This is a genomic window from Ahrensia kielensis DSM 5890, from assembly GCF_000374465.1.
In the GTDB taxonomy this organism is placed as follows: domain Bacteria; phylum Pseudomonadota; class Alphaproteobacteria; order Rhizobiales; family Rhizobiaceae; genus Ahrensia; species Ahrensia kielensis.
On sequence record NZ_KB894530.1, the window covers coordinates 338,850 to 396,116 of the forward strand.

Annotated in this window: 61 protein-coding genes (2 of these 61 running past the window's edge); 34 read left to right on the plus strand and 27 right to left on the minus strand. The window is 48.1% G+C overall.

The genetic code is table 11. The features are described from left to right. The 11 genes from C504_RS0111030 to C504_RS0111080 all read left to right on the plus strand — a co-directional run. On the plus strand, positions 1–663 hold the 3' portion of the coding sequence (locus C504_RS0111030) for a DnaJ C-terminal domain-containing protein (protein ID WP_018689400.1). It extends 258 nt beyond the left edge of the window; 663 of the gene's 921 nt are visible here — the last part of the coding sequence; the start codon falls outside the window, past its left edge; it ends in the stop codon at positions 661–663. Positions 664–751: 88 nt separating this feature from the next. Further along, positions 752–1,564 carry an enoyl-ACP reductase FabI gene (fabI, locus tag C504_RS0111035; protein WP_018689401.1) on the plus strand — a complete coding sequence of 271 codons (813 nt, stop codon included), beginning with the start codon at positions 752–754 and terminating at the stop codon, positions 1,562–1,564. Positions 1,565–1,591: 27 nt separating this feature from the next. After that, a complete protein-coding gene (locus tag C504_RS17730; protein ID WP_018689402.1) occupies positions 1,592–2,203 on the plus strand; it encodes a histidine phosphatase family protein in 612 nt (203 codons plus the stop codon). A 3-nt stretch (positions 2,204–2,206) separates the two neighbouring features. Beyond that, on the plus strand, positions 2,207–3,301 hold the full coding sequence (aroC, locus tag C504_RS0111045) for a chorismate synthase (RefSeq protein WP_018689403.1): 1,095 nt from the start codon (positions 2,207–2,209) through the stop codon (positions 3,299–3,301). Positions 3,302–3,311: 10 nt separating this feature from the next. Continuing rightward, on the plus strand, positions 3,312–4,409 hold the full coding sequence (gene ribB, locus C504_RS0111050) for a 3,4-dihydroxy-2-butanone-4-phosphate synthase (RefSeq protein ID WP_018689404.1): 1,098 nt from the start codon (positions 3,312–3,314) through the stop codon (positions 4,407–4,409). A gap of 124 nt (positions 4,410–4,533) precedes the next feature. Beyond that, positions 4,534–5,463 (plus strand): histone deacetylase family protein, encoded by a 930-nt coding sequence (locus tag C504_RS0111055; RefSeq protein ID WP_018689405.1) that lies wholly within the window; start codon positions 4,534–4,536, stop codon positions 5,461–5,463. Further along, a complete protein-coding gene (locus C504_RS0111060; protein ID WP_018689406.1) occupies positions 5,464–5,718 on the plus strand; it encodes an exodeoxyribonuclease VII small subunit in 255 nt (84 codons plus the stop codon). A gap of 127 nt (positions 5,719–5,845) precedes the next feature. Beyond that, positions 5,846–6,220 carry a hypothetical protein gene (locus tag C504_RS0111065; protein WP_018689407.1) on the plus strand — a complete coding sequence of 125 codons (375 nt, stop codon included), beginning with the start codon at positions 5,846–5,848 and terminating at the stop codon, positions 6,218–6,220. A 47-nt stretch (positions 6,221–6,267) separates the two neighbouring features. Further along, complete coding sequence (locus tag C504_RS0111070; protein ID WP_018689408.1) at positions 6,268–7,026, plus strand: TlyA family RNA methyltransferase; 759 nt, start codon at positions 6,268–6,270, stop codon at positions 7,024–7,026. Further along, positions 7,019–8,260 (plus strand): class I SAM-dependent RNA methyltransferase, encoded by a 1,242-nt coding sequence (locus tag C504_RS0111075; RefSeq protein ID WP_018689409.1) that lies wholly within the window; start codon positions 7,019–7,021, stop codon positions 8,258–8,260. The genes C504_RS0111070 and C504_RS0111075 overlap by 8 nt, the downstream gene beginning before the upstream one ends. 3 nt (positions 8,261–8,263) lie before the next feature. Further along, complete coding sequence (locus C504_RS0111080; protein WP_018689410.1) at positions 8,264–8,593, plus strand: DMT family transporter; 330 nt, start codon at positions 8,264–8,266, stop codon at positions 8,591–8,593. A gap of 14 nt (positions 8,594–8,607) precedes the next feature. Here C504_RS0111080 and C504_RS0111085 read toward each other — a convergent pair whose 3' ends face one another. Both C504_RS0111085 and C504_RS0111090 read right to left on the minus strand, forming a co-directional pair. Continuing rightward, positions 8,608–9,357, minus strand: a complete 750-nt coding sequence (locus C504_RS0111085; protein ID WP_018689411.1) for a crotonase/enoyl-CoA hydratase family protein — start codon at positions 9,355–9,357, stop codon at positions 8,608–8,610. Between the two features lie 8 nt (positions 9,358–9,365). Beyond that, entirely contained in the window at positions 9,366–11,141 is a 1,776-nt protein-coding gene (locus C504_RS0111090; protein WP_018689412.1) for an acyl-CoA dehydrogenase family protein, read from the minus strand. A gap of 220 nt (positions 11,142–11,361) precedes the next feature. Here C504_RS0111090 and C504_RS0111095 point away from each other — a divergent pair, with 220 nt between their 5' ends. The 8 genes from C504_RS0111095 (at position 11,362) to glyS (ending at position 20,258) form a co-directional block, all read left to right on the plus strand. Further along, positions 11,362–12,414 (plus strand): glycoside hydrolase family 25 protein, encoded by a 1,053-nt coding sequence (locus C504_RS0111095; RefSeq protein WP_018689413.1) that lies wholly within the window; start codon positions 11,362–11,364, stop codon positions 12,412–12,414. A gap of 102 nt (positions 12,415–12,516) precedes the next feature. Next, the gene (locus tag C504_RS0111100) at positions 12,517–13,392 is read left to right on the plus strand and encodes a S49 family peptidase (protein WP_018689414.1); all 876 of its coding nucleotides are present in this window, start codon (positions 12,517–12,519) and stop codon (positions 13,390–13,392) included. Positions 13,393–13,407: 15 nt separating this feature from the next. Continuing rightward, a complete protein-coding gene (locus C504_RS0111105) occupies positions 13,408–13,608 on the plus strand; it encodes a hypothetical protein (protein WP_018689415.1) in 201 nt (66 codons plus the stop codon). 79 nt (positions 13,609–13,687) lie between these two features. Next, positions 13,688–14,635, plus strand: coding sequence for a glycine--tRNA ligase subunit alpha (locus C504_RS0111110; RefSeq protein ID WP_026317408.1), 948 nt, complete (start codon positions 13,688–13,690; stop codon positions 14,633–14,635). 390 nt (positions 14,636–15,025) lie between these two features. After that, positions 15,026–15,595 (plus strand): LemA family protein, encoded by a 570-nt coding sequence (locus tag C504_RS0111115; protein WP_018689417.1) that lies wholly within the window; start codon positions 15,026–15,028, stop codon positions 15,593–15,595. Between the two features lie 8 nt (positions 15,596–15,603). Next, on the plus strand, positions 15,604–17,538 hold the full coding sequence (locus tag C504_RS0111120; RefSeq protein WP_018689418.1) for a DUF2207 domain-containing protein: 1,935 nt from the start codon (positions 15,604–15,606) through the stop codon (positions 17,536–17,538). Then, positions 17,538–17,924: a VOC family protein gene (locus tag C504_RS0111125; RefSeq protein ID WP_018689419.1), complete on the plus strand. Its 387-nt coding sequence runs from the start codon at positions 17,538–17,540 to the stop codon at positions 17,922–17,924. The genes C504_RS0111120 and C504_RS0111125 overlap by 1 nt, the downstream gene beginning before the upstream one ends. Before the next feature lie 24 nt (positions 17,925–17,948). Beyond that, complete coding sequence (glyS, locus tag C504_RS0111130) at positions 17,949–20,258, plus strand: glycine--tRNA ligase subunit beta (RefSeq protein WP_018689420.1); 2,310 nt, start codon at positions 17,949–17,951, stop codon at positions 20,256–20,258. 81 nt (positions 20,259–20,339) lie between these two features. Here glyS and C504_RS0111135 read toward each other — a convergent pair whose 3' ends face one another. Then, positions 20,340–20,741, minus strand: a complete 402-nt coding sequence (locus tag C504_RS0111135) for a hypothetical protein (RefSeq protein ID WP_018689421.1) — start codon at positions 20,739–20,741, stop codon at positions 20,340–20,342. A gap of 130 nt (positions 20,742–20,871) precedes the next feature. Between C504_RS0111135 and C504_RS0111140 the strand changes: the two genes are divergently transcribed. The 3 genes from C504_RS0111140 (at position 20,872) to C504_RS0111150 (ending at position 24,100) form a co-directional block, all read left to right on the plus strand. Then, complete coding sequence (locus C504_RS0111140) at positions 20,872–21,861, plus strand: L-threonylcarbamoyladenylate synthase (RefSeq protein ID WP_018689422.1); 990 nt, start codon at positions 20,872–20,874, stop codon at positions 21,859–21,861. Continuing rightward, complete coding sequence (locus C504_RS0111145) at positions 21,854–23,263, plus strand: FAD-binding oxidoreductase (protein ID WP_018689423.1); 1,410 nt, start codon at positions 21,854–21,856, stop codon at positions 23,261–23,263. The genes C504_RS0111140 and C504_RS0111145 overlap by 8 nt, the downstream gene beginning before the upstream one ends. A gap of 273 nt (positions 23,264–23,536) precedes the next feature. Next, positions 23,537–24,100, plus strand: coding sequence for a DUF6101 family protein (locus C504_RS0111150; protein WP_018689424.1), 564 nt, complete (start codon positions 23,537–23,539; stop codon positions 24,098–24,100). An 8-nt stretch (positions 24,101–24,108) separates the two neighbouring features. Here the strand turns inward: C504_RS0111150 and ubiA are convergent, their stop codons facing one another. Continuing rightward, positions 24,109–25,071, minus strand: a complete 963-nt coding sequence (gene ubiA / locus C504_RS0111155; RefSeq protein ID WP_018689425.1) for a 4-hydroxybenzoate octaprenyltransferase — start codon at positions 25,069–25,071, stop codon at positions 24,109–24,111. A 103-nt stretch (positions 25,072–25,174) separates the two neighbouring features. On the opposite strand from ubiA, the gene purD reads away from it, so the two are divergent. After that, positions 25,175–26,434 (plus strand): phosphoribosylamine--glycine ligase, encoded by a 1,260-nt coding sequence (purD, locus tag C504_RS0111160; RefSeq protein ID WP_018689426.1) that lies wholly within the window; start codon positions 25,175–25,177, stop codon positions 26,432–26,434. 41 nt (positions 26,435–26,475) lie between these two features. Here the strand turns inward: purD and C504_RS0111165 are convergent, their stop codons facing one another. The 3 genes from C504_RS0111165 to C504_RS0111175 form a co-directional block, all read right to left on the minus strand. Further along, entirely contained in the window at positions 26,476–27,078 is a 603-nt protein-coding gene (locus tag C504_RS0111165) for a glutathione S-transferase family protein (protein ID WP_018689427.1), read from the minus strand. A gap of 94 nt (positions 27,079–27,172) precedes the next feature. After that, the gene (locus C504_RS0111170; protein ID WP_018689428.1) at positions 27,173–27,940 is read right to left on the minus strand and encodes a tRNA1(Val) (adenine(37)-N6)-methyltransferase; all 768 of its coding nucleotides are present in this window, start codon (positions 27,938–27,940) and stop codon (positions 27,173–27,175) included. Further along, positions 27,940–28,176, minus strand: coding sequence for a putative signal transducing protein (locus C504_RS0111175; protein WP_018689429.1), 237 nt, complete (start codon positions 28,174–28,176; stop codon positions 27,940–27,942). The genes C504_RS0111170 and C504_RS0111175 overlap by 1 nt, the downstream gene beginning before the upstream one ends. Positions 28,177–28,323: 147 nt before the next feature. Between C504_RS0111175 and C504_RS0111180 the strand changes: the two genes are divergently transcribed. The 4 genes from C504_RS0111180 (at position 28,324) to moaB (ending at position 32,698) form a co-directional block, all read left to right on the plus strand. After that, entirely contained in the window at positions 28,324–29,337 is a 1,014-nt protein-coding gene (locus C504_RS0111180) for a polyprenyl synthetase family protein (protein WP_026317412.1), read from the plus strand. A gap of 86 nt (positions 29,338–29,423) precedes the next feature. Further along, positions 29,424–31,238, plus strand: coding sequence for a tetratricopeptide repeat protein (locus C504_RS17735; RefSeq protein ID WP_018689431.1), 1,815 nt, complete (start codon positions 29,424–29,426; stop codon positions 31,236–31,238). A 5-nt stretch (positions 31,239–31,243) separates the two neighbouring features. Next, the gene (locus tag C504_RS0111190) at positions 31,244–32,131 is read left to right on the plus strand and encodes a 4-(cytidine 5'-diphospho)-2-C-methyl-D-erythritol kinase (protein ID WP_018689432.1); all 888 of its coding nucleotides are present in this window, start codon (positions 31,244–31,246) and stop codon (positions 32,129–32,131) included. Between the two features lie 9 nt (positions 32,132–32,140). Next, on the plus strand, positions 32,141–32,698 hold the full coding sequence (gene moaB / locus C504_RS0111195) for a molybdenum cofactor biosynthesis protein B (RefSeq protein WP_018689433.1): 558 nt from the start codon (positions 32,141–32,143) through the stop codon (positions 32,696–32,698). A 1-nt stretch (position 32,699) separates the two neighbouring features. On the opposite strand, the gene C504_RS0111200 is transcribed toward moaB, so the two are convergent. Beyond that, positions 32,700–33,209: a glycosyltransferase family protein gene (locus C504_RS0111200; protein WP_026317413.1), complete on the minus strand. Its 510-nt coding sequence runs from the start codon at positions 33,207–33,209 to the stop codon at positions 32,700–32,702. Between the two features lie 121 nt (positions 33,210–33,330). Here C504_RS0111200 and C504_RS0111205 point away from each other — a divergent pair, with 121 nt between their 5' ends. Further along, a complete protein-coding gene (locus C504_RS0111205; RefSeq protein ID WP_018689435.1) occupies positions 33,331–34,509 on the plus strand; it encodes a PA0069 family radical SAM protein in 1,179 nt (392 codons plus the stop codon). 178 nt (positions 34,510–34,687) lie between these two features. Continuing rightward, positions 34,688–35,407 (plus strand): ribonuclease HII, encoded by a 720-nt coding sequence (locus C504_RS0111210; protein ID WP_018689436.1) that lies wholly within the window; start codon positions 34,688–34,690, stop codon positions 35,405–35,407. Positions 35,408–35,481: 74 nt separating this feature from the next. On the opposite strand, the gene C504_RS0111215 is transcribed toward C504_RS0111210, so the two are convergent. The 9 genes from C504_RS0111215 to sbmA form a co-directional block, all read right to left on the minus strand. After that, positions 35,482–35,961, minus strand: coding sequence for a F0F1 ATP synthase subunit B (locus tag C504_RS0111215; RefSeq protein WP_018689437.1), 480 nt, complete (start codon positions 35,959–35,961; stop codon positions 35,482–35,484). An 11-nt stretch (positions 35,962–35,972) separates the two neighbouring features. Continuing rightward, positions 35,973–36,521 carry a F0F1 ATP synthase subunit B gene (locus tag C504_RS0111220; RefSeq protein WP_018689438.1) on the minus strand — a complete coding sequence of 183 codons (549 nt, stop codon included), beginning with the start codon at positions 36,519–36,521 and terminating at the stop codon, positions 35,973–35,975. A 143-nt stretch (positions 36,522–36,664) separates the two neighbouring features. After that, the gene (locus C504_RS0111225) at positions 36,665–36,889 is read right to left on the minus strand and encodes a F0F1 ATP synthase subunit C (RefSeq protein ID WP_018689439.1); all 225 of its coding nucleotides are present in this window, start codon (positions 36,887–36,889) and stop codon (positions 36,665–36,667) included. Between the two features lie 68 nt (positions 36,890–36,957). Continuing rightward, positions 36,958–37,710, minus strand: coding sequence for a F0F1 ATP synthase subunit A (locus tag C504_RS0111230; RefSeq protein WP_026317415.1), 753 nt, complete (start codon positions 37,708–37,710; stop codon positions 36,958–36,960). Between the two features lie 17 nt (positions 37,711–37,727). Continuing rightward, the gene (locus C504_RS0111235; protein WP_018689441.1) at positions 37,728–38,093 is read right to left on the minus strand and encodes an AtpZ/AtpI family protein; all 366 of its coding nucleotides are present in this window, start codon (positions 38,091–38,093) and stop codon (positions 37,728–37,730) included. A gap of 254 nt (positions 38,094–38,347) precedes the next feature. Further along, a complete protein-coding gene (locus C504_RS0111240) occupies positions 38,348–39,517 on the minus strand; it encodes a cell wall hydrolase (protein ID WP_018689442.1) in 1,170 nt (389 codons plus the stop codon). Between the two features lie 180 nt (positions 39,518–39,697). After that, positions 39,698–41,125 (minus strand): ribosome biogenesis GTPase Der, encoded by a 1,428-nt coding sequence (der, locus tag C504_RS0111245; protein WP_018689443.1) that lies wholly within the window; start codon positions 41,123–41,125, stop codon positions 39,698–39,700. After that, the gene (locus C504_RS0111250; protein ID WP_018689444.1) at positions 41,122–41,793 is read right to left on the minus strand and encodes a tetratricopeptide repeat protein; all 672 of its coding nucleotides are present in this window, start codon (positions 41,791–41,793) and stop codon (positions 41,122–41,124) included. Before C504_RS0111250 ends, der begins: the two co-directional genes overlap by 4 nt. A 172-nt stretch (positions 41,794–41,965) precedes the next feature. Next, positions 41,966–43,234, minus strand: coding sequence for a peptide antibiotic transporter SbmA (sbmA, locus tag C504_RS0111255; protein WP_026317416.1), 1,269 nt, complete (start codon positions 43,232–43,234; stop codon positions 41,966–41,968). Positions 43,235–43,393: 159 nt separating this feature from the next. On the opposite strand from sbmA, the gene C504_RS0111260 reads away from it, so the two are divergent. Both C504_RS0111260 and C504_RS0111265 read left to right on the plus strand, forming a co-directional pair. Then, on the plus strand, positions 43,394–43,810 hold the full coding sequence (locus C504_RS0111260; RefSeq protein WP_018689446.1) for an MAPEG family protein: 417 nt from the start codon (positions 43,394–43,396) through the stop codon (positions 43,808–43,810). A 113-nt stretch (positions 43,811–43,923) separates the two neighbouring features. Then, positions 43,924–44,697: an MOSC domain-containing protein gene (locus C504_RS0111265; RefSeq protein WP_018689447.1), complete on the plus strand. Its 774-nt coding sequence runs from the start codon at positions 43,924–43,926 to the stop codon at positions 44,695–44,697. A 4-nt stretch (positions 44,698–44,701) separates the two neighbouring features. Here the strand turns inward: C504_RS0111265 and guaA are convergent, their stop codons facing one another. From guaA to C504_RS0111305, 7 genes are all read right to left on the minus strand, one after another. Beyond that, a complete protein-coding gene (guaA, locus tag C504_RS0111270) occupies positions 44,702–46,282 on the minus strand; it encodes a glutamine-hydrolyzing GMP synthase (protein ID WP_018689448.1) in 1,581 nt (526 codons plus the stop codon). Between the two features lie 197 nt (positions 46,283–46,479). Then, a complete protein-coding gene (locus tag C504_RS0111275; RefSeq protein WP_041951673.1) occupies positions 46,480–47,040 on the minus strand; it encodes a 5'-methylthioadenosine/S-adenosylhomocysteine nucleosidase in 561 nt (186 codons plus the stop codon). A gap of 31 nt (positions 47,041–47,071) precedes the next feature. Then, entirely contained in the window at positions 47,072–47,533 is a 462-nt protein-coding gene (locus C504_RS0111280; protein ID WP_018689450.1) for a TspO/MBR family protein, read from the minus strand. Positions 47,534–47,556: 23 nt separating this feature from the next. Further along, positions 47,557–49,320 (minus strand): ABC transporter permease, encoded by a 1,764-nt coding sequence (locus C504_RS0111285; RefSeq protein ID WP_018689451.1) that lies wholly within the window; start codon positions 49,318–49,320, stop codon positions 47,557–47,559. Positions 49,321–49,344: 24 nt separating this feature from the next. Continuing rightward, positions 49,345–50,328: an ABC transporter substrate-binding protein gene (locus tag C504_RS0111290; protein WP_018689452.1), complete on the minus strand. Its 984-nt coding sequence runs from the start codon at positions 50,326–50,328 to the stop codon at positions 49,345–49,347. Between the two features lie 86 nt (positions 50,329–50,414). After that, positions 50,415–51,701 carry an RsmB/NOP family class I SAM-dependent RNA methyltransferase gene (locus tag C504_RS0111295; protein WP_026317417.1) on the minus strand — a complete coding sequence of 429 codons (1,287 nt, stop codon included), beginning with the start codon at positions 51,699–51,701 and terminating at the stop codon, positions 50,415–50,417. A gap of 315 nt (positions 51,702–52,016) precedes the next feature. Further along, a complete protein-coding gene (locus C504_RS0111305; RefSeq protein ID WP_026317418.1) occupies positions 52,017–52,337 on the minus strand; it encodes a winged helix-turn-helix transcriptional regulator in 321 nt (106 codons plus the stop codon). Between the two features lie 109 nt (positions 52,338–52,446). On the opposite strand from C504_RS0111305, the gene C504_RS18365 reads away from it, so the two are divergent. The 3 genes from C504_RS18365 (at position 52,447) to C504_RS0111320 (ending at position 55,031) form a co-directional block, all read left to right on the plus strand. Continuing rightward, entirely contained in the window at positions 52,447–52,917 is a 471-nt protein-coding gene (locus C504_RS18365; RefSeq protein ID WP_018689456.1) for an SRPBCC family protein, read from the plus strand. A 365-nt stretch (positions 52,918–53,282) separates the two neighbouring features. Then, the gene (locus C504_RS18860; RefSeq protein WP_018689457.1) at positions 53,283–53,783 is read left to right on the plus strand and encodes a hypothetical protein; all 501 of its coding nucleotides are present in this window, start codon (positions 53,283–53,285) and stop codon (positions 53,781–53,783) included. A 135-nt stretch (positions 53,784–53,918) separates the two neighbouring features. After that, the gene (locus tag C504_RS0111320; RefSeq protein WP_018689458.1) at positions 53,919–55,031 is read left to right on the plus strand and encodes a PQQ-dependent sugar dehydrogenase; all 1,113 of its coding nucleotides are present in this window, start codon (positions 53,919–53,921) and stop codon (positions 55,029–55,031) included. Here the strand turns inward: C504_RS0111320 and C504_RS0111325 are convergent. The 3 genes from C504_RS0111325 to C504_RS0111335 form a co-directional block, all read right to left on the minus strand. Next, positions 55,009–55,428, minus strand: coding sequence for an MAPEG family protein (locus tag C504_RS0111325; RefSeq protein ID WP_018689459.1), 420 nt, complete (start codon positions 55,426–55,428; stop codon positions 55,009–55,011). The two genes, C504_RS0111320 and C504_RS0111325, sit on opposite strands and share 23 nt — an antisense overlap. 9 nt (positions 55,429–55,437) lie before the next feature. Then, the gene (gene guaB / locus C504_RS0111330) at positions 55,438–56,940 is read right to left on the minus strand and encodes an IMP dehydrogenase (protein ID WP_018689460.1); all 1,503 of its coding nucleotides are present in this window, start codon (positions 56,938–56,940) and stop codon (positions 55,438–55,440) included. Positions 56,941–57,092: 152 nt separating this feature from the next. Then, positions 57,093–57,267, minus strand: the final stretch of a protein-coding gene (locus C504_RS0111335; protein WP_018689461.1) for an MBL fold metallo-hydrolase. It continues 599 nt past the right edge of the window; 175 of the gene's 774 nt are visible here — the last part of the coding sequence; the start codon falls outside the window, past its right edge; its stop codon occupies positions 57,093–57,095.

Sequence of the window (57,267 nt, forward strand, 5' to 3'; positions counted from 1 at the left end):
GGCGGGTTCCGTCAACGCGGCGGATCTGGCGGCGCTGGGTTTGACCCCGAAGATATTTTGAAAACTATGTTTGGCGGCGGCTCTGCGCGTGGTGGTTTTGGCGGCGCAGATCCATTTGGTAGCGCACGCCCACGTCAACGCCAGGCCCAACCACAAAAAGGCAAAGACATTGAAGTTTCGCTTCCTGTCACTGCCAGCGACATTCTAAATGACGGAAAAGCGAAGCTCAAACTGCCGGACGGTCGCACTGTTGCTGTGACTATTCCCGTTGGCGTTGAAAATGGTCAAGTCATCCGCTTGAAAGGTCAAGGACATGCTTCACCAACGGGGCACCGCGGCGACATTTTAGCAAAAGTTGCTTTCAAAACGGAAAATGGCGTTCGAATTGAAGGCCCTCATGTTGTGATGGATGTTGATGTTCCTCTTGCAACAGCAGTAATGGGTGGAAAAGTCACTGTTGCAACGCCTCAGGGCAAAATTGCCTTAAAAGTTGCTCCTTGGTCCAATTCTGGCACTGCAATGCGCCTTAAAGGGCGTGGTTTGCCTAAAAAAGCCAATGGAAACGGTGATTTGATCGCAATTTTGCGCATCCTGATGGATGATAATGACCGCACAGCGCTCGAAACTATATTCGATAGACGCAATGAAACGGTGGAACCTTAACGTAAATACTTGAACCTGCTTGATGCTTTGGAATCTCTATGCGATATGCTCCTCAATTCTTAAACAATTGACATAGCAGGAGAACCGCATGTCTATCGGCTCGGGTATCATGAAAGGCAAGCGCGGCCTTATTATTGGCCTTGCGAACAACCGTTCAATGGCATGGGGCATAGCGAAAGCTTGCGCCGACCAAGGCGCTGAACTTGCTCTGACCTATCAAGGCGACGCAATCAAGAAACGTGTAGAGCCGCTAGCTGAAGAGCTCGGCGCGATGCTCGCTGGCCATCTTGATGTGACCGATGTTGATAGTGTTGAGGCTGTCTTTAGCCATTTGGAAAAAACTTGGGGCCGTTTGGACTTTTTGGTTCATGCCGTTGGTTTTTCCGACAAGAACGAACTTACAGGCCGCTATGTAGACACGTCACATAGCAATTTCATGATGACGATGGATATTTCCGTCTATTCGCTTACACGTCTCGTTAAACGCGCTGAGCCATTGATGAGCAATGGCGGTTCTGTTGTCACATTGACCTATTATGGCTCAGAGCGCGTGATGCCTCACTATAATGTAATGGGCGTTGCAAAGGCAGCACTTGAAGCGAGTGTTCGCTATCTTGCTGTTGATCTTGGCCCTAAAAACATTCGCGTCAATGCAGTTTCTGCTGGTCCAGTAAAAACACTTGCCGCATCTGGTATCGGTGATTTCCGTTATATTTTGAAATGGAACGAATATAATTCTCCGCTACGCCGTACAGTGACGATTGACGAAGTTGGCGATTCAACGCTCTATTTGCTTTCAGATCTTTCGCGCGCAGTGACCGGCGAATGTCACCATGTTGATAGCGGCTATCATGTTGTTGGCATGAAAGCTGTTGATGCACCGGACATTGAAAAAACATAACGCTTAGAACTTATAAGGCCATTCCTCATGTTAATCCCACCACATCCGTTCTTCATGATTAGACATGGCGAAACGGATTGGAACCGCGAAGGCCGCTTCCAAGGCCAAGTTGATATTGACCTCAATGAACTTGGCCGCAGCCAAGCGGCTGGCAATGGCAAAGCACTGGCTGCCCTTATTGATCCGTCCCAATGGGCGTTCATTTGTAGCCCTATGTCTCGCACACGCGAGACAATGGAGCTTATCAGAGAAAATATGGGCCTGCCCCGCGAAGGCTATACTATCGATGAGCGGCTTATTGAAGTGACATTTGGTGATTGGGAAAAGCATACATTAGTCGATATTGATGCGAAATGGCCTGAGCAAGCAAAGCTTCGCCAAGAAAATAAATGGGAATATGTGCCGCCAAATGGCGAGTCATATCGCGCAGCTGCCGAGCGCATGCGCCCCGTTCTTGAAAACCTCAAGCAACCATCTGTTATTGTTACACATGGCGGCATCATTCGCGGAATGCGGGTTTATATTGAAGGCACAAATCCTGATGATACCGCGCACGGCGCCACACCACAGGACCAGCTATATTTTTATGATGGCGATGAAGGTGGCTGGCTTGATAAAGACGATGGAGCAGAGGCTTAAATCATGTCACATAATAGTTTTGGCCATCTATTCCGCGTTACAACTTGGGGCGAAAGCCACGGCCCAGCGCTTGGGTGTGTCATTGATGGCTGCCCTCCGGGGATAGAGTTTACCGTGGCCGAAGTTCAGGCCTATCTTGATAAGCGTAAGCCTGGGCAATCAAAATTTACCACGCAGCGCCGTGAAGCTGACGAAGTAAAAGTTTTGTCAGGCGTCTTGCCAAAAGATGATGGCGTAACTCTTGTTACGACTGGAACTCCGATTTCTATGATGATCGAGAATACCGATCAGCGCTCCAAAGACTATTCAGACATTGCCAAGCGCTATCGGCCCGGCCATGCCGATTACACCTATGACGTAAAATACGGCATTCGTGATTATCGCGGTGGAGGGCGTTCATCTGCGCGGGAAACGGCTGCCCGCGTTGCTGCTGGCGCGATTGCACGTAAAGTCGTACCGGGCATGATTGTGCGCGGCGCAATGGTTGCTATGGGCACCGAAGAAATCAACCGCGATAATTGGGATTGGGATCAAATTGATCAGAACCCGTTTTTCTCGCCCGATGCAAGTTCAGTGGACCGTTTTGCAGATTATCTCGATGGTATCCGCAAGCAAGGCTCTTCCGTTGGTGCTGTGATCGAGATTATTGCGGAAGGTGTTCCTGCAGGTTTGGGTGCGCCTGTCTACTCCAAACTGGATCAAGATATAGCGTCATATTTGATGAGCATAAATGCTGTTAAGGGCGTTGAAATTGGCAACGGTTTTGAAGCCGCGCGTATCACGGGCCCTGAAAACGCCGATGAAATGCGCATAGGCAAAGACGGCAAGCCTGTGTTCTTGTCGAACCATGCAGGCGGCATTCTAGGCGGCATTTCAACGGGTGAAGCTGTTGTGTCGCGCTTTGCAATTAAGCCGACATCATCCATGCTCACGCCAACTAAATCTATTAACGCCGACGGCGAAGAAGTCGACGTTGTCACCAAAGGTCGCCATGACCCATGCGTTGGGATTCGTGCTGTGCCAATTGGCGAAGCAATGGTTGCCTGTGCGATAGCAGATCATTATTTACGTCACCGCGGTCAAACCGGTCGAATTTAGGAATCAATCAATGCCATATGATCAAGCAAAAGTTGTCGAAGCTATTCGCGCTTTCGAACGCGGTGAAGCGGTTGTTGTCATGGATGATGATGGCCGCGAAAATGAAGGTGATTTGATCTGCGCAGCAGTTCATACAACGCCGGAACTCATGGCGCTTATGGTGCGTCACACATCCGGCATTATCTGTGCCCCAATGACAGTTCAAGATGCTAAACGGCTAAACCTTCAACCGATGGTGGCTGAAAACACTGATGCGAAAGGCACCGCCTTCACCGTATCTGTAGACTATAAACATGGCACGACAACAGGCATTTCTGCCGACGATAGAACGCTTAGTGTTCGCAATCTTGCCAACCCAAATGCTGGCGCGGATGATTTTAGCAGGCCCGGCCATGTGTTCCCGCTCGTTGCCCGCGAAGGCGGCGTGTTGATGCGTTCAGGCCATACGGAAGCTGCTGTTGATCTGTGTAAACTTGCAGGATTGCCAACTGTTGGCGTGATTTCGGAGCTGGTAAATGATGATGGCAGCGTTATGCGCGGGCCACAGGTTTCTGCCTTTGCTAAAGAGCATGGCTTCTTGGAAGTTTCCGTTGCTGATCTGATTGCCTATCGTCAGCGCAAAGAAACCCTTATCGAACATATTGAAGAAGAAATTGTCGAAACCGCTGCTGGCAAAGCCGTTGCGCGCACCTATAGATTGCCTTGGGACCCGATGCAGCACCTTGCCATTGTTGCAGGTGATATTCGTGACGGTCATGACATTCCGGTCCGCTTGCACCTTGAAAGCGTTGTCGATGATGTTTTTGGCAAAAAGCGCGAACCGATTGAACAGCTTCAGTCCATGGTTGAGAAATATGGACGCGGTGTCATTGTCTATCTACGTGAAGGCTCCGTTGGCGTTGCAAAAGGCGGCGGACGTCCACATGGCGAAGACCATGCAGAAGCCCAAGAGCGTGAAAGCGAATGGCGTGAAATCGGTTTGGGTGCTCAAATCCTCAAGGATTTAGGTGTCACCTCTATCAAGCTCTATTCATCACGCGAGCGCCGCTATATCGGCCTTGAAGGTTTTGGCATTGAAATTTCTTCTACAGAAATCATGGATAGCTAGTGACGTCTGCTACGCATCGATCATTTTAACAGAATGAGAGTGATGCGTGATTGCTTAGTAGAGAGCGGTGGAAAGAGTTTAACGAACTGGTTCCCTCGCGCTAAAAATACGCTATGTAGCAATTATGGTTACGCGTTATTATGAGCACGACATTTTCAAAGAACACGTCACGCCGCCCGGTCACCCCGAGCGCGTGGATCGTTTGCGTGCGCTTGAAACGGCACTAACGGCCGAACAATTCGACACATTAGATCGCCAACAAGCGCCCATTGCTGATGAAAGTGCAATACTTCTGGCGCACCCTGAAGAATTTTTGCTTCGTGTAAAAGCTCAGATACCTGAAGAAGGTATTGCCCGCATCGATGCCGATACCGTTGTTTGCCCTCAAAGCCTAAACGCTGCAATGCATGGTGTTGGTGCGTCTATGGCCGCCGTAGATGATGTTTTTTCTGGCGCTGCTGACAATGTGTTTGTTGCATCGCGCCCACCTGGCCACCATGCAGAGAAAAACACCGCTATGGGTTTTTGTCTGTTTAACAATGTTGCTATTGCCGCACGTCACGCTCAGAAAAAGCACGACGTAGAACGTGTAGCGATCATTGATTGGGATGTTCACCACGGCAACGGTACACAAGATATATTCTGGGATGACCCGACAGTTCTTTACTGCTCTACCCACCAAATGCCGCTCTATCCCGGCACTGGTGCAAAAGGCGAAACCGGCTCAAAGAACACAATTTGTAATGCGCCACTTAATGCTGGCGATGGCGGTGATAAGTTTCGAGCGGCTTTCAAAGATCGCGTTATGCCTGCGGTACAAAATTTTGAGCCGGATCTCATTATCATTTCCGCAGGCTTTGATGCCCATTACCGTGATCCACTTGCGCAGCTTAATCTTGACGATGAAGACTTTGATTGGGCAACAGGGCGTATGATGGAGCTCGCCGACCGATTTTGCTCCAATCGCCTTATCAGTGTTCTGGAAGGCGGATATGATTTAGAAGGGTTAGCTGTTTCTGGCGCTGCCCACATACACAGAATGATGCGAGGCTAAATGAGCGACCAACAACAACAAACTATAGACCCTTATACACTTTCCTTTGAACGTGCACTGAAAGAGCTTGAAGGCATTGTTGACCGCTTAGAACGCGGCGATGTGGAACTCGAAGAAAGCATTACGATTTATGAGCGCGGCGAAGCTTTGCGCAACCGCTGTGATGCGCTTCTCAAGTCTGCTGAAATGAAAATCGAAAAGATTAAAGCTGGCCGCGACGGACAAGCCAATGGCACCGAACCTCTTGACGGCTAAAATGTTTATTCACGGGCGCTGTTAGGCTTCTGATAACCGAAAGTTTTCAGATTTTTTTAGCCCCGTTTCTTTGCGTGAAAATAACCTGAGCCATGTAGACCAATCCTCGAGTAAGGGGATTGGTATAATGACTTTCAAGAACGCTACTAAAAGCGTCGGATTGTCAATTTGGGGCGCTTTGACGATTGCTGTACTATCTAGCACAGCAGCCAAGGCTGAACCTAAATATGACGAAACGCTCGCACGAAAAATTGCGACACATGTCGCTGAAAAGCTAGGCGAATTGCGCTCTGGATTTGAGCCACATGAAACGCCTATGTTTGTGACATCACAAGATATCAAGCAAAAACGTATCACTGACACGCTTGAACAAGAAGGCATGAAGCTAATCAAGCCGGTTAGCTTTCTTCCCGAGCAACCAAAAAACGGTGATTTTGTTTATGCCAGCTATGAGCCACGTTCCGTGCGTATCGTTTATGATGGTATCATAATTCAAAACTGAGCGTAATTTACTTGCCATCGACTAGCGGCGTCTGCCACTAGTCGCTTATGGCATATACAGACACCACAGATCATATCCGGCTCGACAACCTGCTTGTCGAATTGAAACACTTCACAAGTCGTAGTCGCGCGCTTGATGCAATTAAACGCGGCACCATCTTTGTTGATGGAAAGCTCGCGAAAAAAGCCTCGGTGCTCGTTCACCCAAAGGCTGACATTCGTATTGATGATCCAGCCCAACATTATGTATCGCGCGCAGCTTTGAAACTGGTTGCAGCATTAGATCACTTTAAAATTGATCCGGCAGACAAGAATTGTCTTGATGTTGGCGCATCGACCGGTGGATTTACGCAAGTATTGCTCGAACGTGGCGCTGCGCACGTGATTGCGCTTGATGTCGGCCATGATCAATTGGATGAGACTTTAAGAGCTGATGAGCGCGTCACTGTTTTTGAAGGCCTCAATGCCCGTGATCTTGAAGAACAACATCTTGGCGATCATTTACCAGACATCATCGTTTCAGATGTGAGCTTTATCTCACTCAAACTTGCTTTACCGCCTGCCCTTGAATTGGCAGCGACTGGTGCGCTCTGTATTCTTTTGGTCAAACCGCAATTTGAGGTTGGGCGCGAAAATGTTGGCAAAGGCGGCATTGTTACGCCTGAACTGGGCGAAACAGCATCTAAGGATTTGGAAGCTTGGCTTGGTTCGCTACAAGGTTGGCGCACCACCGGCATCATCGCATCGCCGATCGCTGGCGGCGATGGCAATCAGGAATATCTTTTGACAGGACGAAAAGATGGCTAGTCAGACACTTGAAGTAAAATCGCTTGGAGCGCTTGGCGACGGTATCGCTGCCAATGGTGTTTTTGTACCGGGTGCATTGCCGGGCGACGTGGTCGAAGCCAATGTTGAAAAAGGTCGCGCCTCTGTTCGCACATGGCAGATCAAAAGCGATTTGCATGTCACACCAGTCTGCAAGCATTTTGGCGACTGTGGTGGCTGCAAGATGCAGCACTTGGATATGGCTGCCTATAGCGCGTGGAAAGCATCTTTGGTTTCAGATGCGCTCTCACAGGAAGGCATTCATATTGACCTTCAGCCAATGGTCACTTGCGAACCAAATTCTCGTCGCCGCGCTGTTTTTTCAGTAGTCGTGAAAGATGAAGGTGTTGATGTTGGATTTCAGCGCGCTGGGTCAAACCATGTCGTTGCGATCGAAGAATGCCACGTCATTACAGAACGTTTGGCGGGCGCAACCCAAACCATTGGCCAACTGGCAAAAACCTTTCAGCCACGCGGCAAAACAGCAAGCTTTACTGTTCTTGATACCAGAACGGGCTTTGATGTGAGCGTTTCGGGCGATTACAAACTGAAAGACAATGATCGCCGTGCCATTAGTGCATTCGCTGTAAAAACAAAATTAGCACGCGTTACAGTCAATGGTGAAACAATCATTGAAAATAACCGGCCGATGCTGAGCCTTTCAGGGTTTGATGTTGCACCACCAGCGGGCGGATTTGTGCAAGCTGTACAAACAATTGAAGATGTTATGGTTCAGCTCGTCTGTGACCATTTAGCGAAGTGCAAACGCATTGCAGACATCTTTTCCGGTAGTGGCACATTCACACTTCCGCTGGCGCGCATCGGCTCTGTCGTTGCGGCAGAAGGAGAAGCAGCAGCACTTAATGCGCTTGATCGCGCATGGCGCGAGGCTGCAGGCAAAGGTTTAAAGCCACTCAAAACAGAAAAGCGCGACCTGCATCACCGTCCATTCATGGCCAAAGAATTGGAATTGATGAAAACGCAAGGCGCTGTGTTTGACCCGCCGCGGGCTGGCGCTGAAATGCAAGCCAAAGAACTGGCCAAATCAAAAGTTAAGCGCATCGCGGCTGTCTCATGTAATCCGACGACGCTGGCACGCGATCTTCGCATCTTAATTGATGGCGGCTACACTTTGCAATCTGTCACACCGCTGGATCAGTTTTTATGGTCTCCGCATGTTGAGGCAGTTGCTCTGCTTGTTCGCGGAAAAGGATAATTCATGCACTGGCTTTTTTTGGCGATAGCGATCACGGGAGAGATTATCGGCACAACTGCGCTGAAAGCTTCAAACGGATTTACCAATCTAGGGTCGAGCGTTATCGCCGTGATTGGCTATGGTGTCGCATTTTATTTTCTTGCGCTTGTATTAAAGACTATTCCCGTCGGTATTGCCTATGCGATTTGGTCCGGTGCTGGTGTCGCAATTATTGCGCTTATTGGCCTTGTTGCCTTTGGTCAAAAGCTCGATATAGCCGGAATAATTGGCATTAGTCTCATCGTAATCGGTGTGATTGTGCTCAATGTTTTTTCAAACACAACCGCACACTAATTTCGACAAAAAAACTACTTTTTGCGGGTCATGAAAGCCATGAAAGCAGCTTGCGCTTCTTGTGATTTAAGCTGCGCAGCAAACAGTTTGCCTTCTTCTAATATCCGCGCTTTGACGGTTTCAACGTCTGGACGCATAAGCCGTTTGGCATGAGCCATGGCTTGCGGTGCACGCGCGGCAAGCTTCTCAGCTGTTTCCGCAACCATGCTTTCTAAAACATCGGCCTCAACAACTTTATAAATCAAGCCAGCATCCAGCGCTTGTTGCGCTTTAAGCGCTTCGCCCATAGCCAATAATGCGTAGGCACGTTGATGCCCCATAATGACAGGCGCAAGCAGGCTGGAGGCCGCCTCAGGCACCAGTCCCAAATCCACGAAGGGTGTTTTGAAAACCGATTGCGGCGTCGCAAATGTCAAATCGCAATGCATATGGATTGTCGTGCCAATGCCAATCGCCAGTCCATCGACACCGGAAACAAACGGTTTTTTCAAGCTTGCCATGCAATTCAGAAAGTCGAAAACTTCTGTTCCCATATCGCCCGATGCAGCAAATGCCATAAAGTCTTGCAGATCATTACCAGAAGAAAAAGCGCCGGGTGTTCCCAATATAACATGGCACCGTATCGCATCATCAGCTTCACCAACTGATAAAGCAGCCGTCATTTGCGCATACATGTCGCGGGTAATGGCGTTCTTTTTGTCTGGCCGATTAAAGCGAATTGTCTGCACCGCACCTTGTGTCGATACTAATATGTGGTCGCTCATAATAATCCTCAATCTACAAGTGAAGCAGCAGCTGCTTCAAAACTGTCAGCGCCCTGCTCTACGCGGTTTTTAAGTGCGGCAGCACCATTTGCATGGTTTTCCGCAAAGAACCGACAAAGCGCTGCGCGATCTTTTGCATCTGGCACTGCAAGCGCCGATTTAGCAAGATAGATGCCGCCTGCAACCAAACCAAACAATGTTTGATAGGGTGTCGCGGCCGCTAAAACATGCTGGGTTTCACCAGCTTTAGACTTTGTGTTTAACCAATTTGTTGCAGACTTTAGCGCTTCCATTGCTTCTGACAAAACAGCGCTAGAATTACCAAAGGCAGGTTCATTAGACGCGCGTAGCTGTTCTAAAATTCCATCAAGTTCGTCAAAATATGCTGAAACGCATTGCCCTTCAGAAAGAGGCAATTTTCGCTGAACAAGGTCAATCGCTTGAATGCCGTTCGTGCCTTCATAAATTTGCGCAATACGTGCATCACGCATGAAGATTGCAGCGCCAGTTTCTTCGATAAAGCCCATGCCGCCATGCACCTGTACGCCTATTGACGCGACCTCTGAGCCAATATCCGTCGAATATGCTTTGGCAATCGGCGTCAATAAACTTGCGCGTTCTGACCAAAATTTCTTATCTTCATCTGAGCCAATTTTTGCCAAATCAAGCGCATGTGCACACGAATAGCAAATGGCGCGCGCGGCTTGCGTCAGCGCTTTCATGGTCAAAAGATTGCGCTGAATATCAGGATGTAAAACGATTGGCGCCATGCCTTCACCATCCCATGATGGTGCTTTACCTTGCTTGCGCTCATTGGCAAAAGCTATCGCCTTTTGCGTAGCCGCCTCTGCAATCGCAACACCCTGCACGCCAACAGCAAGGCGCGCATTGTTCATCATTGTGAACATGCAATTTAAGCCGCGATTTTCCTCACCGATCAGCCAGCCTATAGCACCGGGCTTGTCGCCAAATTTGCCATCACCATAAATCATTGTGCATGTTGGCGAGGCATGAACACCTAATTTATGTTCAAGGCCACTGCAAAATGCGTCATTGCGTTCGCCTAAAGAGCCATCGTCATTGACCAAGAACTTAGGCACGGCAAAGAGCGAGATACCGCGCGTTCCAGCAGGCGCATCGGGCAGACGCGCCAAAACAAGATGCACGATATTATCTGTCATATCGTGCTCACCATAGGTGATGAATATTTTTTGCCCAAATATCCGGTAAGTACCATCACCTTGCGGCTCTGCACGTGATTTAAGCGCTGCAAGATCTGATCCTGCTTGCGGCTCTGTCAGGTTCATTGACCCTGTCCACTCACCCGATATCAGCTTTTCAAAATAAACAGCTTTTAATTCATCGCTCGCATGCGCTTCAAAAGCCTCGATTGCCCCCATCGTCAACATTGGACAAAGACCAAAAGCCATGGAACCGGAGTTCCACATTTCAGTTGCAGCCATTGCAAGTGTGGACGGCAGATTTTGCCCACCATATTCCTCTGGGCCAGAAAGCGCGTTCCAGCCACCGGCTATCCAGCTCTGGTACAGTTCTTTCCAACCTGGCGGCGTGGTAACAGCGTCATTAGCCAACTTAGAGCCATGCTGGTCACCAACCATCAATAATGGTGCGATCTGATCGGTCGCGAACTTTCCAGCTTCTTCTAGAATAGCATCAACAAGATCTTCGCTAAGCTCACCAGCTTGTCCGCTTTCAATCGCATTGGACAGACCTGCAACATGTTTAATCGCATGCGCTATTTCATCAACGGGTGCACGATACATTGGCTTTTTCCTCCACTCAGAATTCGCTAACTGCTTTTTACGTAAACGTCAATTATCCAATCGCATATTACAAAATTTTATCCAAGTGTTCTCATCTAAGAATTCAGTCGAGTTCAACAAAGTGTGGCTTTAGCAGCATTCGATAAACCCCTAGCATTATATGTTTGTTAACTATAAATCGCCACCATGAAGGATTAAAGCTATTGTTGGAGCAGAAGCATTGGGTCTTTCAAATTTTATCTGCGGTAGTTTTGTCGCTGCAATCATGACGTTTAGTGCAGCCTCTGTTTTCGCTTCTGAATTTAACCAAGCGTGGCGCAACAAAAACCGTGCGCTTATTTTAGATGGTTATGAGTTCAACCAAATCAACATAAAGCAAATAGCGACCAACAAACGGGTTGCAGCTTTTATTCACAAAGCCTCTGACGGCTTGCCCGCACCTTATCGATGCACGGGCGACAAGGCGGTTAAAAGCCTTTGTGTCGAGAAATGGCGTCGTTATTCAATCGCGCGGGAACTTTATCACACGCGCCGCGCTCTAGCTAAAAAATCAGGCCTGAAATGGGGTGCATATCATTTGGCACGATCAGGCAATCCGCTCGATCAGGCCCGTCATTTCTTGGATTACGCCGAACCGACTGAAGACGAAGCTATTGTCATCGATATCGAGGATAATGATCCAGAAAAATGGATGTCTCTTGACGATGCTGAAATTTTTGCACGTTACATTTATCGCAGACTTGGCCGATGGCCGATGCTTTATACCAATGGAAGCACAGCGCAATATATTGCCAACAACCGTGAAAAGTACGAAATTTTATCACGTCTACCGCTTTGGTATGCGCGTTATAAGCCAGATATCGGCACTCATTTTCCAAAAGGGCATTGGGAAAAATACGACATCTGGCAGTTTCAAGCGCAAATAAATTGCTCGGCGAAAAAATGTCCTTACCGCGTAAATGGTACAAATGATGATATCGACATTAATGTCGTCGATATGACAGTGGAAGAGCTGCATGCAGCATGGCCAATGGATCAACTCAAAGAAGTTATAGAGCCAGATAGCGCAGAAGAACCATTCATGGCTTCGCTGCCAGCAGAGAGCTCCTCAAAAGCCGAAGAAAACATCGCCGCATCGTCTTCAAATGATCAAAAGCTTTATTTGGCCCATCGCGAGCTGGCTAAAGCACGTGGAGCAGAAGTTCCACCTCTTAACGTTGATAATACAGTGACAGCGTCTACTAAGCCTGCGCCCATTAACGACCTCTATTGAGTTCATATTTCGGGCGTAGATATCGATTTCTACGTCCCGACTATTGCGTTGCCTTGATTGCTGCTTACATGTGAGTGAGAGCAACCCAAGAGGCTATAAAACGTGAAAAAAGTGCTTAAAAAGCTTATTCCAGCGAAATTTCGTAAAACAAACCCTGTTGTTCCAGTGGTTCGGTTAAAAGGCGTGATATCCGCAGGTGGTAATGCGTTTAATCCTGCCCTATCGCTTGCGAGCTGCGCAGAGATGCTGGAAAAGGCTTTCAAGAACAAAGAAGCGCCAGCCGTTGCGATCTCGGTTAACTCACCAGGTGGCTCGCCCGTACAGTCGCGTTTGATTTTCCGCCGTATCCGCGATCTTGCCGAAGAACATAATAAGAAAGTTCTCGTTTTCACTGAGGATGCGGCGGCATCTGGCGGCTATATGATTGCGGTTGCTGGCGATGAAATTATCGCTGATCCTTCATCTATCATTGGCTCGATCGGCGTTATTTCATCTGGTTTTGGCTTTGTAGAAGCAATTGACAAGCTCGGCATTGAGCGCCGCGTTTATACCGCTGGGCAAAACAAATCGACACTCGACCCGTTTCAGCCTGCTAAAAAAGAAGACATTGAGCGTATCAAAGAGCTTCAGCTTGAAATCCATGATGTCTTTATTGACCTTGTCAAAAGCCGCAGAGCAGACAAATTGAGCGACAATCCGGACATTTTTACTGGCCGCTTTTGGGCTGGCCAAAAAGCAAAAGAGCTTGGCCTTGTCGACGAAATCGGCGATATGCGTTCATTCTTGAAAGCACGCTTTGGCCCTAAAACTGAACTAAAACTCATTACACCACAGCGCGGTCTTTTCGGCCGTCGTCAACCTTCTGCAACAGCGTCACTTTTTTCAGGTGTTAATACTGCGCAACTCTCAGCAGATATGCTAGAAGGCGCTATGCATAAGCTTGATGAGCGTGGTTATTGGAGCAGGCTCGGCCTTTAGATTGGGAGACCAAAAATGCCTCAACTTTTACTCCTAGCAGCGGCTGCTGCCGTCGGCATTTGGGGCTATAAAAAGTTTCTGAATGAAGCTGAGCGCGTTTCAAAAAGCGTCAGGCGTGCAGAAAAGGAACAGGCCAACCAAGCGCATGGCACATTGATCGAAGATCCTGAGACGGGTGAATACCGTCCTATGCGTGAAGATGAGCTTCAGAAATAACCTAGCAGACGCTTCGCATCTTGACGCTTGGCGTGTCGCATGCGACTTCGGTTAAAAATCAGGCCAACGGCAGAACAAAATGACCGCGCATACAAAAATTGACCCTACTCATCCATCCCGTTCATTTCAGGGATTGATATTAACGCTCCATAATTATTGGGCCCAATATGGGTGTGCGATTCTTCAACCCTACGATATGGAAGTCGGCGCTGGTACGTTTCACCCAGCAACAACTTTGCGCTCATTAGGACCTAAACCTTGGAAAGCTGCTTATGTGCAGCCTTCGCGGCGTCCGACAGATGGTCGTTACGGCGAAAACCCAAACCGTTTGCAGCATTACTATCAATACCAAGTTATTTTGAAGCCATCACCGCCTAATCTGCAGGAGCTTTACCTTGGCTCTCTCAAGGCAATCGGCATTGATCCCCTCCTCCATGATATTCGTTTTGTGGAAGATGACTGGGAAAGCCCAACGCTTGGTGCTTGGGGCTTGGGCTGGGAATGTTGGTGCGATGGCATGGAAGTATCGCAGTTCACCTATTTCCAACAGGTTTGCGGCGTTGAATGTTCACCTGTCGCCGGTGAATTGACATATGGCTTGGAACGTCTTGCGATGTATGTTCAAGGCGTGGACAATGTCTATGACTTGAACTTCAACGGCATGGAAGGTGATGAAAAAATCACCTATGGCGACGTGTTTCTGCAGGCAGAGCAAGAATATTCTCGCCACAACTTTGAATACGCCAACACAGAAATTTTGCTTCAACATTTTAAAGATGCAGAGAAAGAATGTGTGGCGTTGCTCGCAGCTGGTGCACCTGCAGAAGGCTCTGATGCTGCGCTACATAAATGCGTGTTCCCTGCCTATGACCAATGTATCAAAGCATCTCATGTCTTTAACCTGCTTGATGCGCGCGGCGTTATTTCGGTTACTGAGCGCCAGAGCTACATTTTAAAAGTACGCGACCTGTCAAAAGCCTGCGGCGAAGCATTTCTCAAAACAGACGCTGGCGGCGCAACGCTATAAAAGTATAGCGCTTTTATCTTATCGTGCTGCGCTACCCCACAAGGTGCGCGGCATAGACAAACAACGCTTAATCGCCAGTGCATCAACCCCATCAACTTATTGTGTTTGAAGGCCATGGAAACATTTGGGCGTTTGCGCGTTCACATGGTGCACCCTCTAATGTCTAATCACCAATAGGCGCATTAGTCGTTACCGAGGCATGCCCCGAAAGCTGGCATCCCCTCGCCGGTTTGAAGGGCGGGACACCCCGCGCAAAACGACCAGTGCGGGGTGTTCATATTTATGCCCATGAAAGCGCTGTGCAGTTATACACGCAACAGCTGAAAGCACGTGACATCGCGTGCTTAGCTGTTTACTTTCCTTGTATTGTTAAAATTCGAGGGGAAAGTCATGTTTAGTGGTGGCACAATTACGCTTATTATCGTTGTAGCCTTAGTAGCTTATGCGATCATTATTTATAATGGTCTCGTTCGTTTGCGCCAGATGGTGCAAGAAGCATGGAGTGGCATTGACGTGCAGCTCAAGCGCCGTGCAGATCTTATTCCCAATCTTCTCAACACGGTAAAAGGTTACGCAGACCACGAACAAGACACACTGCGCGAAGTAACTGAAATGCGTACTCGCGCCCAAGCAGTTCCTGCTGGCGATATCGCGGGCAGAGCCGCGGCCGAAGGCATGCTGAGCCAAGCACTTGGCAAACTGTTTGCTGTTGCAGAAGCCTATCCTGATCTGAAAGCCAATGAAAATTTCAAAGATCTGCAGGACACGCTTGAGACAATTGAACGTGAAATCCAGATGTCGCGGCGCTATTACAACGGCTCTGCGCGTGATCTTAACATTAAGGTCGAAAGCTTCCCGTCAAATCTGGTCGCAAATAATTTCGGCTTCACCCAAGCTGCTTATTTCGAGTTGGAAGATGCCAGCGACCGCGCCGTGCCGACTGTTGATTTTAGCAAATAGGTTTTCTAATGCGCCGTTTTCTCGTCCTGAGCTTCATTGCTTTGCTGGGTGCTGCACTTCCAGCAAGCGCTTCTGAACGCATTCTTAGCTACAACTCGGATATCATCGTCGAGAAAGATGGTGCGTTTTTAGTAACAGAAACCATCACTGTGAATGCAGAAGGCAATCAAATAAGGCGCGGGATTTTTCGAGATTTTCCAACGGTGTTCGCAGATGACAATGACCGCGAACATAAGGTCGGGTTTGAGCTTATATCTGTTACCCGAAACGGCAATCCGGAGCCCTCAACCGTCGAAAAAGGATCGCGCGCCTTAAATATACGCATTGGCAATGCAGATCATTTTCTGCCGCATGGTCGCCACACCTATGAGATAAAATATAGGACAACACGTCAATTAAGGCGTTTTGAAACTCATGATGAAGTCTATTGGAATGCCACGGGTACACAGTGGGCATTCCCCATCGATAAAGCGCGCGCTACGATTACCCTGCCTGAAGGCGGTAAAATCGCAGATAGTATTTTCTTCACTGGCTCGTTCGGTGAACAAGGTAAAAACGCTCGTGCGGTAATCACATCAAACGGCCGCTCTGCACGTTTTGAAACAACACAACCCTTGAGGCCACGCGAAGGCCTTACAGCTGCTATCAAGTTTCAAAAAGGTCTGATCCCAGAACTAACACAGCAGCAAGAAATGCGGTTTTTCTTGCAAGATTATATCAGCGAGATCATTGCCTTTGTCGGGCTTGCTGTAATCTTTCTATATTACATGTTGATGTGGCTGCGTGTTGGGCGTGATCCAGCCAAAGGAACAATCGTTCCACGGTGGGACCTGCCAAAAGAAATATCGCCGGCTTTATCCCACTACATTCATCACCATAGCCTCAAGAAGCAGGGCTTTACTGCCTTATCTGCGGCCGCCTTGTCTCTTGCCGTAAAAGGCATTGTGACACTGGATAATGCCAACGACACATTGACGATTACCCAAACGGGTAAAAATGCGAGCGATAAGCTTCCGGTTGGTGAAGCGCTTTTATTATCGCGCATTAAAATGGCTGGCGGCACATTTAAAATCAACAAAAGTAACGGGCCAGCGGTCCAAAAAATGGCTTCCGCGTTTCGAAGCGGCATGGAAAGCGAACACCGCGGTAAATTCTTCAAGCAAAACTTAGGTTATGCTGTTCTTGGAATTTTTCTTTCCATTTGTGTTTTCATTCTCGCATTGGCGCTTGGCGGCTTTGATGAAGAAGTTATCGTTGTTCTTGTTCCTGCAATTATGATTGGCACGGTAACAACATCGCTTATTGTTAGCCTGACCAAATCATCAGGCAGCGGCCTATGGAGCAAAGTGCGCAAGGTTTTCACCCTGTTCTTTATTGTCGCCATCGTGGGCAATATTGGCGGCGTTCTCATCAGCCAGTGGGACTTTATAAGCCTGCCGATGTCTTTGATCTTGGCGCTTGTAACGATCATCATGGTCAATATCTTGTTTTTCCACCTATTGGGCGCTCCAACGCAAATTGGCCAAAAACACGCTGGCGAGATCGAGGGGTTAAAACATTATTTGTCCGTGGCCGAAGAAGATCGCATGAATATGCTCAACTCACCAGAAATGTCTCCTCAGCATTATGAAACATTGCTGCCTTATGCCGTGGCATTGGGTGTTGAAAAACCATGGTCAAAAGCATTTCAAGGCTGGCTTGCGGCGGCTGTTGCAGCTGGTGCTGCGGCGGCTGTTGCTTATAGCAACCGTGGTCCGGGCTGGTATAATGGTACAGACTTTTCCACAGACCGCATCAGTGACACGTTTGGTAAAATCGGCGACGACATGTCGAACACGATGACGTCCTCTCTGCCTGCGCCTAAAAGTTCATCATCAGGCTTTTCTGGTGGTGGCGGCTCATCCGGCGGCGGTGGTGGTGGCGGCGGTGGTGGCGGCTGGTAATGCCTGACAAAGCAAAAATGCTTGGCACAGCATGTGTTTTGCTTGTGCGCGACTTTAAAAAAAGCGTCGATTACTGGGAAAATTGCCTCGGATTTACGGCTCACATATGGGGCGAGCCGCCAAATTTTGCGATTATGGAGCGCGATAATATTCGCATCATGCTCTCCCACGCCCCTGATCATACCAACAAGCCCAATTGGGAAGTTGGCGGCGGCATTTGGAATAGCTATTTTTGGGTGGACGATGTGCAATCAATTTATCAAGAGTTTATAGCCAACGGCGCCAAGATAGACTACACGCTGCATGAAAAGCCTTACGGAGTTTTGGAGTTCGGTATTCAAGACCTCGACGGGCATGACATCGCCTTTGGTCAAGATTTGAACTAAAGGCCCAAACTATCTGGACTGATAATGCCTGATTTATTGCTTGAACTGTTTTCAGAAGAAATTCCTGCCCGTATGCAGCGCAAAGCCGCTGGCGATTTGCGTGCGCGCGTCACCAACGCATTGGTGGACGCAGGGCTTACCTATGAGGGTGCAAAAGAATATTGGACCCCGCGCCGCCTGACCCTCGACCTGCGCGGTCTAACGGCACGATCAGCGGATATTTCAGAAGAGCGTAAAGGCCCACGCACAGACGCGCCAGAAAAAGCAATTGAAGGCTTTTTGCGCGGTGCAGGCCTTTCTTCTATTGAAGAAGCAACAATCAAGAACGACCCTAAAAAGGGTGATTTCTATGTTGCGATCATCAAAAAAGAAGGACGCAACGCCCAAGAAATTATCGCGGAGATTATGCCCGGCATTATCCGTGATTTCCCTTGGCCAAAATCAATGCGTTGGGGCGCACAGTCGGCAACCCCTGGTTCCTTGCGCTGGGTTCGCCCGCTACAATCAATCCTATGTACATTCGGGCCAGAAACCGAAGAGCCGGAAGTGATCGACTTTGAAGTTGCAGGCATTAAATCCGGCAACACCACACGCGGACATAGGTTTCACGCAGGCGAAGAATTCACCGTGCGCCGTTTTGATGATTATGTTGCAAAGCTTGAGAAGAGCTTTGTGATATTGGATGGCGAGCGCCGCAAAGAAATTATCGCTAATGATGCGAAAAATCTCGCCTTCGCCAATGGCATTGATCTTGTAGAAGATGAAGGCCTACTGGATGAAGTTTCCGGCCTTGTTGAATGGCCTGTCGTGCTCATGGGTGAGTTTGAAGAAGATTTCTTGCAAATTCCCGATGATGTGACGCGCCTGACGATTAAAACAAACCAGAAATGCTTTGTTTGCCGCGCTCAAGGCTCTGACAAGCTGACCAACAAGTTCATTCTGGTTTCGAACATTGCAGCCAAAGATGGCGGCGCGGAAATTTCACACGGTAATGGCAAGGTAGTGCGTGCGCGTCTTTCCGATGCATTGCATTTCTGGAAAACAGACCAAGGTGACCTGCCAGACCTCGCGCAGCTTAAAGCTTCGGCTGAAAAGTTTGGCCTTGATCTTAAAAAGCCGCTCGACCAGCGCATGGCTAAGCTTGATAATCTTGGCGTGACATTCCATGCCAAAATCGGCACGCAAGGCGAACGTGTTGCGCGTATTGCAGCATTGGCTGAAGAACTTGCACCCATCGTTGGTGCAGACCCTCAAGAGGCTAAACGCGCCGCGCATTTGGCTAAAGCTGACCTGCCGACAGAAGCTGTTGGCGAATTTCCTGAATTGCAGGGCGCAATGGGTCGCCGCTACGCTGAATTGCAAGGCGAAAGCAAAGCTGTATCTGCTGCAATTGAAGATCACTACAAGCCGCAAGGCCCGTCTGATGCCGTGCCAAGTGATCCGGTGGCGATTGCCGTCGCGCTGGCTGATAAGCTGGACACATTGGTCGCGTTCTGGGCGATTGATGAGAAGCCGACAGGTTCAAAAGACCCCTATGCGCTACGCCGTGCGGCACTGGGTGTTATACGGATATTGATTGAGAATGGTATTCGATTAGAGCTAGTTAAAGTAATTGCTGACACTATGCTTCCTATAACCAAGTTATTAGTTGATCGCTTTGATGAGAAGAATATGCAAGAGCGTTCCTCTCATGCATTAATGCGTGAGAAGTCGATGAAGCATATGTCGAAAAGACAAAAAATAGAGTTCATGCTTAGCGAGACACCAACAGAGCCTTCATCATTTCCATATGATCTTCTTACAGCTTGCGACGAGCTCCTCTCCTTCTTCCACGACCGCCTCAAAGTCTATTTGCGTGACAAGGGTGCGCGGCATGATCTGATTGATGCGGTGCTTTCTGAAGGCGACGATGATCTGCTGCTTGTTGTGCGCCGTGTTGAAGCGCTGGGCAAACTGCTGACAAGCGAAGATGGCGCGAACATGCTGGCTGGCATAAAGCGTGCGCTCAATATTCTTAGCGCTGAAGAGAAGAAAGACGGCGAAGGCACATTTGATCAAGACATCGATCAAGCCCTGTTGACTGACCAAGCTGAGAAAGATTTATCAGATACAATTCTTGCCGTTCGCGACGATGTTGACCACTGTATCAAAGCAGAAGATTATGAAGGTGCATTTGCAATTTTGGCGCAGCTTCGCCCAAGTGTTGATGCCTTCTTTGATGGTGTGATGGTCAATGCAGACGATGCAGCTGTGCGCATCAACCGTTTGCGGCTTCTGGCATCGCTACGCGCCACGACGCAGAAGCTGGCGGACTTTTCAAAAATCGCTGGATAATCTCTTAATCTAAACGACAAAAAACCCGCATCGCTTTCGCAGTGCGGGTTTTCTTTTAAGCTCGTCTAAGCTCGGCTGATTTTAGCGCAGTGCTGCGCCTTCAAATATTTTTTCTTCAACAGCGTCTTTGATGATCTCGTCTTCAAAATCTTTGTCGCTTTTCTTTTCTAAATCAGCGATTGCATCTTCGACGCGCTCATCAACAGATTTAGATTTCTTTGCAGGGCCTCCAAGCGTCGCCTGTGTATTGCCTTGCGAACGAGCCGGTTCACTCGTTACCACTGGCAGCGCTGGGTCCATAATTGACGCGCTGTTTGATGGTGCTTTAATCACGACTGGCTCTGCAGCATCGCCGCTAAACTCAACAAAGATGACAGATGGTAGCGACGTATCTTCCATCAAAGAATAGTCAGCCGAAGCTGGAATTGCACTTGCAGTTGTTAGCGCAGAAGCCGCGAACAATGTCTTATATAATGTGTTCATATCAGTTCCCCGTATTTACATTTGACGCAACAATAACAAAAACCTGTGTACGTCCGGTTTGAAAAGCTGGTTAATCTGACCTTAAAAAACGAGCGTTGCTGTGTTGTCATTTGCGCGTTAGAACGCCGTTATGAAACACGAAAACAGCGATAGAATTTTACCCGCCACAAGTGAAGCGATGGCGCGCGCACTAGCTATTCTTGGCAATGGCGGGCTTGTCGCTGTGCCAACAGAAACCGTTTACGGCCTTGCCGCTGATGCCACCAATGGCGAAGCTGTTGCAGGCATATTTTCAGCCAAAGGCAGGCCGCAATTTAACCCGCTTATCTGCCATGTTTCGAGCCTTGAGATGGCACAAGAATATGCTGTTTTTGACGCGGCTTCTTTGGCCCTTGCAAAAGCGTTTTGGCCAGGGCCATTGACCTTGGTTCTGCCGCTTAAAAAAGACACAAAAATTCACCCCTTAGTGACAGCCGGATTAGATACAATTGGTCTGCGTTTTCCCAAGGGATTAACGGCAGAATTGATCGCGCAATATGGCAAGCCGCTTGCAGCACCAAGCGCCAACTCATCCGGTAAAATCAGCCCGACAACGGCGCTCGCTGTCTATCAAAGTTTGGGTAATAAAGTTGATTTAATACTCGATGACGGTCCATGTGCTGTTGGACTTGAAAGCACAATTGTTAAAGTGTTCGCTGGCACCGCCACGATTTTGCGCCCCGGAGGCATTACTTTAAGTGACCTTCAAAAGATGAGTCATTTGAATCTGTTAGAAGCAGAAGCCAATGCATCGATTCAAGCGCCCGGCATGATGGCATCGCACTATGCTCCCAACGCGCTGATGCGCTTAAATGCTGAGAAATTACTTGAAGACGAGGCTCTTCTAGCATTTGGCCCTCACCGTATTAACGGCGCTGATAAAGCTGTGACAATGTTAAATCTATCTCCTTCTGGTGATTTGATTGAAGCTGCGGCAAACCTGTTTTCAATGATGTCTGAATTGGACAATTCAGGCATCGCAAAAATAGCCGTTGAGCCAATCACAATGAGTGGTATTGGCGTTGCCATTAATGACAGACTAAAGCGCGCAGCAGCGCCAAGGGATAGTGACCATGAATGAGAATTTACGCGAAAAATTTATCGCAATTGTAGGCGCAAAAAATGCCCGCGTAAGCCAAGATGATATTGCCCCTTATTTGCACGAATGGCGCGACCGCTGGGAAGGTAAAAGCGACCTCGTTTTACTGCCTGCGAACACGCAAGAAGTTAGCCAAATTCTCGCACTGGCAACAGCAACAAAAACACCGGTTGTACCGCAGGGTGGCCACACTGGACTTGTTGGCGGCGGCATGCCGGATATGAGCGGCGACGCGATTATTTTAGCGACTGGCCGCATGAACAAGGTGCGCAATATAGACACCGCAGGCAACACGATTACTGTTGAAGCTGGCTGCATTTTGCAATCCGTTCAAGAAGCTGCCGATGATGCTGGAAGGCTTTTCCCGCTTTCACTTGGCGCTCAAGGCTCATGCCAAATTGGCGGCAATCTATCCTCTAATGCAGGTGGCACTGGTGCGCTTGCTTATGGTGTTGCGCGCGATTTGGTTTTGGGATTGGAAGTCGTCTTACCCACCGGCGAAATCTTGAACGATTTGAATGCACTGAAAAAAGACAATACCGGTTATAATCTGCGGCATCTCTTTATTGGCGCTGAAGGCACACTCGGCATCATCACCGCGGCCGTCTTAAAATTGTTCCCTAAGCCTAAAGGTCAGGTTACTGCATTTTTGGCTTTGGAAACGCCTGCAGCTGCATTGGAGCTTTTTCAAGCAGCACGCGATTTTGCTGGCCAGTCACTTACAGCTTTTGAATTGATGCCGCGCCTTGGTGTGGAATTTACCAGCAAACATGTAGACGGCGTTCGCGATCCGCTGACTGAGCCCTACCCTTGGTATGTGTTGATTGAAGTTTCATCTGGCGAGAGCGAAGCACATGCGCAATCATTGCTTGAGAACTTGCTAGAAAACCAAATGGAAGCCGGTATCGTTATTGATGGTGCTGTTGCAGCCTCTGTTTCACAATCAAAAGAGTTTTGGCATTTGCGTGAAGCGATGTCGGAAAGCCAGAAACCAGAAGGCGGTTCCATCAAGCACGACATTTCTGTGCCGGTTCATGCAATCCCATCCTTCATGCAAGATGCAGAAAAAGCTGTTCTGGCGATTGAGCCCAATGCACGCATTTGCGCCTTTGGTCATTTGGGTGATGGAAACCTGCATTATAATATTTCCCAACCTGTCGGAGCGGACAAACAGGAATTTCTGGCTATGGACGCGGTCATCACGCCTGCGGTTCATGCGCTTGTGTTAAACTATAATGGTTCAATTTCTGCCGAGCACGGTATCGGCCAGATGAAACGGGACGAGTTAGCCGAAGTAAAAGACCCTGTCGCTCTCGATCTCATGCGCCGCATCAAAGCAAACTTCGATCCGGCAGGCATTATGAATCCGAATAAAGTCATATAACGGCACAGTTCTACCCCTGTTGAGACGTATCGGATACGTAATTTAACCTATTCGATACTTCTCCTACCATTTCGTTACAGCTGGTAGAAAAGCGGTAACCATCTCTAAAAGCAGTATTTTCTTAACTCTGTCTGTTAGGTCCATTTTGTCGTCTTTCCACTAATTTGGTTTTTGACGAGATGGCAAAGACCATCCGTTTACAGGGACTTTTTAGTGAGAAGAGCAAAGAGGCAAAAGCCCGCGCTCTTGAAGAAGACAGGCGAGATGTCAAACATGTCAACAGTTGCGCAACCGGTTTGGGCCGGCCAAGAATTTAGACTTGATCCAACACGGCTACCACAGCAGGTGTCTTATGCATCACGCATAAGTGGTAAAGCGGTTGAGATTACGGTCAATAAACGCGGTGCCGTATTGAAGCACAGCAGCGAAACCGATCTTGCTGATTTCAATATCGCATTGCCGAACAACTCATTTCGCGGTGTTGCAGCACGCGCAACGGAAACAGGGCCGGATACAGCTCTCGTAACCCTTGAGCTACTGCACGAAGATGAAGCGCTGTGCGTTCCGTTGCGGGTTGGCCATGAGCTTGCAGATATTGCAACCGACTGGCAGCTATGGGCGGAGCTGTTGAAGCTTCCAATGATGATTATTGATGCAGACGGTGTTGCACGTACACTCGAAGAAAGCGCTGCTAACGCAGTAATCAATGATCCCAATGGGCACGGCCACAATGCGATGTTTGCTGAAGATCGTCCGCGCTATACTGCGCGTCGCCGTCTTGGCAATCTGGGTGTGCGTCTCATGGTTGACGGCAAAGAAATTATTGCCCGCAACTAATGTATCAATCAGATGGCGGCAGAAATACCTGCCGCTATCAAGCCTGCAAAGATGATCCAACCGACAATGGTGTTGGATTTAAACAAGGCTAAACACTGATCCCCATTATCAATGTCAATCACAATGATCTGACGCGCGAGATGAATCGCCGCCGCAACAAGACCGATATAAGCGATCCACGATGCGCCTGCGGTATAAAAAGCGGCTGCGAAAAATATCAGCATCAATGAATAAAGAATGACAAGTGCACGTTTGGTTTTCTCTCCGAACAGACGTGCTGTTGAGCGAACGCCAACCAATGCGTCATCTTCTTTATCTTGATGGGCATAAATCGTGTCATAGCCAATCGTCCAAAAGATGCAGCCGATATATAGAAGAAACGGCGTTATCGTTAGCGCTCCAAAATAAGCAGCCCACCCCATAAATGCGCCCCATGAGAACGCAAATCCAAGAAACAGCTGCGGCCAATCGGTCACGCGTTTCATAAAGGGATAAATAGCAACCGCGCCGAGTGAACAAAAACCAACAATTATCGCGTAATTATTAAATTGCAGCAGGACTAACAGTCCGACCAGAGCTTGCCCCACCAGAAATGTTTTCGCCTGTAAGCGCGATACTTGGCCAGAAGGTAAAGGCCGCGAGCGTGTACGTGCAACTTGATCGTCAATTTTCTGATCTATGAGGTCATTATATGTGCAGCCAGCGCCGCGCATGGCTACTGCGCCAATGAGAAACAAAACCAGATGCCAAATGTTTGGCAGAATTGCCGTTTCACTCATACCAATCGCAAGCGGTGCCAATGCTGCGGACCACCAACACGGCCAAAGCAGCAACCACCACCCGATCGGGCGGTCCCATCTGGCAAGCTGAGCAAACGGCCACGCACTGCGTGGCAGCAATTTATAGGTCCAGTGTCCCGAAGGCGCGTCTGCTACACGCCCTTGCGCATCATGTGATTGAATCGAATCCATATTATTGAGTTACAAGGCGTGGACAAAAGGTCAAGTGGCGCCTGAGATATTGACCTGCGGCACTGCAGCGCTTAGCCAGACTTTTAAACACAGGAGAGTGATGATGAATGTGCTTTTGATCGGTTCTGGCGGGCGTGAACATGCCTTGGCATGGAAACTCGCACAATCTCCCCTACTTGGAACACTGTTCTGCGCACCGGGCAATCCCGGCATTGATGATGAGGCAACCAATGTTGCTCTTGATATAAGCAATCATCAGGCTGTTATTGATTTCTGCCGACTGCAGAGCATTTCACTCGTCATTGTTGGGCCGGAAGCACCGTTGGTTGACGGCATCGCTGATAGTTTGCGCGCGGCCAATATTTCAGTGTTTGGCCCGTCACAAGCAGCCTCACAATTAGAAGGCTCCAAAGGTTTCACCAAAGATCTTTGCGAAAAATACAATATTCCGACAGCGGCCTATCAGCGCTTTAATAATGCACCAAAGGCAAAAGCCTATATTCGAGCACAGGGCGCACCGATTGTTATTAAAGCGGACGGTTTAGCGGCTGGCAAAGGCGTAACCGTTGCGATGACGATGGCTGAGGCCATGGATGCTATCGACGATTGCTTTGAAGGCGCATTTGGTGAAGCGGGCGCTGAAGTTGTTGTTGAAGAATATTTAGAAGGGCCGGAAATTAGCTTTTTCTGCCTTTGTGATGGAAAACTTGCAGTTCCGATGACATCAGCGCAGGACCACAAGCGCGTCGGTGAAGGTGATACAGGGCCAAACACTGGCGGAATGGGCGCTTATTCCCCTGCTCCGCTGTTTGATGCTGAAATGCAAGCTGATGTGATGAAACGGATCATCGAGCCAACGATGCACGGCATGGCTGAAATGGGTAATCCATTCTCAGGTGTGTTGTTCTGCGGCATTATGGTGACAAAGGATGGTCCAAAACTCATCGAATATAATGTCCGCTTTGGTGATCCGGAATGTGAAGTTTTAATGCTTCGTCTTCAAAGCGATCTCTTACCATTGCTCAAAGCATCTGCGGATAATGATCTGACCGATGCTAAACTTAAATGGAGCGATGATACGACTCTTACTGTTGTTATGTGTGCACCTAATTATCCTGCTACGCCGCAAAAGGGATCAAAAATTGATCTTGAAACAGTAAGCGCAATCAGCAGCGTGAAAATTTTTCATGCAGGCACAGCTCTAAAAGACGGCGCTTTGATCGCAAATGGCGGGCGTGTTCTGGCTGTTTGTGGCTCTGGCAGCACGGTTAAAGAAGCTCAAAGCAAGGCCTATGAAGGCGTTAAAGCTGTTAATTGGCCGGAAGGCTTTTACCGTAGCGATATCGGCTGGCGCGCACTTTAAAATACGGGCGATGTATCCGCATCGCCCGATTATCAATCATGTCATTGTGACATCAATTTATTGTCAAATTCAGTGGCGTAAATGGATGCAGGACGCGCCATACAGCGGTCTAACCAAGCATCAATGACAGGATCGCCCGGCTTGCCAAACCAGCTATAAGGCGAATGGACGAGCAGATCAGCTGCCGTATATTCATTGCCTGTTAAAAACGGCTGGTCTGTCAGATGTTTTATCAGCTGTTCTTTCATCTCTATGCCGCCGCGAAATGTCGCCTCGATAAAGGGATGCGTAAGATTTGCTGCCTCCAATACCATTACCGGCTCCATGACACCTGAATACCAAGCAAACCAACTCAAATAAGAGCCGCGTTTTGCATCGCCCTGCGGGATATTCAAGCCTGCATCAGGAAACAAATCCGCCAGATACAGCATGATCGCACTGCTCTCCCAAATCTCAACGCCGTCATGGATGAGAAACGGCACTTTGCCATCATGGTGTGGATTTTTAGGATCACGTTCGCCGCTTCCATCTTGGCGCGGTATCGTAACAACCTCAATGTTTACCGCGTCTAACGCATTAAGTTCTTTAAGCAAAGCGACCACGCGGGTCGAACGGGTTCTGGGTGAATGATAAAGGGTGAGCACTGTAAAATCTCCATATGTTGAAACGAACAGCGCCGCTTAACACAGGCTAATTGACAACGTCTGTCAGGAGAGTTTGCTTGGCTGATATTAAATATCAAAAAAGTGTTTGCTCTCCATTTATCAATGCATCAGCACGCGGCGTGAAATCGCGGCCTTCCTCGTTATGCAAGATAAGCGGCGCGGTCATCTCCAGCTTTTTCTTGGAGCCCTTTTTGCCTGTCACCAAAATACGAATCGCATCTTCATGCATACGAGGATGAACAGGCGTTATGCGCAGCGCTCCGAAACGTCCCATAAAACCGGCCAAAATCTCGCCGATGGACTGCGGACGCACAATTATTGAAAAATAGCCGCTCGGCTTGGCGATTGATGCAGCTGTTCGCGACCATAGCTCAATCGTTTTGCCGTCCATCACATGTGCGAAAGAGCGCTCACTATGTGGGGAACGGCGATCATCGCTCTCGTTAAATGGTGGATTTGCGATGACCCAATCAAAACTGTTTTGAACAAGCCCGCAGCGTGAACGTATTTCTCCGCTCGCGGTTATATCGGCCTTAAATATCTTGGTGCGCGCCGCAAAATTTTCATTATCGCTGTGCGCCAATGTTCGCTGAGCGCAGTCGATCATGGTATCGGACATTTCAAACAGAGAAGCACGTGCTTGCTGGCAGCGGCTCAACACAGCCAATCCGGCTGCACCTGCGCCGGCCCCAAGGTCCGCAAGCTCTCCATCAAAGCCATCCGCAACACATGCGGCCAGTAACATGGCGTCTATACCTGCACGATGACCGCCTTTTTGCGGCTGTACCAGTGTAAATTTTCCGCGATGAAAAGTGTCCGTTGTGAATTCAGTCACAGGCATCAACCATTATCCCGCAACTCTTTTTCCAACCCCACTTCAAAGATGATCTGACGCGCTTCTTGTAATTTAGCAGTTTCCACAAGTATGCGCTGCGGGATTGCCCCCACAGATCCTTCCAAAGTGCTCATATTTTGATCAGCCCACAAACATTCGATTTCAGCATCGCGCATGAGCGATTGAACGAATGATAGGGTGATTAAATTGTTAGATCGCAGTAATTCTTCCATCGGAATCATATACGCGTCTTTTTACCCAACTGCAAAACACTCCTCATCACAGATTACTGATAATTTGTGTCCAACCAAATGCCTTCCGCGCCAATTCGCCACTTGCCCCAAAGCCTGCAAGTTTTTAAAGTGTTTATGCAACAAAGGAGAAGTATGTTGGGCGTTGTCGTATCACTCAATGAGTCACGTAAAGACAATGGCATCACAGCCCTAACGGAGCTTTGCGCAGACGGTATGAATAACGTCAACGCATTGATCCTTTCAAAGGCTGGTTCCGATGTCGAAATGATCCCAGAAGTGGCGCGCCATTTGATCTCTTCTGGCGGCAAACGTCTGCGCCCTATGCTGACTTTGGCTGCTGCTGAATTATGCGGTTATCAAGGCGACGGCGATGTTAAGCTGGCAACCAGCGTTGAATTCATGCACACCGCAACATTGCTGCATGATGATGTGGTGGATGAGAGTGATCGCCGCCGCTCTAAACCAACAGCCCGCATGATCTGGGGCAACCAAGCCTCTGTTCTTGTCGGTGATTTTCTACTTGGCCAAGCCTTTAAGATGATGGTTGAAGTTGGCTCAATGGAAGCGCTGGATGTGCTTTCATCTGCTGCGTCAATTATTGCTGAAGGCGAAGTGATGCAGCTTGCTGCCGCCAAGAACCTCAGCACGACCGAAGATGAATATCTGGCGGTTATCAATGCCAAAACAGCCGCTTTGTTCTCGGCTGCTGCCGAAGTTGGGCCCATTATTGCTGGCTCACCAAAAGACGAGCGCGCTGCACTTAAATCCTACGGCACCAATCTTGGCCTTGCATTTCAGCTTGTTGATGATGTTTTGGATTATGGCGGCAATGCTAAAGATCTTGGCAAAAATGTCGGCGATGATTTTCGAGAAGGCAAAATCACCCTGCCCGTTCTTCTCGCATATCGCCGCGGAAACGATGAAGAACGCGATTTCTGGCGTGAAAGCCTAGAGGGCGACAATAACACAGATGAGCGCCTAGATCATGCTCGCGCCTTGATGGTCAAGCATGCTGCCTTAACCGACACAATTACACGCGCCAAGCACTTTGGTGCGATAGCGCGTGATGCGCTTGGGCCGTTCAAAAAGTCGCCTATGAAGAATGCAATGCTAGACGTCGTTGAATTTTGCATATCGCGCGTTAGTTAAGCCAAGATGCGCGCCATTGCGGGTTTATCTTAAATTGGCCATTGTGCGTGTTATATTCGTAAAAACGATTCAGATCAGGTAGTTTAATGGCTCAATTTTCAATGCGTAGTTCTCTTGCCGCTTCTCTTCTTAGCGCAACTCTTTTGGTTGGCTCTGCGCATGCGCAGGAAAACTTGGAGCTTGAACTCAAATCGGCATCTACTTTTGCCGGAGCATTTTTGGCAGGTGGTGCAGCGTTACAAAATTATGATTTCGATGCCGCCGCGTTCTACTATGCCGATGCACTAAATTATGACCCTGAAAATGTTGATTTGCAGCGCGAATTAATGATCGCTCTCATCAACACAGGTAAATTTGATCAGGCCATTCCGCTTGCTGAAAAACTTAAAGATCAAATCGAAGTAGAACGTATTGCCCGTCTCGTTTTAGGCATTCAGGCAATTCGCGATGGGCGCTATACTGACGCGCAACCATTGCTGATTTTGAAACAGGCCAATGACATTGAGCGCCTTATGACAGGCATTATGAGCGCATGGGCATCCCAAGGTTCAGGCAATACGGATGCAGCACTTAAAACCGTCGATGGCCTAGCTGGGCCTGACTGGTTTGACATTTTCAAAACGTATCACGGCGCTCTGATTGCAAATGCTGCTGGCCGCGATGATGACGCGATGAAGCGCTTTGAAGAGGCAATGAATGATGCAACGGGCGGCAGTGCCTCTCCGCTCACTTACCTTCGCATTGCACAAGTCTACGCTGTTAAACAGGCAACAAAGGGCAATATTGATGGCGCGCGTGCCACGATTGAACGAGGCTTAGCAATCGCGCCGAACAATCCGCCATTGCTGCAGTTAAAAGAAACGATCGCAGATAATCCAAAAACAATATCTGTTGCTACGCCAATTGATGGTGTTGGAGAAGTTCTGCTCAACCTTGGTTCTGCAATCAACAGAGAGGGCGCAGAGACTTTTGCAACGATCTATCTTGAGTTGGCACGCGTTGCGACACCCAATGAACCTCAGATATTCTTTGAACTTGGCGATATTGCAGAACGTCTCAGCCTGACTGAGAAAGCAATCGCGCTTTACGCTGCTGTACCAGAGAATTCGGCACTGTTTAGACCCGCCTCTCTTCAACAAGGCCTTGCTTTATCAATGCTCAAACGCAACGATGAAGCGATCTCGAAACTCCAAGCCTTGGTCAAAGAAAACCCGTTAGACTATGCCGGTTACATGGCTCTCGGCGGCGTTCTTTCGACAGAAAAGAAATATGACGAAGCGATTGAAGTCTATCAACAAGCTCTCACTAACCTTGATGCTGATGATCCGCGTTTTTGGCCGCTGCATTACCGTCTGGGCATTTCCTTTGAACGCACGAAGCAATGGCCAGAGGCAGAGAAGACTTTTCTTCACGCGCTTGAGCTATCGCCTAATCAAGCCGATGTGCTGAATTATCTTGGTTATTCTTGGGTTGATATGAATATCAAACTCGATGAAGGCCTGGAAATGATCCAAAAAGCCGTCGAGATGCGTCCGCGCGATGGCTATATTACAGACTCACTTGGTTGGGCCTATTATCGTCTTGGTGATTTTGAAAAAGCTGTTGAGGCTTTGGAACGGGCGACTGATTTGCGTTCAAGAGATGCAACTATCAACGATCATTTAGGCGATGCCTATTGGCGTGTTGGGCGAAAACTGGAAGCGGTTTATCAATGGAGCCAAGTGCTGAGCATGGATGGCGAAGATATCGACCAGAAGCGCGTGATCGAGAAGATTAATGCTGCGCATCAAGGCGATGCTTCAAAGTTTGTGGCCGAAAGTATTGATGACGGCTTAGCCAAAGATGCTGAAGCTGCAACGGACAATAAGAATGAAGCTTCAAGCGCCACCGATGGTGGTTAAAAACCATGCAATTACTCAATGCACCCGCGAAGATTAATCTCGCATTGCATGTAACGGGCCAACGTGAAGATGGTTACCATCTGATCGATTCACTTGTTGTGTTTGCTGGCACTGTTGATGCCTGCGATACAGTCCACGTCAGCACGTCAATTGTTGATGGTTTTGGTGTAAGTGGTCCTTTTGCTCATGATCTTACAGATGATGTTAATGGCGAAAATTTAGTTATCAATGCGCGTGACCATGTGCGCCTTGGTGCCATTAAAGCAGGTGTTTCGGTCCCTGCGGTCCACATTAGCCTTGAAAAACGTCTTCCCATTGCCTCTGGCCTTGGCGGTGGTTCATCTGATGCTGCGGCTGCCCTTACGCTTTTGCACAAGCATTGGAAGGTTCCATTTGATCCCGATCATAGTGGACCGGCTGCTCTATCCAAGAAATTGGGTGCTGATGTTCCGATGTGCATGCTAAAAAAACCAGTGCATGTCACAGGCATTGGCGAGAAAGTTTCTATTTTGAAAAACTTTCCAAAACTCAATCTGGTTCTGGTCAATTGTGGGCAACAAATATCGACCCCAGACGTTTTTTCTGCTCTGAAAACAAAAGATAATCCAGCAATCTTTGACCTTCCAGACAATGCAGAAGAAATCGTGCCATTTTTAAAAGATCGCACACGCAATGACCTTGAAGAAGCAGCTATCGATCTATGCCCCGATATTCAAAAATCGCTCCACCTTCTTTACAGCCAAGGCGCAATTCTAGCGCGCATGAGCGGTTCAGGCGCGACTTGCTTCGGTATTTTCGATAGTGCACCTGCTGCAAGAACTGCCGCTCAAGCAATCAATGATGCCGAACCTAAATGGTGGGTTAAAGCAACACGAACGACTTCTTCATCATAGGAAATTGACATGAGCAGAATTGATGAGACCCGCCCGTTTATTCCGGTCAGCATCGCTGTTCTCACGGTTTCTGATACGCGACTTATCGAAGAAGACAAATCTGGCAATACACTAAGCTTGCGTATTGAAAAAGCAGGCCACAAATTAGCTGCCCGCGCTATCTGCCGCGATGAACCCAGTGACATTGCCAAGCAGGTTACCGAATGGTCCAAACGCGCAGACATTGATGTGGTGATAACAACCGGCGGCACAGGCTTTACGGGCCGTGATGTTACGCCTGAATCGCTTGAGCCATTATTTGAAAAACGCATGGATGGATTTTCTGTTCTTTTTCACCAATTATCAGCGGAAAAAATTGGCACATCGACCATTCAGTCACGCGCTACAGCTGGCTTAATCAACCAAACCTTCGTGTTTGTTTTGCCCGGCTCCCCCGGCGCTTGTAAAGATGCTTGGGACGGCATTTTGAACCGGCAACTCGACTACAGGCATATGCCGTGTAACTTCGTAGAGATCATGCCACGCTTAGATGAACACCTTAAACGGGGCGGCAATAAATCCGCATAAATTAGGCTCGTATTATTTTGGCGCGTAACCGTTTGACCGCAAGACCGCGCATCAGTTCAACGGCCGTTGCCTGAGATTTGAAATTGGCACGTGCTTGCCGCTTCGATATTAATAAACCACGTGCAAGCGGGCTTTTAAAAACGCGCGGCTTGAATAATCTTTGCCAAAATGGACGGGCATTGCTTACTGTAAGTTGAAATGATGCCGCACCACCGTCGGCATTCGCATGTGCGCTGACAATATCGGCCCAGCCAGCCGCAAGCACTGCTCCGGCCTCCATGAACAATAGCCAATCACCGCGTGCATCTGAACAAACCGCTTGGAAGTTCTTGTTCTCTACAAGATTGCAACCAGCTTCTTCAGCCAAATGACGTGTCATATCATCAAGCGCGTCATGCAGCACAACAACCTCCTGCACAAAGCCTTCCAACGCATAGGAGATAAGGTTCTCTAACGTTTTGGCGAGTTGCTGGGTGCCGTTCTCTTCAACTGTCACAATTACCGTAATCATATGCATTTCTTAAGCCATGTTTCGCTGCAACGCAAAATGCATTTTGTTCTTGCTCTGTTCTCTTTATGTGATAGGAATATAGTCATCAACAAGCAGAATCGCTTTCACGATTGGAAAAATCATGAAGTACACAATACTGGATTCTATCAAATCAGCAGATAATGCCGCTTTTAGCCGTGCAGGAGAAGCAGGCACGAATCTTGCCAATGGCTTGATTGCGGAAGCAAGCTTACGCGTTCATGAGCGTCGCTCACGCGGGCGTGGTTCTGCGATGAACCCAACAGGGCGTTTCGAAGCTTTTACCCGCACAGAGATTGATGATGGCTGGCAGACAATTGATGAGCTACCGCCCTTTAAAACAGAAGTGACTGTTGAGCGCGCGCGCACCATTATTACCAAAAACACATCGCCTGATATTTCCTTTGATAAGTCGATCAATCCTTATCGAGGATGCGAGCACGGCTGTGTGTATTGTTTTTCTCGGCCAACACATGCCTATCAAGGCTTGTCTGCGGGGCTCGACTTTGAAAGCAAACTATTTGCCAAGCCTGACGCGGCTAAATTGCTTGAACGCGAAATTACCCGCCCTGGTTATAAGGTTAAACCAATAGCCATCGGCACGAACACAGATCCTTATCAGCCCATTGAACGTGATTGGCTGATCATGCGCTCCATTTTGGAAGTGTTAGAGAAATATAATCATCCCGTCGGCATTGTTACCAAGTCTGCACTTGTGACACGGGATATCGATATTCTGGCTCGGATGGCAAAGAAGGGACTTGCTAAAGTTGCTTTATCCATCACCACGCTTGATCGAACTTTGGCACGCACAATGGAGCCGCGCTGTTCGACGCCATCCAAGCGCCTTGAAGCAATCAAGCAATTAACAGATGCGGGTATTCCGACATCTGTGATGGTTGCGCCCATTATTCCAGGTCTTAATGACTATGAATTAGAGCGGATTTTGGACAGCGCTTTTGCTGCTGGTGCGCGTGAAGCAGGTTATGTCTTGCTGCGCCTACCTTTGGAAGTTGCGCCGGTCTTTAAGGAATGGCTTCTGCGCCATTACCCTGAACGTTATCGCCATGTGATGTCGCTTATTCGCTCTATGCGCGGCGGAAAAGATTATGACGCTGACTGGAGCAAACGTATGCGCGGTACGGGACCTTATGCTTGGCAAATATCGAGGCGTGTTGAGATGACTTGCAAGCGCCTTGGTATGAATACAAATCGTCTTAAGCTAAACGCCGACCTTTTTATCAATCCAAAGCCAGACCAAGAGCAATTGGAGCTTTTGTAGACTTATACCCTTCACAGCATTTTTCTCCCCATGGAGAGTGCTGTGTGGTCGTTGTTCAGTCTTCGTTATCTGCGATGCCCCCACCTCGTCGCCGATGCTTGATTATCCCAATCCACTGGTTTCAAGTGATTACATTGACTGAACACTTGCAGAGAGCTGGTTGTCATGCCAAATCATCATGACGATGAATAAACGCGATGCCGGCTCTCTGCCCCTTTTCCAAACACCACAAGGTGCAAATGCGCCTTTTCCAGATTTTCCATTTGATGCTAAATCTGTTCCGGATTTTCAGTTCGAAAACTATCTTCACGCCCAGGGATTTAATTCTATCGCTGGGACAGATGAAGCGGGCCGCGGACCGCTTGCTGGCCCTGTCGTTGCTGCGGCAGTCATTCTGCCTCTTGGTGCTCAAATTGAGGGGCTGAATGATTCCAAGAAACTCAGCATCGCAAAACGTAACATTCTTTTTGATGTCGTCATGGATGTCGCGCTTTCAGTTGCTGTCACATCAATATCTGCCGAAACAATTGATCGCACCGACATTCGCAAAGCAAGCCTAGAGGCAATGCGCCGCTCCATTATGAGGCTGGGCATCGCGCCGGACTTTGTTCTGGCAGATGGGCGCGATATACCGCCGAACTTCCCCTCACACATGCAAGCCAAAGCACTCGTCAAAGGCGATGGTCGCAGCATGACGATTGCTGCCGCTGCTATTGTTGCGAAGGTAACACGTGACCGTATGATGGCGCAGATTGGGCTGGAGAACGAAGGTTACGGCTTAGAAAAGCATATGGGGTACGGTTCAGCCCAGCACAGGGCTAAGATCGGGAATAAGGGCGGTATCACGCGCATACACCGCTTTTCATTTAGGCCATTACGCAAGGACGTTTTTTCGTGATCTTCATTCTCTTAAAATGCAAAAACCGCGCTCAGTTTCCTGAACGCGGCTTTCAAATTCTTATCAAAGCTTGATTAGTTCAAGCCAGATTTAACCTGTGCGATAGATTGCTTGAACAAATCACCCGATGACTTCGCTGTCATCTTCTCAGCTAGAAGTTTTTCAGTTGCAGCAACCGCAACATCAACAGCCGTTGAACGAACAGCATTGATCGCATCTGTTTCAGCCTGAGCGATTTTTTGCTCTGCCATTTGAGTACGGCGCTCAACATATTCTTCTGTCTTAGCGCGTGCTTCTGATGCAATTGCGTCAGCTTCACGTTTAGCAGCAGCAACAACGTTTTCTGCTTCTTTTTCAGCTTCAATACTTTTGCGCTTATATTCTGCGAGTACACCTTCAGCTTCTTCACGAAGCTTGCGTGCTTCTTCCAGTTCATTGCGAATTTTGTCCGCACGACCATCAAGACCCTTTGCGATCATAGCCGGTACTTTGAAGTAGGCTATAACAGCAAAAAAGATGATAAGACCGACGAGTGCCCAAAATGTTGCGTCCATGTCTGTCTCCTTTACTTGCCAGAAGCCGCTACGGCTTTAGCAAGATCAGCTTTGGTGACAGTGCCACCGATAAGCTGTGTGAAAATTTCTGATGCTGCTTCTTCAGCGATACCACCAACTTCAGACATTGCTTTTTCGCGAATGTCAGCAATGCGGGCTTCAGCAGCTGAAAGTTTAGTGCCTAGCTCGGCCTCTACTTTTGCACGCTCTGCATTGGCTTCAGTGTTTGCTTTTTCGCGCGCTATTTGACCAATTTCATTTGCTTTGGCTTTTGCCTCAGCAAGCTCTTGCTCATAAGCTGCGATAGATGCATCGGCATCATCACGAAACTCGCGCGCTTTGTCCAAATCCTGCGCAATGCGGTCTTGGCGGGTTTCAAGAATGTTCCCAATACGTGGAACAATGACTTTTGACATGAACCAGAGGAAAAAGCCGAATGTGATCGCAAGCCAAAAAAGCTGCGATGCAAATGTAGAAGTGTCGAATGGCGGGAATATACCGCTTTCGGCATGCTCTCCTACAGCTTCCGTTCCTGCTGCCATTGCTTCGGTGATAAACATTGCTATCGATCCCAGATCTTAAAATTAGATGATTGCACGACGAATGCCCACAATCTCGGCGAAGAAAGTCACCGCGCTTTTGTCAAGACGACTGCCGCCACAGTGCAGCGACAGTCAATCCAAAGACAATTCTTATCGTATTATTACGAGAAGAGGATAAGGAATGCGATAAGCAATGAGAAAATGCCCAAAGCTTCTGTTACCGCAAAGCCGAAAATAAGACGGCCGAACTGACCATCAGCTGCTGACGGGTTGCGCAATGCACCTGACAGAAAACTACTGAAAATTGTACCAAGACCCATAGCAGCGCCCGCCATGCCGAGACATGCGATACCTGCGCCGATGTATTTTGCTGCTTCCGCTTCCATTTTAAGCTCCTTTGGATTGTAAATGCAGATTAGTAGTTCAGTTAAACGGGTTGCCCCGCTATCCTCGATTAGTGTGACGGATGCAATGCATCATTGAGATACATGCATGTTAGAACTGCAAACACATATGCTTGCAAGAATGACACAAGGAATTCCAGACCGGTCAAAGCGACGACCATAACTAATGGCAGTATTGCGCCACCGATACCAAATGCGCCAAGGCTAGACATCGAAACGATAAAGCCAGCGAACACTTTGAGTGTGATGTGACCTGCGAGCATATTCGCAAACAGTCGAATGGAAAGTGATATCGGGCGTGACAAGAATGAGATGACTTCAATAGCGGCAACAAGCGGTATCAATATGCCAGGAATGCCATCTGGCACGAATAAGCCCAAAAATTTCACACCGTGTTTAGCAACACCATAAACAACCACTGTGCCCATCACGAGCATCGACAAGGCGAATGTTACAATGATTTGAGCTGTGACCGTGAAGAAATATGGGAACATGCCCAAAAGATTGGCGACCAGAATGAACATGAACAGTGAGAAAACAAACGGGAAGAACCGCATGCCTTCAGTTCCAGCAGCATCGCGCAACATAGAGGCGACAAACTCATAAGCCGATTCAGCAATTGATTGCCCGCGTGAAGGAATTAGACCACGTTTTGCTGTCGCAAAATATAGAAATGAAGATGCAAGTGCGACAGTACCAACCATGGCCAGAGATGAATTTGTGAACGATAGATCAAGACCGCCAACATTCTCCAACGGTATGATTTTATTCGTCACGAACTGTGCGGTCGGATCGTTTGCCACTTCAGTCACCCTAAATTTTATTGCCTATCGGCATCTGGTTTATCTTTATCAGACACCTTGTCGGGCATCCGGCTTTCAGGCTCGGCAAAGTTGCCAGAAGCCCGCATTACATTAAAAGTCCCGGCTGCAAAGCCAAGTAACAAGAACACGATAAGTCCCCAAGGACTTGTTCCTGCAATTTTGTCGATCAAGTAACCGATTCCGGCACCAACCAAAACCCCGCTGATGAATTCACTCGAGATTTTAACAGCTGCGCCCCAACCGGCACTATCACGTTCATTGTCCGTATCAACCTGACCTTTTTTCTCACCAACTTTTTTGGCAAGGGCAGCATCCAGATTGGCGCGCCTATCGTTCAGATTGTTATCATCAGAGCCAGTCATTGCACCTCACAAACCTCATTATCACGCAGCATAACACATTGCTCGCTGCTGTGTGGTGTATGTTCATTCGTTGCTAGAAAGCCCTTTTGAATTTGGCGGCAACATAGTTTCGCACCCCCTGCTAGTCAAGGCAGTTTAAGAGGAATAGAAAAAGCCTTATAAGACTTTAAATACAAAGACTTATAAGGCTCTTAGCAAAAGGTCGCAGATGAAGTTTATGCGATCACAACTAGGTTTGGCTGATTCCGCCTATATTAGCTCCAACCACCACCATAGGTGCGATAGAAGATGTGCAAGCCAATCTTACCGACTCGTTTCATGTGGCGCGCCCAACGTGGGTTTACGTAAGTTGCGTGATAATGCGTGGATGAGCCAACTTCTTTAAACCAAATTTTTCCAGCTGAAACAGCAATTGCAACGTCTTGTGCTGTCTTCCATGAAGTCGGTGAATTGATGCGATCGCGGATGCCGTCGCATGCAAAAGAGAACTGGCAACGGTTGCGCCAAGTTTTGTTTTGATAAACAACGCCGCAAATTGTCTTTGGATATGCAGGGTTACGCACGCGGTTTAGAATAACCTGTGCTACGGCTGCTTGACCAGAAACAGGCTCGCCGCGCGCTTCAAAATAAATGCCCTCCGCAAGGCACGTCTGCTCTTTTTTAGAAAAAGCATATGCAGGCAAAGCCTGCCTTGCCCAAGCATGATCATTTTTACCGATTGGCGGGATAAAACGGCCCCGCTTCTCTTTGTCACTATTGAGCAAGCTATCAAACGGTGATTGTGCAGAGAAATCCGGCTTTGCGGGCGCGTAGGCTGTCGCTAAAATATCTGCATTATCGTTTGTAACGAGGCTTGCAAGCATTTTAGGAACACCAGGGTCCGCCACTTTGGGCTGGGTTTTAAAAAATGTCTTAGCTATCTTTATTTCTTCACCCTTAATGTCAGGCTTAGCAAAAGTCATTTTAACTGTGCCATCAACCGCAGGACGCAAAAGATTGCTTTGGCGTTGAAAAACTGATCCGGCAGAGAAATCTTTTGGCGGTGCGACAGGCGTAACGGCAGCAACCCGCCCTGATTTACCTTTTGAGTTGATACGCATTTCATCTGGAGTATCTGGCAAAACCGTTTTGGCAGCGTTGAGAGTTATATGCCCGAGATTTTTAGTACGTACACCGACAGATCCCGTTACCGTAGGATCAACCCCGAACGGCATCTCAGCCTGATGGGTTGAACCTGATGATGAGCGCAGCATTGTGACCTTCCAGCGATCAACAGAAGATTCGCCTCCCGAGATCAAACTCGACATATCCTGCAAGGCAATTGGACTTGGATTAGCTATAAAAAAAGCTGTGGCAAAAAACACCGGTGCGGCAAGCCGTGTCACAACTCGGCGACCGGCATTCAAACGCAAATTACGCAACACTCATACTCCAGACAGAAACTCAAAACGCTGTTAACTATATTGGAGAATGAAGCATTAACCTTGATGTCCGGTTAATGACGCGGTGAGGATTTGTTAATCATCGCACCTAAATCGGTAAAATACACAGCAGAAACGAAAATCCCCAACGCTAGGGCTGGGGATTTAATTGAGATAAACTGCTTAGTTTTTGCGTTTTGCTTTATGCGCAAATGGGTTATCGCCGCCGCGCAACATCATGCGGATTGGCACGCCGGGCATATCAAAATCCTCGCGCAGCGCATTGACCATATAACGCTGATAACTTTCTGGCACCGCGTCTGGACGCGTACAAGAGATTACAAAGCCCGGCGGGCGGGTTTTGGCCTGTGTCATATATTTTAACTTCAAACGGCGCCCGCGCACCGCTGGCGGTGGATGGTGAGCAATCACCATTTCAAGCCAACGATTGAGCTTCGCTGTAGGAATGCGCTTGTTCCAAGTTTTGTGGGTTGCCACAATCTCTTTCATCAAGATATCGAGGCCCGCACCCGTTTGACCAGAGATAGGCACCGCGCGAAGGCCGCGTATCTGTGGTAGAAGGCGCGTTGTTTTCTCGCGCAAGTCTGCCAGCACTTCCTGTCGGTTCTCGATCAAATCCCATTTGTTAAATGCGATTACCGGTGCCCTGCCCTCACGCGCAATAAGATCAACAATCTGCAAATCTTGTTTTTCAAAGGGAATGGTCGCATCAAAAACGATCACGACAACTTCCGCAAAGCGAATTGCACGCAGCCCGTCACCGACGGACATTTTTTCCAGCTTTTCCTGAACTCTCGCCTTACGGCGCATACCGGCCGTGTCGAATAGACGAATTTTTCGCCCTTCCCACTCCCAGTCAACAGAAATACTATCACGGGTAATACCCGCTTCTGGACCTGTTAGAAGGCGCTCTTCTTGCACCATCTGATTGATGAGTGTCGACTTGCCAGCATTCGGACGACCAACAATAGCGATTTGCATTGGTTTGCTATCATCATATTCTGGCTCAGTCTCATCGTCTTCAAATTCATCATCATGAACAGTGACGTTAACGCGTGCTTCGAAGGTCTTGCCCCCTTCAGCATAGGCAACATCCTCGCCAACAGCTTCAACGATTGCTTGACGCAGATCAGTCATGCCTTCGCCGTGCTCAGCAGAAATCGGAACAGGCTCGCCTAAACCAAGACGAAACGCTTCATAATAACCCGCATCCGAATCCTTCGATTCAGATTTATTCGCGACCAGCACGACCGGCTTGTTTGCACGGCGCAAAATATCGGCAAAAGTTTTATCGTCTGAAGTTAGGCCCCATTTGGCATCGACCAAAAAGAGCACCATGTCGGCTTCTTCAACTGCCGTCAGTGTTTGGATTCTCATCCGGCCCGACATTGTCTCGGCAGCACCTTCTTCAAGGCCTGCCGTATCAATGACTTCAAATTTCAAATCATACAGGCGCGCATCATGACGTCTGCGGTCACGCGTTACACCCGGTTGATCATCCACGATGGCAATTTTTTGGCCAACAAGACGGTTGAATAAAGTCGATTTGCCGACATTGGGGCGCCCGACAATGGCAACGGCGAAACTCATCCTTCTACAACCTTGCCGCTCGCGGTGATAAGTTCGAGCATTATGCGAGCACGCTGTGCAACGCCGCTTGGCGATTGCTCATCGTTTATTATGTCGCTGAAAAATGTTTGGGCGTCTGCAAATTTCTCTGCACGCCATGCTGCAAGCCCCATTGCTTCACGCGCTGCATGACGCAATGTGTTCTCGGTTGACGAAAGCACTTCAACGCGCTTTGCAACCTCTTCATATTCAGCAGTATCAACAAGTGCGTAGCCTGCTCGCAGTTTTGCAATATCGCGAATGGCAACCGGCACCGAACTATCTGCGGCAACAGCATCGAACATGCCAACAGCTTCATCGACCTTACCATCATTGGCAAGAACAGTGGCAGCACGCATACGAGCAAGAACAGGATATTGACCAAAGCCATCCTTTTCCAAGCCCTGAAGTGCAGTTAGTGCCTCTTCGGATTTTCCGTCATTGGCAAGATTAAGCGCGACCAGAAAACGGTCTCCAGACTCATTTGCCTTGCTTGATGTGTAATAATCATAAAACCGCGTAGCTGCCGTTGCTACAACAAGCAAAACAGCGGCACCAATGATGAATGTGCCAAAACGATCCCAAAATGATTTGAGGCGATCAGAGCGTAGCTCTTCCTCGACTTCGCGAATAAAACTGTCGTCAGACATCAGTACACCTTTGAATAATATCGCCTGCGTTTAGCGATAAATGCGTCGAAATGTAAGGGGGTATCGCTTTCAAGCGTGAATAAAGCGATTTTGAACACCTTCTATAAGGTTAAAAGCGACTGCCCAAGCTAATATTAATAGCTCGGGCAGTGATTTACGAACCTATTGGGCGTTAAACGGCGTTATCAGCTTCGCTATTTTTCTGTAGCCATTCTTTATCGATATCTGGCAGATCTTCATTATCAATGGCGGCTTCAAATGCTTTCAACCGCTTATGAATAGAAAGCAGGTCGACGACTGTTGGCCATGAATTCACCAAATATTGGAATGAACTTGAAACCTGACTAAATGCAGTCAAAACCTGCTGCATAACACCGAAGGTGAAGCCAATAGCTGCGCCAGCGATAATACTTGGAATAAGTAGCAACATGGCGAAGATATTATCGGCTTGAATATAAGCAAAACGGAATACGTTGAAATACATATATTCAAGATAAAGCCTAAAATAATTCCGGCGAACATCATTAAATAAATCAATCATTTTCGGCAGCTCTGCACGATCAAAGTCGTCTTCGCCATAGACTAGTTCTTTACGGAAAGCTGCTTCAACGCGTTGATTTTTAAATTCAAGTCCCGGCAAGCGAATGCCCGTAACAGCAAGTAGAACAGTACCAAAAATGGACCATAGGATTGCCGCCCAAACAAGCGCTTGAGGCACGGCACCAAAGAATGGAATTTCCGGTACGTATTCAGACAACCCCCAAAGGATAGGCAAGAAGGCAATCAACGTCATGACGGCATCAACCGCAGAAACACCAAGCCCCTCCATAATCGAGGCAAAGCGCATTGTATCTTCTTGAACACGCTGTGATGCGCCCTCAATGTGACGAACCTGCTTCCAACGCTCAAGATAATAGTTGTTCATCGCTGTACGCCAACGGAAAATCCAATGGCTGACGAAAAACCTGAACACAACGATTACGGAGATGAATAAGAAAGCCAGTTGCACGAAGATCCAAATATAGGTGAACAAATCCGAAGCAGTGGTTGTCGAACTATCACTCAATGCATTTTGAACAGCATCAAAGAACGGTCTACGCCAATTGTTAATTGCGACTGAAACTTGAACATTGAAGTAAGTCACAAATAACAACACCGCCGAGCCTGTTACAGACCAGATTTCCCAAGGATGTTTCTCTTTAAAATGCCAAAAGGCGATAAAAATGCCCGCAAACACGATAAAGAATATATAAAACCAAAGGAATTCAGGTGTAATAAAATGCCCAAGCCCGATGACCGGAGCAGCTTCAGGGTCGCTCGCACCAAATATACCAGCACCAAGTTCTGCTCCCCCTCCGTACCAAGCCAAAACTGATACTGCGCACCACACTATAAAAGATGAAAAAAACAACTTCGGCGACGGGAAGAACGATTTGAACACGGAATGAAGTACTCTCAATTATTATGTTTATAATTATCTGACGTGACGAACGACATTGTAGTTTTTATGGCATTGTACATAAATGAACAGGAAAAAATTCTAAACACCCCGCGCATCACGTTATCGTGCAAAAACAAACCCTTTAAGGCAGATCATCATATGGAACATATTCAGGCAAATCTTGGCGCAGTCGGCATTTATGTCGCGCTTAACTTTTTCATTCTTGTTTGGATTGCAAACTCAACAGGCACATTACGCCGAAAGCTTAAAATTTCGATTGGTAATGGTGGCAACCAACATTTAGAGCGCATTATGCGCGGTCATGCTAATGCCGCCGAAAACATCCCTATTTTCTTGATCGGACTGACTGTGGGCGCACTAATCGGCATGCCTTTAATTGCAATCCATTTTTTGGGAATAGTCTTTACAATTGGCCGTGCCATTCATGCCCATCACTTTATTATGGAAGATGCTCCTTTCAAAACCAGAATGATTGGCTTTGGCGTTGCCTTGATTTCAATGCTGGTTCTGTTTGCCGGACTATTCGTGCACGGCATATGGGCCCTCTTTGGCTGATGTGCTTATCGGGCGACGCTTAACTAAAATGGTTCGGTGACAAAAATTCTGTTGGCATTACCAGTTGTTTTGATAGCTGATATTATCGTTGGAGAATTTGAGAAAGTAGCCTGATGAACGCTGTCATTAAAGAAATGATCACCTACCCGATTAAAGGCCTTTCAGGACAATCGCTTGAGGTGGTTGCGTTGGAACAATCGCGCGGCTTTCTACTTGATCGCGCTTTTGCTTTTGCTCGCCATGACAGCGGCATGGACCCTGCCAGCCCAAGACCAATGCCAAAGAGCAAGTTTTTGGTGCTTGCGCGCGATGCTGCGCTTGCGCGGCTAAACACGCGTTTTGATACCGAAACAAAAGCGCTTTTCATTCAGGATGGAAAAGAAGAGCACGTATTTGACTGCTCTACCGATCAAGGCATGAGTGAAGCATCTCAATTCCTATCGACAGTCGTTGGCCTTGAGGCGGACAAAACACCCAACTTTATTAATGGCGGCGATTTGCGCTTTACCGATGTTTGCGTGACCTCACCGCAATATATGCACGCAATTTCCATTATTAATCTGGCATCGGTTCGCGCATTGTCTGATGCGGTTGGCCGTGATGTCGACCCGCACCGTTTTCGCGGCAATTTGCTCATTGATGGATGGGAACCGTTTAGCGAACTCAAAATGCTCGGCCGTGACATTGAAATCAATGGCGTGAAATTGCGTGTTCTAAAAAGAATAGTGCGTTGTCCGGCAACACAGGTGAACCTTCAAACAGCGGAGCGAGACATGGATGTACCCGCGCTCATTGAGGAGCATTTTGGCCACCGCGATATGGGCATTTATGCAGAAGTTTTGGTCGGCGGTGACATCAAAATCGGTGATGAAGTAAGCTCAATTTAAGAGCTTACTCCCACTCAATCGTGCCCGGTGGCTTAGACGTTACATCATAGACGACGCGGTTGATGCCGCGCACTTCATTGATGATACGGGTCGCCGCATTGCCGAGGAAATTCATATCGTAATGATAAAAATCAGCGGTCATGCCATCGACAGATGTCACCGCACGCAGCGCGCACACAAATTCATAGGTGCGTCCATCGCCCATCACACCAACGGTTTGAACAGGTAGAAGCACGGCAAAAGCCTGCCAGATTTCGTCGTAAAGGCCAGCTTTGCGAATCTCATCTAGGTAAATCGCATCGGCTTTACGCAGTATTTCCAATTTTTCACGGCTGATACCGCCCGGACAACGGATCGCAAGACCAGGCCCTGGGAATGGGTGACGACCGATAAAGCTTTCTGGCAAACCAAGTTCTTTACCAAGCAGGCGCACTTCATCTTTGAACAGCTCACGCAGGGGTTCAACCAACTGCATGTTCATACGTTCAGGCAAACCGCCCACATTATGGTGCGATTTGATTGTCACGCTTGGACCGCCCGTAAAGCTCACGCTTTCGATCACATCTGGATAGAGCGTGCCTTGCGCTAAGAATTGCGCATCTTTGCCTTGCTCCGCAAGTTCCTTAGCTTCGCGCTCAAACACCTCAATGAACAGGCGGCCGATTGTTTTACGCTTGATCTCTGGATCGCTTTCGCCTTCCAGCGCAGAAATAAATTCGTCTGAAGCATCGATACATTTAAGATCAAGATTGTAATGCTCGGTGAACATTTCAACAACTTGTTCCGCTTCGCCCATGCGCATCAAGCCATGATCAACAAGAATACATGACAAGCGATCGCCGATCGCTTCATTGATAAGCAGCGCGGCAACAGACGAATCAACGCCGCCTGACAATGCACAAATAACGCGCCCCTCTGGTCCAACCTGATCGCGAATGGCTTGAACGGCCTGCTCGCGGTATGCAGCCATCGACCAATCAGATTTAAGTCCAGCAATCTTGTGAACAAAGTTCGACAAGAGTTTGGCACCGTCTGGTGTATGCACCACTTCGGGGTGGAACTGTGTTGTGTAATAACGACGCTCTTCATTCGCAGCGATAGCAAGCGGCGCATTGGGCGATGTCGCTATAACTTCAAACCCTTCTGGTAGTTCTGTTACGCGGTCGCCGTGGCTCATCCATACAGGGTAGTCTTTGCCAACTTCCCAAACGCCTTCAAAAAGCGGGCTTTCTTTGTGGATGGTAATGCGTGCACGGCCGAACTCACGGTGATGGCCGCCTTCGACTTTTCCGCCCAATTGATGTGCCGTTACCTGCTGGCCATAGCATATGCCTAAAACCGGAATATCAGCTTCGAAAATTTCTTGCGGAGCGAGCGGCGCATTTTCATCATGCACCGAGGCCGGGCTGCCAGAAAGAATGACCGCTTTAGGCTTGAGGCGATGATACGCATCACTAGCGAGTTGAAAAGGAACGATCTCACAATAAACGCCAGCCTCACGGACACGGCGCGCAATCAGCTGTGTAACCTGACTGCCAAAGTCAATGATGAGAATATTATCGGAATGGGAGGTGATATCTGTCATGAAAAGCCTTTACGGCGAGTCAGATAAATATTCAATCGTTTAGCGAAAGAGAAATCACTTACAGCAAAATAGTTAAGTGATTTTTCCCCAATTTGTATCAAAAAAGGAACTTTCGCAGCTATATGATTGAGTGAAGCCTACAAAATAGCTCGTATCGCAATCATGATAGCACCGATCAAAGTGCATAACCGCTGTTGTTAACGCGTCAGCTGAGCTTCCAGCAAATCGACGGCATGGGCAAGATTGTGATCGACGACATGCAAATATTGCGTCCAGTCGCTCAGTTTAGAAAGCGCTTCGTTGCCATCTGAAATACCGCGCAGGCCAATCATCGGCACGTCAAATGCCATACAGGCGCGCAAAATTGCAAAGGTTTCCATATCCACCATGTCCGCGTCGATTTCATCATAATCAGCGCCAGACACGATATTTGCACCTGTTGATAAACGCGCAGATTCAATGCCGTCAATTTGGACAGCCATAGGAATTTCAATTGGCAAATCTATCAATGGTGTCTGCCCCTTTTCAAACCCCAATGGCGAAGCGTCCATATCGCGGTAACTCACAGAGGACGCTTGATAGACAGCGCCCTGTTTTAAGGTTCTTGAACCACCAGAGCCCAGCGACACCAAAAGGTCTGGCTTAATGTTGCCAAGTGCTTTGGTTACCGCAACGGCGCTTTCAACAGGCCCGATGCCACACATGAGCGGCCTAATGCGCTGTTTGAGATGGTCGCCATATTCAGGATTAGCGGCCATAACATAGAGGATGGATTTTGAACCGATTTTCTTAAGCAAAATTGAGCCACCACAAGGAAATATTTAAGAGCGAAGCAAAGCCTATCCAGCACAAATATGGTATCATCAACCAACCAGCCACGCGGTCTTTGTTCCATACGCTGCCAATAAAAATTGCAGTCAGCACGATCATTGCCAAGACGATTAGCGCAGCAAAGAGCGTCCAGTGATAGGTGAAAAACACCGGTGACCAGGTGAAATTCAGTGCAATCTGGGCGAACCAAATCTTCATCAAAGTGCCATTGGCATTGCGTATCCAAGTGCGCCAACCCGCAACAGCAATCATTGCATAAAGAACAGTCCAAACTGGACCAAAAAGCCATGATGGTGGATTAAAAAACGGTTTCGTTAAGCCGTCATACCATTCACCGGGCAGGTTCTGCGTTCCGATGAGCGCCCCGCCGCCAACACAAAGAATAAGAAATGCGATAAGCGATATATATTTTGCAGGCATATCTACATCTTACTCCGACTAATTTATTTGTGTCTCTGAGCGGCACTTAACTGCCGCCAAGGCAGTGTATTTTCTGGAAACATATCGCCAACAACTTCTAATACCAACATTAAAATAGCAACAACCATCGTTGACACCACAGCCATAGCTGCTGCTTGTGTGGGCAAACCTGCATCTTCTAAATTAAGTAAAACGACGCCTATCGTTTCAGTACCAGCCGACCAAAGCAGCGCAGAAACAGTCAACTCATTAAAAGCAATAAGAAACACCATGAGCGCTCCAGCCAGAAGTGAGGGAAGGATCAAGGGCATAATAATCGATAGTAATCTTTGGCGAAGACCAGCGCCATCCAAAAGTGCGGCCTCTTCTATATCGCGGTCCAGTGAGGTAATTGCTGCAAAAATAGGTTTAAGCGCAATCGCCATGAAGCTCGCGCAATAAGCAAACAATATAACCCACTTTGTTGCGTAGATAGACACGCCGATAATAGGTATTGGACGAGCGAACAAGAGTATACAAGCAATGCCCACGACCACACCTGGCAAAGCATAGGGCATCTCAACAAGCGCTAATATTGTGGACCTTATGCGCGTTAGGCGGCGGTCCAGCACATAGGCCAGTAGCATACAGAATATTGACAATATAATAGCGGCAAATGAGGCATAAATCATGGAATTTGAGAATGCACGGCGCGTAATATCTTGTCGCCACAACACCTCAACATACTGATCAAGCGTTAAAGTATCAAAGCGTAATAGCATGCCGTAAGCTGGAACAATTGATGTCGCCAATAGTGACATCATGGGAATGAAAATGGTCAATATAAAAAACGACCAAAGTCCATATTCGATCCAAACACGCCAGCGGCCTGCATTGATGAATACGGCCAACCTATCGCCACCCTGCAACCGAACATTGTTGCGTGATAACAACCTTGCAGAAGCAATAACGCCGATGCTGGCTATTATGCCGATGAGCATTGAGATTAATGCTGCTTCGGCAATTGTGTTGGTGCCGAAACTCGCCAATTTTTGAAAGATCAATGTCGGTAACGTCATATAACCAACAGGAAGCCCTAACAGTGCAGGAATACCAAAGTTGCCGACACCTGCCACAAATGCGAGCAACAATGCAGACGCCACATGTGGACGCACCAAGGGAAGCAATATGCGCGAGAAAATTGCGAGCGGTTTTGCTCCATCCAAAAGCGCAGCTTCAATGATAGAATGCGGCACACGCGAAAGACCTGCTGCCAAAGTAATAGCAACAAGAGGGGCATGTTGAAGTCCCATAACCAGCACAATCCCGCCAAAGCCCAGCATCGGATTGGGTGTACCTGGCGGCGGGGCAAGTCCAAACGCTTTTAACAATGGAGATGCTGGGCCAGCCAGTGTTTTGAATGCAAGAGCTGATATCTGCGGCGAGATCATCAACGACAGTATAAATACAAACGCCAACAACCGCCGCGCGCGCAACTGCACAGTCATTAAAATTAAAGTGAGTGAAATGCCTATCGTTGCCGCGATAATGGTAGAGGCGAGAGCGACTGAAATTGTATTAGAAGTAGCCGTCAGTATTTGAGCCGAGAAAAAAGTTTTTAGCGTCGTTTCAACGCCTGCAGAAAATGAACCAGTTGCAGCTAGGACCAACTGCAAAATTGGCACACCGCAGATGACCAAAACGACAAAAAGGGCGCATATGGCAAGTGGACCGCCCTCATGCAACGTCCAATCGCCGGCAGATGTTCGCGTGTTAATAATCCGCCGACGCGATAGTGTGTTAATCATTTCGATGATTATCTCAAACGATGCTTACTGGCTGAAAATTTCTGCAAATTTGGCTTTATCGCTTTCTGCTGAATTCAGTGCAGCTGCCGCATCAAATGACATAATCTTAATATCATTCAGTGCTGGAAACCCTTCAGGTGCAGCCACATCAGGATGCGCAGGCATATAGCCTTGTGATGCAGCCAGTTCCTGACCTTCTTTTGAAACTAAGAAATCAATAAATGCTTTTGCTGCTTCTGGATTTTTAGTACCTGCCAAAATCGCGACCGGTTCAGAAATTGCAGAAACGCCTTCCTCTGGGAAAACGAAATCAACAGGTGCGCCTTTTGCTTTTTCACGGATCGGTAGAAAATCAACGACCATGCCATAAAGCTTTTCACCACCTGCGACGGCTTTTAAAACACCGCCATTACCACCGGATGCCTGCGCGCCATTTGCGGCAAGATTTTCGTAATAACCCCAACCAGCATCTAAATTGTTGATGAGCGTGGCAGTGTGAATGAGCGCTGCGCCAGATGTTAATGGGGATGGCATAGCAACCTGACCTTTGGCAGCTTCACCCAGTAAATCATTCCATGATTTAGGTGTAACCGGTGCCGCAGTATTATAGATAATGCCCGTAGTTATCAGCTTAGTGGCGAACCACATCTTTTCTTCATCATGAATACCTGATGCATATGCAGAAATATCAGCGCCTTCATGCGCCATTAGCAAGTCATCTGCTGCCAAGCTCTCCATTGTTACGCTATCTGCAATCAACAACACATCTGCTGGTGTTGCGCCTGCTTGCAATTCAGCGCGTAACTTAGCCATGATTTTCGTCGTACCATCACGCACAAAAGATATATCGACATCGGGATGTTTTTCTTTGAATGCATCGATAGTTTTTTGAGCATCGTCATTCGGCTGGCTTGTATAAAGCGTCAATGTTCCATCAATGGCGTGCGCAAAGCCTGCGCTTAATAGAACAGTGGTAGCAGCAAGAATCGAGGTGATTAATTTACGCATTTAACATTTCCTTCGGTGTTTGCATTAAACCGAAGGCCTATGGCTTTTGTGTAACTTTTAAATGACAGTTACACAAAATCACAACATCATTTCAAGCGTTGAAGTACGGCAAAAAAGAAGCCGTCTGTGCCCGTTGTTCGCGGTGTTAAGGTTACACAATTAAAATCCGTGGTCCACGGCTTTGGTGCATCCGTACCAAACAACTCCTCCCAAACTTCGCCTGCGCCTAACAAATCGAAATCGTCATGCCGGTCACCAAAAGCGTAGATTTGATCCTCATTCTCGTCCTGAAAAATGGAACAAGTAATGTAACATAGGTAGCCGCCCGGCTTTACGAAGTTGCGCGCTGTATCGAGAATAGCTGCCTGCTCCAGCTTACGGCTTTCCAGCTGATCTTCCGTCAACTTCCATTTAGCATCAGGGTGGCGGCGCCATGTGCCTGAGCCTGTACAAGGTGCATCAACAACCACGCGGTCAAAGCTACCATGTAAATGATCTATCTCTGCATCAGCGGCATGAACCTGCACATTGCGTGTCCCTGCCCGTTTTAAACGATCAAATATCGGTGCCAAACGCTGCTTGTCAGCATCATAAGCATGTACCTGACCTTTATTGTCCATCGTAGCGGCCAGCGCCAAAGTTTTGCCGCCAGCACCTGCGCAATAATCGAAAACTTGCTCGCCGCCTTGTGCAAAAACAAGGTCAGCAACGATTTGGCTTCCCTCGTCTTGAACTTCAAACCAGCCTTTTTGAAATGCTGGTTCTGCAGTCACATTCGGCATGCGGCTTGCGCCACCTTTGGCTGAAATGCGCATACCTTGGCGCGCAATTTTAGAAGGCTTTGCACCTTGTTTTGAAAGTTGCTTCAAAACTTTTTCGCGCTCTGCTTTAAGAGTGTTGACGCGCATATCAAGTGGCGGGCGTTCTGCAAGCGCTTTTGCTTCTTCTACCCATTCATCACCGAATGCTTCTTCAAGGTGATCGCTTACCCATGCAGGCACATCCGCCTCAACCTCAGATGGCATGAAAGCCAAATCTTTTTGCGATGCAGCTTCAATGCGTGCAACAGGAATTTCCGGCGCAAACTTATCATCGGCCAGCGCTTCTTGAATCTGAGCAAGGCTCATACCCCATTGACGTAGCAAAGTGCCAAAGATCAGCGCTTCGGCATCTTCCCCGCCAAACATATAGCCAGTCGATGCGCGTTTACGCAGGGCATCATAGACCAAATTGCCAATGGCATTACGGTCCCCAGAGCCAGCAAACCGATGGTTGTTGCCCCAATCTTTAAGGGCCACGGATACGGGCCGATTACGGCTCTCCATATCTTGTAAAACTTCTATCGCTGCTTGAATTCGTCCGCCTAGGCGCATGTCGGTGATCCCGTCTTTAAGTTGTTTGCCGTCAGTAAGCCTATCGGCTGAAAAGCGCAAGGAATATGCGATTCTAATAAGGCGCAAATGCTGGCATGTAAATTTGGCAAGAGTAATTGCACACGGTGGGAGTGGCTGACGCGGTAATCAACGCAAAACGCAAGAAGGCATTAGCACAAAGAACGGCAGCCGAATGACGGCAAAGCGGACAAAGCCGCCATTTAGGATTGCTTCGGCAACGTCTGCTTTCGGTCGGGCGTCTTCAATTTCCGACCATATTTCGTAGCGATGTTGCTGCATTTTGGGGATCTTTGGTTAACGCTCTCGTGTTTCCCACCATGAGTGCATTTCCTTGAATGCGGGCATTAGTCCGACGCCGTCTTCGGTGGCGCTATATTCTACTTTTGGCGGCACCTCGGCATAGACTTTTCTTTTAACAAGACCATCGCGCTCAAGATCCCGTAGTTGCTTTGTAAGCATCGTCTGTGTGATTTCAGGAATCGCTTTCCGAAGCTCTCCAAACCTCTTTGTCCCATCAAAGATGAGTATCTGCAGTATCGACAGCTTCCATTTTCCACCGATCATCGCGAAGACAAGTGGTGCGGGACAAAGGTTCGAACTGGATTTTTCGTGCAATTGAAGCTCCATTAGTATCTTTTTGATACTTAAGTATCAAAATACTGCCTACTATTCAAACCGAGTGTGATGAGTAATTCTAGATTAAACCAGAAAAATGGAGCTTAGCATGGTCGAACCGTCAAAAAACTATGAAGAAATCATTCAAGTATCTGCACCTCAAGAAGCCTGTTTTCAAGCTGTTGCGACACAGATGGGCAAGTGGTGGACCCGATCTGTCGAAGGTGGCCTAGGCGGCGTTGGTGACAAAGTGACTGCGCGCTTCCCGCCCGATTACGGGTATTGGACTTTTGAGGCCACGTCTTTCGAAAGACCTGGACGAATCGAGATGATTTGCACAGATGCGCATCATAAAATCGAAGGCCAACCAGAAGAGATCGATCAAGAATGGCTAGGAACAAAGATCATTTGGGAATTCAAAGCGGTTGGAGACAAGACCGAGATTAAGATGACACATGATGGATTGACGCCGACACTGAACTGTTGGGGGATTTGCCTTGATGGCTGGAACCACTTCTTCAAAAACAGCCTGAAATCGTTCTTGTGTGGCGAAGAACCAAGCCCACATATCTTAACTTAGCAGACACTCATCCCACGTGCAGCATCGGTGAGTCTGGGCTCAAAGCGGTCATTCGCTGCACCGAGCGCTAACGTCCGCTCTGAGCCGAACTAACCAATTCTTTGCAACGCAGGAAAGTCGTGATTGGCTCCTTCTGGTCATTTGCCGCGCGGCAAACCGCTGAGGAAAGTTTAACCCGCCCCCTGTCGGGCATTGCAACCCGACCAGCCAACCTGTCAGGGGCTGTTCATTGAGCGATTGACACCCTCAATGTGTCGCATTTCTATCGGGCTAAAGGTGCCGCGCTTCTAACCAGCGTTGACACGTTATGTTGACCTCTTACGGTATTTTATCCAACAACTTCAAATCCGCTGCACACTGTTTTAATGAACAACAAATCCGGCATCGCAGCTGCTATAGAGAAAAACAGAATTGCGCTTTTGCGCATGGTGTTTTGCTGGCTGAACGCAGCTATGTTAGTCAATGCGTGCAGAGATAGATTATTGCCGCCGCGGTTAGCCCGCTTGGTTGAAGACCTCATATCTAAAGCCGAAAAAGCCACGGCCTATTTAATAATCGCGGCTTTTTGTAATGCGCAATTCTCAAAATGCACCGCGTTTGCATTTGAAAAAGAGACTATGAAACGGGTCACTTTTCATAGTGCAATCCCGCGAAGCGGGCACACCATCGCGGGCATCATCATGCGGTTAAGAGCGCTTCAAAAGCTGCTGCACAACCTTCATATGATTGCACGTTGTTTAGGCAGGTACGTTGCTGCGCATGCGCGTGTTATAGCGATGAAAACCAATGTGATGCAGATCGCGCATAACCAATCACTGACACTGACTGCCAATCATGATGTGTTTGAAGACGCCATACCGCCATAGATCAAAATACAGCGCTAAACATTGTTAAATCGCCTCACGACCCGAGCGCGATAACAATAAAGTGTGTTTCGCCGACATGATCCAAACACCGTCACATTCGTATGTATGTATGATGCTTTAAATCAGGAGATTGCCATGAGAATTCACACCGCCTTGCTTTCCGCAATAGCACTTGGTTTTACGGCCTTTTCTGCTCAAGCCTTTGAGATTACAGGCACGAATGGCACTGCAATTGAAGCGACAGAGATTGCCATTTTCAACGAACCATGGGCGATGGTCATGGGCCAAAGCGGCATCGCGCTAATCACTGAAAAATCAGGCCAATTATTTCACCTATCAAAAGATGGTGTAAAAACGGAAATTAAGGGCGTTCCAGAAGTCTTTTATGGCGGACAAGGCGGGTTGGGCGATGTCATCTTTGCTGGTGATGCCGAAGATGAAGTTTACCTCTCCTATGTTGAACAAGATGCCGACAATGTTGGGGCCGTGGTTGTTAAAGCCAAGCTGGAGAGCGCCGAAAACGGCAAACTTCAACTGGCAGATATTGCGCGCATTTGGGAGCAAGACAAACAAGGCCGTCAAGGCCATTACTCCCATAAGCTGGCCATCGGCCCTGATAGCAAGCTCTACATCACGTCCGGTGACAGACAGATGCAAAAACCAGCACAAGATATGAGTGTGAACCTTGGTAAGGTCATAAGGCTTAATCTTGATGGTTCGGTGCCGGAAGATAATCCATTTCAAAGCGATGGCGAAATTGCCAAAACATTTTGGACAATGGGTCATCGCAACTTACTCGGCATTGCTTTTGGCGCAGATGGAAAATTGTGGACGCATGAAATGGGCCCGCGTCACGGCGATGAATTAAACCTGATTGAAAAAGGCGAAAACTACGGATGGCCGCTTGTCTCAAATGGTGACAATTATTCAGGCATTCCAATTCCAGACCATGAGAGCGATCCAAAATTCAATGCACCGGAAGCATTTTGGGTGCCAACGATCGCACCATCAGGCCTCGTCATTTATAATGGAGATCAATTTGCTGACTGGAGTGGCGATGCTCTGATTGGCGGCCTTGCTAGTCAGGCGCTTATCCATGTTGATATCAACGGCACATCAGCAACAGAAAATGAGCGCTTTGAATGGGGCAGCCGCGTGCGCGAAGTCGAGCAAGGCACAAATGGCGAAGTTTATGTGCTTGAAGACGGCCCCGAAGGGCGCTTGCTTAAGCTAGAACCAAACGGATAGCGAACCAGATGCAGTAAAGAGTGCACACAGACAATGACGCAAGAAATATTTGGAAACGCCATTTCAGCTTGTTGGCCGTGATGTAGACAAAGCTGTGCACCGTTTTAAGGGTGACAAATATCCACGCCAAGGCCAGCGCTACCATATCCACCAAGCCTGCAGAGTGAAACGCCAGTGTTATTGCAAAAAAGAGCACTGGCAATTCAAACTGGTTGGAAACCGCATTGCCAAACTTTGCAATTTCTGGCGGCTCATTTTGCTTAGGCAATTTGTAGTCATGCGCTTTTGCCTGACCACTTTTTATTGAACCAATCCTTGCCCGCCCCATTGGCAAATACAAATAGAGCGAGACTAAAGCCTGAATAATAAGCGGCCAAAAGATGAGGTTCTGGTTCATGGTTTTTACCTAGCCTGCGTTTGGATAATTCGGGCTTTCACGTGTAATCGTTACGTCATGTGTATGGCTTTCACGAAGACCGGCATTGGTAATACGCACGAAGCGTGATTTTTCACGGAATGTTTCCAAATCAGGACATCCTGTGTAACCCATTGCAGCGCGCAAACCACCTGCTAATTGATGCAATACTGCGCCAACTGGGCCTTTATATGGCACCTGTCCTTCAATGCCTTCTGGTACGAGTTTTAATGTATCACGTACTTCGCCTTGGAAATAACGGTCCGCTGAACCACGCGCCATCGCACCGACAGAGCCCATGCCACGGTATGATTTAAATGAGCGGCCTTGGTATAGATATACTTCGCCCGGGCTTTCGTCTGTGCCTGCAAGCATTGAACCAACCATCACGGCATGTGCACCAGCAGCGAGTGCTTTTGCCATATCGCCAGAAAGCTTTATGCCGCCATCGGCGATTACAGGAATACCAGCTTTTGATGCCTCTTCTGCCGCTGACATAATCGCGCTTAGCTGAGGAACACCGACACCCGCAACAACGCGCGTTGTGCAGATAGAGCCAGGCCCAATGCCGACTTTAATCGCATCTGCGCCAGCATCTACCAGCGCCTTTGCACCATCTGCCGTTGCAATATTACCTGCCATAATGCGCACTGCATTGGACATTTTTTTAACTTGCGTCACTGCATCCAATACGCGCTGTGAATGGCCGTGCGCAGTATCGACAACGATCAAATCAACACCTGCAGCAATCAGTCTTTCAGCACGCTCAATGGCGTCATCCCCAACTGAAACCGCAGCACCGACACGCAACCGCCCCTGCCCGTCTTTGGCAGCATTTGGGTTGAGCTGAGATTTCTCAATGTCTTTAACTGTGATTAGTCCAACGCAATAACCGCGATTATCTGTGACCAGCAATTTTTCAATGCGGTGGTGATGAAGCAAGCGTTTTGCTTCATCTTGACTGACATTTTCGCTCACCGTGATGAGATTTTCATGCGTCATCAGTTCGGAAATTTTTTGATCTGGATTAGATGCAAAACGCACATCGCGGTTGGTCAAAATGCCGACCAGTTTACCAGGTTTCTGACTTCCAGCTCCTGAGCTTTCAACGACAGGAATACCTGAAATATTATAGCGCTTCATCAAACCAAGCGCATCGGCCAATGTTGCATCCGGTCCAATCGTCACCGGATTAACAACCATGCCGCTTTCGAATTTTTTGACCTGGTAAACTTCTTCAGCCTGCGCTGCAGGATCAAGGTTTCGGTGCACAATACCAATACCGCCCGCTTGCGCCATAGCAATTGCGAGCTTGCTCTCTGTAACCGTGTCCATCGCCGCTGACATAATTGGTAATGACAATTCAATACCATCAGCAATTGTCGTCGATATATTGGTTTGACCTGGCATCACTTCAGAGTGTGCAGGTTGCAACAAAACATCATCGAAGGTTAGCGCTTGCTCACCTGTGGGCGTCATAAGAATTTTGGACATGGGTGTCATCCGTCTTTGGGGCAAACTTGCGATTGCCGATTGATGCGTTGACACTGGCTGCTACCACGGCTTTACAATTTATAAAAGACCCTTGTGTCGCTTTAACAAAAGTTTGCCCTCTAATTTTAAGAGAGCAAACCAATTGTGAGCTCTTAGTTGTACCAACCACCCATTTTGGTTTCGATTTCACCTTCAAGCAGTTCTGCGAATTCTGCAGGATCTTGAGTGCCATTGTCACGGCCGCGATAATGATATGGATAAACATATGTCGGTTTGAATTCAGAAACAGCAGAGGCTGCTGCTTTCACATCCATTGTGAATGGCAGG

Coding starts and splice junctions, on each gene's coding strand:
- fabI (WP_018689401.1), top strand. CDS start 752: ATGTCTATCGGCTCGGGTATCATGAAAGGCAAGCGCGGCCTTATTATT.
- C504_RS17730 (WP_018689402.1), top strand. CDS start 1,592: ATGTTAATCCCACCACATCCGTTCTTCATGATTAGACATGGCGAAACG.
- aroC (WP_018689403.1), top strand. CDS start 2,207: ATGTCACATAATAGTTTTGGCCATCTATTCCGCGTTACAACTTGGGGC.
- ribB (WP_018689404.1), top strand. CDS start 3,312: ATGCCATATGATCAAGCAAAAGTTGTCGAAGCTATTCGCGCTTTCGAA.
- C504_RS0111055 (WP_018689405.1), top strand. CDS start 4,534: ATGGTTACGCGTTATTATGAGCACGACATTTTCAAAGAACACGTCACG.
- C504_RS0111060 (WP_018689406.1), top strand. CDS start 5,464: ATGAGCGACCAACAACAACAAACTATAGACCCTTATACACTTTCCTTT.
- C504_RS0111065 (WP_018689407.1), top strand. CDS start 5,846: ATGACTTTCAAGAACGCTACTAAAAGCGTCGGATTGTCAATTTGGGGC.
- C504_RS0111070 (WP_018689408.1), top strand. CDS start 6,268: ATGGCATATACAGACACCACAGATCATATCCGGCTCGACAACCTGCTT.
- C504_RS0111075 (WP_018689409.1), top strand. CDS start 7,019: ATGGCTAGTCAGACACTTGAAGTAAAATCGCTTGGAGCGCTTGGCGAC.
- C504_RS0111080 (WP_018689410.1), top strand. CDS start 8,264: ATGCACTGGCTTTTTTTGGCGATAGCGATCACGGGAGAGATTATCGGC.
- C504_RS0111085 (WP_018689411.1), bottom strand. CDS start 9,357: ATGAGCGACCACATATTAGTATCGACACAAGGTGCGGTGCAGACAATT.
- C504_RS0111090 (WP_018689412.1), bottom strand. CDS start 11,141: ATGTATCGTGCACCCGTTGATGAAATAGCGCATGCGATTAAACATGTT.
- C504_RS0111105 (WP_018689415.1), top strand. CDS start 13,408: ATGCCTCAACTTTTACTCCTAGCAGCGGCTGCTGCCGTCGGCATTTGG.
- C504_RS0111110 (WP_026317408.1), top strand. CDS start 13,688: ATGACCGCGCATACAAAAATTGACCCTACTCATCCATCCCGTTCATTT.
- C504_RS0111115 (WP_018689417.1), top strand. CDS start 15,026: ATGTTTAGTGGTGGCACAATTACGCTTATTATCGTTGTAGCCTTAGTA.
- C504_RS0111120 (WP_018689418.1), top strand. CDS start 15,604: ATGCGCCGTTTTCTCGTCCTGAGCTTCATTGCTTTGCTGGGTGCTGCA.
- C504_RS0111125 (WP_018689419.1), top strand. CDS start 17,538: ATGCCTGACAAAGCAAAAATGCTTGGCACAGCATGTGTTTTGCTTGTG.
- glyS (WP_018689420.1), top strand. CDS start 17,949: ATGCCTGATTTATTGCTTGAACTGTTTTCAGAAGAAATTCCTGCCCGT.
- C504_RS0111135 (WP_018689421.1), bottom strand. CDS start 20,741: ATGAACACATTATATAAGACATTGTTCGCGGCTTCTGCGCTAACAACT.
- C504_RS0111140 (WP_018689422.1), top strand. CDS start 20,872: ATGAAACACGAAAACAGCGATAGAATTTTACCCGCCACAAGTGAAGCG.
- C504_RS0111145 (WP_018689423.1), top strand. CDS start 21,854: ATGAATGAGAATTTACGCGAAAAATTTATCGCAATTGTAGGCGCAAAA.
- C504_RS0111150 (WP_018689424.1), top strand. CDS start 23,537: ATGTCAACAGTTGCGCAACCGGTTTGGGCCGGCCAAGAATTTAGACTT.
- ubiA (WP_018689425.1), bottom strand. CDS start 25,071: ATGGATTCGATTCAATCACATGATGCGCAAGGGCGTGTAGCAGACGCG.
- purD (WP_018689426.1), top strand. CDS start 25,175: ATGAATGTGCTTTTGATCGGTTCTGGCGGGCGTGAACATGCCTTGGCA.
- C504_RS0111170 (WP_018689428.1), bottom strand. CDS start 27,940: ATGCCTGTGACTGAATTCACAACGGACACTTTTCATCGCGGAAAATTT.
- C504_RS0111175 (WP_018689429.1), bottom strand. CDS start 28,176: ATGATTCCGATGGAAGAATTACTGCGATCTAACAATTTAATCACCCTA.
- C504_RS17735 (WP_018689431.1), top strand. CDS start 29,424: ATGGCTCAATTTTCAATGCGTAGTTCTCTTGCCGCTTCTCTTCTTAGC.
- C504_RS0111190 (WP_018689432.1), top strand. CDS start 31,244: ATGCAATTACTCAATGCACCCGCGAAGATTAATCTCGCATTGCATGTA.
- moaB (WP_018689433.1), top strand. CDS start 32,141: ATGAGCAGAATTGATGAGACCCGCCCGTTTATTCCGGTCAGCATCGCT.
- C504_RS0111200 (WP_026317413.1), bottom strand. CDS start 33,209: ATGATTACGGTAATTGTGACAGTTGAAGAGAACGGCACCCAGCAACTC.
- C504_RS0111205 (WP_018689435.1), top strand. CDS start 33,331: ATGAAGTACACAATACTGGATTCTATCAAATCAGCAGATAATGCCGCT.
- C504_RS0111210 (WP_018689436.1), top strand. CDS start 34,688: ATGACGATGAATAAACGCGATGCCGGCTCTCTGCCCCTTTTCCAAACA.
- C504_RS0111215 (WP_018689437.1), bottom strand. CDS start 35,961: ATGGACGCAACATTTTGGGCACTCGTCGGTCTTATCATCTTTTTTGCT.
- C504_RS0111220 (WP_018689438.1), bottom strand. CDS start 36,521: ATGTTTATCACCGAAGCAATGGCAGCAGGAACGGAAGCTGTAGGAGAG.
- C504_RS0111225 (WP_018689439.1), bottom strand. CDS start 36,889: ATGGAAGCGGAAGCAGCAAAATACATCGGCGCAGGTATCGCATGTCTC.
- C504_RS0111235 (WP_018689441.1), bottom strand. CDS start 38,093: ATGACTGGCTCTGATGATAACAATCTGAACGATAGGCGCGCCAATCTG.
- der (WP_018689443.1), bottom strand. CDS start 41,125: ATGAGTTTCGCCGTTGCCATTGTCGGGCGCCCCAATGTCGGCAAATCG.
- C504_RS0111250 (WP_018689444.1), bottom strand. CDS start 41,793: ATGTCTGACGACAGTTTTATTCGCGAAGTCGAGGAAGAGCTACGCTCT.
- C504_RS0111260 (WP_018689446.1), top strand. CDS start 43,394: ATGGAACATATTCAGGCAAATCTTGGCGCAGTCGGCATTTATGTCGCG.
- C504_RS0111265 (WP_018689447.1), top strand. CDS start 43,924: ATGAACGCTGTCATTAAAGAAATGATCACCTACCCGATTAAAGGCCTT.
- guaA (WP_018689448.1), bottom strand. CDS start 46,282: ATGACAGATATCACCTCCCATTCCGATAATATTCTCATCATTGACTTT.
- C504_RS0111275 (WP_041951673.1), bottom strand. CDS start 47,040: ATGGCCGCTAATCCTGAATATGGCGACCATCTCAAACAGCGCATTAGG.
- C504_RS0111280 (WP_018689450.1), bottom strand. CDS start 47,533: ATGCCTGCAAAATATATATCGCTTATCGCATTTCTTATTCTTTGTGTT.
- C504_RS0111285 (WP_018689451.1), bottom strand. CDS start 49,320: ATGATTAACACACTATCGCGTCGGCGGATTATTAACACGCGAACATCT.
- C504_RS0111290 (WP_018689452.1), bottom strand. CDS start 50,328: ATGCGTAAATTAATCACCTCGATTCTTGCTGCTACCACTGTTCTATTA.
- C504_RS0111295 (WP_026317417.1), bottom strand. CDS start 51,701: ATGCGCCTAGGCGGACGAATTCAAGCAGCGATAGAAGTTTTACAAGAT.
- C504_RS18365 (WP_018689456.1), top strand. CDS start 52,447: ATGGTCGAACCGTCAAAAAACTATGAAGAAATCATTCAAGTATCTGCA.
- C504_RS18860 (WP_018689457.1), top strand. CDS start 53,283: ATGAACAACAAATCCGGCATCGCAGCTGCTATAGAGAAAAACAGAATT.
- C504_RS0111320 (WP_018689458.1), top strand. CDS start 53,919: ATGAGAATTCACACCGCCTTGCTTTCCGCAATAGCACTTGGTTTTACG.
- C504_RS0111325 (WP_018689459.1), bottom strand. CDS start 55,428: ATGAACCAGAACCTCATCTTTTGGCCGCTTATTATTCAGGCTTTAGTC.
- guaB (WP_018689460.1), bottom strand. CDS start 56,940: ATGTCCAAAATTCTTATGACGCCCACAGGTGAGCAAGCGCTAACCTTC.